55 protein-coding genes, 1 tRNA gene and 1 pseudogene are annotated in these 50,357 nt (G+C 71.6%); 33 read left to right on the forward strand and 24 right to left on the reverse strand.

The features are described from left to right. Window positions 1-249 precede the first annotated feature (249 nt). The 4 genes from FV242_RS15370 (at window position 250) to FV242_RS15385 (ending at window position 2,571) form a co-directional block, all read left to right on the forward strand. Window positions 250-342: transfer RNA gene (locus FV242_RS15370), tRNA-Sec, on the forward strand. Between the two features lie 248 nt (window positions 343-590). Next, window positions 591-1,571, forward strand: coding sequence for an amidohydrolase (locus FV242_RS15375; RefSeq protein ID WP_147907824.1), 981 nt, complete (start codon window positions 591-593; stop codon window positions 1,569-1,571). A gap of 86 nt (window positions 1,572-1,657) precedes the next feature. Continuing rightward, window positions 1,658-2,206 carry a hypothetical protein gene (locus FV242_RS15380; RefSeq protein ID WP_246692295.1) on the forward strand — a complete coding sequence of 183 codons (549 nt, stop codon included), beginning with the start codon at window positions 1,658-1,660 and terminating at the stop codon, window positions 2,204-2,206. 131 nt (window positions 2,207-2,337) lie between these two features. Further along, window positions 2,338-2,571 (forward strand): hypothetical protein, encoded by a 234-nt coding sequence (locus tag FV242_RS15385; protein ID WP_147939524.1) that lies wholly within the window; start codon window positions 2,338-2,340, stop codon window positions 2,569-2,571. A gap of 9 nt (window positions 2,572-2,580) precedes the next feature. Here the strand turns inward: FV242_RS15385 and FV242_RS15390 are convergent, their stop codons facing one another. Continuing rightward, the gene (locus FV242_RS15390; protein ID WP_147939525.1) at window positions 2,581-3,009 is read right to left on the reverse strand and encodes a hypothetical protein; all 429 of its coding nucleotides are present in this window, start codon (window positions 3,007-3,009) and stop codon (window positions 2,581-2,583) included. 223 nt (window positions 3,010-3,232) lie between these two features. On the opposite strand from FV242_RS15390, the gene FV242_RS15395 reads away from it, so the two are divergent. From FV242_RS15395 to FV242_RS15405, 3 genes are all read left to right on the forward strand, one after another. Then, window positions 3,233-3,469 (forward strand): DUF4170 domain-containing protein, encoded by a 237-nt coding sequence (locus FV242_RS15395; protein WP_147939526.1) that lies wholly within the window; start codon window positions 3,233-3,235, stop codon window positions 3,467-3,469. Window positions 3,470-3,643: 174 nt separating this feature from the next. Next, window positions 3,644-4,588, forward strand: a complete 945-nt coding sequence (locus FV242_RS15400; RefSeq protein ID WP_147907828.1) for a ribose-phosphate pyrophosphokinase — start codon at window positions 3,644-3,646, stop codon at window positions 4,586-4,588. A 111-nt stretch (window positions 4,589-4,699) separates the two neighbouring features. Further along, window positions 4,700-5,584: a hypothetical protein gene (locus FV242_RS15405; protein WP_147939544.1), complete on the forward strand. Its 885-nt coding sequence runs from the start codon at window positions 4,700-4,702 to the stop codon at window positions 5,582-5,584. A 19-nt stretch (window positions 5,585-5,603) separates the two neighbouring features. Here the strand turns inward: FV242_RS15405 and FV242_RS15410 are convergent, their stop codons facing one another. Further along, the gene (locus FV242_RS15410; RefSeq protein WP_007563059.1) at window positions 5,604-5,879 is read right to left on the reverse strand and encodes a YiaA/YiaB family inner membrane protein; all 276 of its coding nucleotides are present in this window, start codon (window positions 5,877-5,879) and stop codon (window positions 5,604-5,606) included. Between the two features lie 78 nt (window positions 5,880-5,957). Next, window positions 5,958-6,632 (reverse strand): PspA/IM30 family protein, encoded by a 675-nt coding sequence (locus FV242_RS15415; protein ID WP_147907829.1) that lies wholly within the window; start codon window positions 6,630-6,632, stop codon window positions 5,958-5,960. 104 nt (window positions 6,633-6,736) lie between these two features. Between FV242_RS15415 and FV242_RS15420 the strand changes: the two genes are divergently transcribed. Then, a complete protein-coding gene (locus FV242_RS15420; RefSeq protein ID WP_147939527.1) occupies window positions 6,737-7,363 on the forward strand; it encodes a TetR/AcrR family transcriptional regulator in 627 nt (208 codons plus the stop codon). On the opposite strand, the gene FV242_RS15425 is transcribed toward FV242_RS15420, so the two are convergent. Continuing rightward, a complete protein-coding gene (locus FV242_RS15425) occupies window positions 7,258-7,926 on the reverse strand; it encodes a methyl-accepting chemotaxis protein (RefSeq protein ID WP_306440307.1) in 669 nt (222 codons plus the stop codon). The genes FV242_RS15420 and FV242_RS15425 overlap by 106 nt on opposite strands. A 269-nt stretch (window positions 7,927-8,195) precedes the next feature. Between FV242_RS15425 and FV242_RS15430 the strand changes: the two genes are divergently transcribed. Continuing rightward, a complete protein-coding gene (locus tag FV242_RS15430) occupies window positions 8,196-9,251 on the forward strand; it encodes an ABC transporter substrate-binding protein (protein WP_147939528.1) in 1,056 nt (351 codons plus the stop codon). Between the two features lie 447 nt (window positions 9,252-9,698). Further along, on the forward strand, window positions 9,699-10,400 hold the full coding sequence (locus tag FV242_RS15435) for a DUF1013 domain-containing protein (protein WP_147907832.1): 702 nt from the start codon (window positions 9,699-9,701) through the stop codon (window positions 10,398-10,400). A 111-nt stretch (window positions 10,401-10,511) separates the two neighbouring features. Here the strand turns inward: FV242_RS15435 and FV242_RS15440 are convergent, their stop codons facing one another. From FV242_RS15440 to FV242_RS15450, 3 genes are all read right to left on the reverse strand, one after another. After that, window positions 10,512-11,861: an MFS transporter gene (locus tag FV242_RS15440; protein ID WP_147939529.1), complete on the reverse strand. Its 1,350-nt coding sequence runs from the start codon at window positions 11,859-11,861 to the stop codon at window positions 10,512-10,514. 170 nt (window positions 11,862-12,031) lie between these two features. Further along, window positions 12,032-13,057, reverse strand: coding sequence for a histone deacetylase family protein (locus FV242_RS15445; protein WP_147907834.1), 1,026 nt, complete (start codon window positions 13,055-13,057; stop codon window positions 12,032-12,034). A 179-nt stretch (window positions 13,058-13,236) separates the two neighbouring features. After that, window positions 13,237-14,415, reverse strand: coding sequence for an HD domain-containing phosphohydrolase (locus FV242_RS15450; RefSeq protein ID WP_246692723.1), 1,179 nt, complete (start codon window positions 14,413-14,415; stop codon window positions 13,237-13,239). A 573-nt stretch (window positions 14,416-14,988) separates the two neighbouring features. On the opposite strand from FV242_RS15450, the gene FV242_RS15455 reads away from it, so the two are divergent. The 4 genes from FV242_RS15455 (at window position 14,989) to FV242_RS15470 (ending at window position 19,672) form a co-directional block, all read left to right on the forward strand. Then, window positions 14,989-15,873, forward strand: a complete 885-nt coding sequence (locus FV242_RS15455; RefSeq protein WP_147907836.1) for a LysR substrate-binding domain-containing protein — start codon at window positions 14,989-14,991, stop codon at window positions 15,871-15,873. A gap of 134 nt (window positions 15,874-16,007) precedes the next feature. Further along, window positions 16,008-16,352, forward strand: coding sequence for an MliC family protein (locus FV242_RS15460; RefSeq protein ID WP_147939531.1), 345 nt, complete (start codon window positions 16,008-16,010; stop codon window positions 16,350-16,352). Window positions 16,353-16,634: 282 nt separating this feature from the next. After that, the gene (locus tag FV242_RS15465) at window positions 16,635-17,837 is read left to right on the forward strand and encodes an NAD(P)/FAD-dependent oxidoreductase (protein WP_147907838.1); all 1,203 of its coding nucleotides are present in this window, start codon (window positions 16,635-16,637) and stop codon (window positions 17,835-17,837) included. A 146-nt stretch (window positions 17,838-17,983) separates the two neighbouring features. After that, the gene (locus FV242_RS15470; protein WP_147939532.1) at window positions 17,984-19,672 is read left to right on the forward strand and encodes a thiamine pyrophosphate-binding protein; all 1,689 of its coding nucleotides are present in this window, start codon (window positions 17,984-17,986) and stop codon (window positions 19,670-19,672) included. A gap of 379 nt (window positions 19,673-20,051) precedes the next feature. On the opposite strand, the gene FV242_RS15475 is transcribed toward FV242_RS15470, so the two are convergent. Continuing rightward, on the reverse strand, window positions 20,052-21,434 hold the full coding sequence (locus FV242_RS15475) for an Nramp family divalent metal transporter (protein WP_147907840.1): 1,383 nt from the start codon (window positions 21,432-21,434) through the stop codon (window positions 20,052-20,054). A gap of 171 nt (window positions 21,435-21,605) precedes the next feature. On the opposite strand from FV242_RS15475, the gene mntR reads away from it, so the two are divergent. Continuing rightward, window positions 21,606-22,085 carry a manganese-binding transcriptional regulator MntR gene (gene mntR, locus FV242_RS15480; protein ID WP_147907841.1) on the forward strand — a complete coding sequence of 160 codons (480 nt, stop codon included), beginning with the start codon at window positions 21,606-21,608 and terminating at the stop codon, window positions 22,083-22,085. 25 nt (window positions 22,086-22,110) lie between these two features. Then, window positions 22,111-22,641: a hypothetical protein gene (locus FV242_RS15485; RefSeq protein WP_147939533.1), complete on the forward strand. Its 531-nt coding sequence runs from the start codon at window positions 22,111-22,113 to the stop codon at window positions 22,639-22,641. Window positions 22,642-22,721: 80 nt separating this feature from the next. Here the strand turns inward: FV242_RS15485 and FV242_RS15490 are convergent, their stop codons facing one another. After that, window positions 22,722-23,906 carry a putative zinc-binding metallopeptidase gene (locus tag FV242_RS15490; protein ID WP_147907843.1) on the reverse strand — a complete coding sequence of 395 codons (1,185 nt, stop codon included), beginning with the start codon at window positions 23,904-23,906 and terminating at the stop codon, window positions 22,722-22,724. A gap of 225 nt (window positions 23,907-24,131) precedes the next feature. Between FV242_RS15490 and FV242_RS15495 the strand changes: the two genes are divergently transcribed. Genes FV242_RS15495 through FV242_RS15505 form a run of 3 tightly spaced genes read left to right on the forward strand, consistent with a single transcriptional unit; the run spans window position 24,132 to window position 30,958 of the window. Further along, window positions 24,132-27,425: a DUF2126 domain-containing protein gene (locus FV242_RS15495; RefSeq protein ID WP_147907844.1), complete on the forward strand. Its 3,294-nt coding sequence runs from the start codon at window positions 24,132-24,134 to the stop codon at window positions 27,423-27,425. A gap of 13 nt (window positions 27,426-27,438) precedes the next feature. Continuing rightward, window positions 27,439-29,988, forward strand: a complete 2,550-nt coding sequence (locus FV242_RS15500) for a circularly permuted type 2 ATP-grasp protein (RefSeq protein WP_246692720.1) — start codon at window positions 27,439-27,441, stop codon at window positions 29,986-29,988. 55 nt (window positions 29,989-30,043) lie between these two features. Beyond that, a complete protein-coding gene (locus FV242_RS15505) occupies window positions 30,044-30,958 on the forward strand; it encodes a transglutaminase family protein (protein WP_147939534.1) in 915 nt (304 codons plus the stop codon). A gap of 91 nt (window positions 30,959-31,049) precedes the next feature. On the opposite strand, the gene FV242_RS15510 is transcribed toward FV242_RS15505, so the two are convergent. From FV242_RS15510 to FV242_RS15525, 4 genes are all read right to left on the reverse strand, one after another. After that, window positions 31,050-31,661, reverse strand: coding sequence for a pyridoxamine 5'-phosphate oxidase family protein (locus FV242_RS15510; RefSeq protein ID WP_147907865.1), 612 nt, complete (start codon window positions 31,659-31,661; stop codon window positions 31,050-31,052). A gap of 5 nt (window positions 31,662-31,666) precedes the next feature. After that, on the reverse strand, window positions 31,667-33,370 hold the full coding sequence (locus tag FV242_RS15515) for a lysine--tRNA ligase (RefSeq protein ID WP_147939535.1): 1,704 nt from the start codon (window positions 33,368-33,370) through the stop codon (window positions 31,667-31,669). Window positions 33,371-33,758: 388 nt separating this feature from the next. Next, window positions 33,759-33,977 (reverse strand): hypothetical protein, encoded by a 219-nt coding sequence (locus FV242_RS34575; RefSeq protein WP_187278433.1) that lies wholly within the window; start codon window positions 33,975-33,977, stop codon window positions 33,759-33,761. Window positions 33,978-34,044: 67 nt separating this feature from the next. Beyond that, window positions 34,045-34,896 (reverse strand): transporter substrate-binding domain-containing protein, encoded by an 852-nt coding sequence (locus FV242_RS15525; protein ID WP_187278436.1) that lies wholly within the window; start codon window positions 34,894-34,896, stop codon window positions 34,045-34,047. A 146-nt stretch (window positions 34,897-35,042) separates the two neighbouring features. On the opposite strand from FV242_RS15525, the gene FV242_RS15530 reads away from it, so the two are divergent. Together FV242_RS15530 and FV242_RS15535 are read left to right on the forward strand one after the other, a co-directional pair. Then, entirely contained in the window at window positions 35,043-36,905 is a 1,863-nt protein-coding gene (locus FV242_RS15530) for a glycosyltransferase family 2 protein (protein ID WP_147939536.1), read from the forward strand. 124 nt (window positions 36,906-37,029) lie between these two features. Continuing rightward, entirely contained in the window at window positions 37,030-37,239 is a 210-nt protein-coding gene (locus FV242_RS15535) for a cold-shock protein (RefSeq protein WP_007563113.1), read from the forward strand. Window positions 37,240-37,401: 162 nt separating this feature from the next. On the opposite strand, the gene FV242_RS15540 is transcribed toward FV242_RS15535, so the two are convergent. Beyond that, entirely contained in the window at window positions 37,402-37,989 is a 588-nt protein-coding gene (locus tag FV242_RS15540) for a hypothetical protein (RefSeq protein ID WP_246692721.1), read from the reverse strand. Between the two features lie 132 nt (window positions 37,990-38,121). Here FV242_RS15540 and FV242_RS15545 point away from each other — a divergent pair, with 132 nt between their 5' ends. Continuing rightward, a complete protein-coding gene (locus tag FV242_RS15545) occupies window positions 38,122-38,310 on the forward strand; it encodes a hypothetical protein (RefSeq protein ID WP_187278434.1) in 189 nt (62 codons plus the stop codon). A 32-nt stretch (window positions 38,311-38,342) separates the two neighbouring features. On the opposite strand, the gene FV242_RS15550 is transcribed toward FV242_RS15545, so the two are convergent. Continuing rightward, on the reverse strand, window positions 38,343-38,729 hold the full coding sequence (locus FV242_RS15550) for a TIGR02300 family protein (protein WP_147907853.1): 387 nt from the start codon (window positions 38,727-38,729) through the stop codon (window positions 38,343-38,345). Window positions 38,730-38,994: 265 nt separating this feature from the next. Between FV242_RS15550 and FV242_RS15555 the strand changes: the two genes are divergently transcribed. The 3 genes from FV242_RS15555 to FV242_RS15565 all read left to right on the forward strand — a co-directional run bounded on the left by FV242_RS15555 (window position 38,995) and on the right by FV242_RS15565 (window position 39,871). Then, a complete protein-coding gene (locus tag FV242_RS15555; protein ID WP_058192874.1) occupies window positions 38,995-39,198 on the forward strand; it encodes a hypothetical protein in 204 nt (67 codons plus the stop codon). 194 nt (window positions 39,199-39,392) lie between these two features. Further along, the gene (locus tag FV242_RS15560) at window positions 39,393-39,629 is read left to right on the forward strand and encodes a hypothetical protein (protein ID WP_147907854.1); all 237 of its coding nucleotides are present in this window, start codon (window positions 39,393-39,395) and stop codon (window positions 39,627-39,629) included. After that, the gene (locus FV242_RS15565; RefSeq protein ID WP_147907855.1) at window positions 39,626-39,871 is read left to right on the forward strand and encodes a hypothetical protein; all 246 of its coding nucleotides are present in this window, start codon (window positions 39,626-39,628) and stop codon (window positions 39,869-39,871) included. The genes FV242_RS15560 and FV242_RS15565 overlap by 4 nt, the downstream gene beginning before the upstream one ends. Window positions 39,872-39,914: 43 nt before the next feature. On the opposite strand, the gene FV242_RS15570 is transcribed toward FV242_RS15565, so the two are convergent. From FV242_RS15570 to FV242_RS15590, 5 genes are all read right to left on the reverse strand, one after another. After that, window positions 39,915-41,306 (reverse strand): L-serine ammonia-lyase, encoded by a 1,392-nt coding sequence (locus tag FV242_RS15570; protein WP_147939537.1) that lies wholly within the window; start codon window positions 41,304-41,306, stop codon window positions 39,915-39,917. Between the two features lie 328 nt (window positions 41,307-41,634). Further along, entirely contained in the window at window positions 41,635-41,844 is a 210-nt protein-coding gene (locus FV242_RS15575) for a hypothetical protein (protein ID WP_147939538.1), read from the reverse strand. Between the two features lie 136 nt (window positions 41,845-41,980). Beyond that, complete coding sequence (locus FV242_RS15580; protein WP_147907858.1) at window positions 41,981-42,250, reverse strand: hypothetical protein; 270 nt, start codon at window positions 42,248-42,250, stop codon at window positions 41,981-41,983. 139 nt (window positions 42,251-42,389) lie between these two features. Beyond that, complete coding sequence (locus FV242_RS15585) at window positions 42,390-42,599, reverse strand: hypothetical protein (RefSeq protein ID WP_147939539.1); 210 nt, start codon at window positions 42,597-42,599, stop codon at window positions 42,390-42,392. After that, window positions 42,592-42,777 (reverse strand): hypothetical protein, encoded by a 186-nt coding sequence (locus FV242_RS15590; RefSeq protein ID WP_147939540.1) that lies wholly within the window; start codon window positions 42,775-42,777, stop codon window positions 42,592-42,594. Before FV242_RS15590 ends, FV242_RS15585 begins: the two co-directional genes overlap by 8 nt. Before the next feature lie 182 nt (window positions 42,778-42,959). Between FV242_RS15590 and FV242_RS15595 the strand changes: the two genes are divergently transcribed. Further along, complete coding sequence (locus FV242_RS15595) at window positions 42,960-43,466, forward strand: hypothetical protein (RefSeq protein ID WP_147939541.1); 507 nt, start codon at window positions 42,960-42,962, stop codon at window positions 43,464-43,466. 114 nt (window positions 43,467-43,580) lie between these two features. On the opposite strand, the gene FV242_RS15600 is transcribed toward FV242_RS15595, so the two are convergent. Continuing rightward, the gene (locus FV242_RS15600) at window positions 43,581-44,417 is read right to left on the reverse strand and encodes an outer membrane protein (RefSeq protein WP_147939542.1); all 837 of its coding nucleotides are present in this window, start codon (window positions 44,415-44,417) and stop codon (window positions 43,581-43,583) included. Between the two features lie 575 nt (window positions 44,418-44,992). Between FV242_RS15600 and FV242_RS15605 the strand changes: the two genes are divergently transcribed. Both FV242_RS15605 and FV242_RS15610 read left to right on the forward strand, forming a co-directional pair. After that, window positions 44,993-45,475, forward strand: coding sequence for a DUF2721 domain-containing protein (locus FV242_RS15605; protein ID WP_147910777.1), 483 nt, complete (start codon window positions 44,993-44,995; stop codon window positions 45,473-45,475). 93 nt (window positions 45,476-45,568) lie between these two features. Beyond that, window positions 45,569-45,769 carry a hypothetical protein gene (locus FV242_RS15610; RefSeq protein ID WP_147910776.1) on the forward strand — a complete coding sequence of 67 codons (201 nt, stop codon included), beginning with the start codon at window positions 45,569-45,571 and terminating at the stop codon, window positions 45,767-45,769. Between the two features lie 51 nt (window positions 45,770-45,820). Here the strand turns inward: FV242_RS15610 and FV242_RS15615 are convergent, their stop codons facing one another. The 3 genes from FV242_RS15615 to FV242_RS15625 all read right to left on the reverse strand — a co-directional run bounded on the left by FV242_RS15615 (window position 45,821) and on the right by FV242_RS15625 (window position 46,743). Then, window positions 45,821-46,021, reverse strand: coding sequence for a hypothetical protein (locus FV242_RS15615; protein ID WP_147856358.1), 201 nt, complete (start codon window positions 46,019-46,021; stop codon window positions 45,821-45,823). Between the two features lie 97 nt (window positions 46,022-46,118). Then, complete coding sequence (locus tag FV242_RS15620; RefSeq protein WP_187278435.1) at window positions 46,119-46,439, reverse strand: energy transducer TonB; 321 nt, start codon at window positions 46,437-46,439, stop codon at window positions 46,119-46,121. Between the two features lie 61 nt (window positions 46,440-46,500). Then, window positions 46,501-46,743, reverse strand: a complete 243-nt coding sequence (locus FV242_RS15625; protein ID WP_147856356.1) for a hypothetical protein — start codon at window positions 46,741-46,743, stop codon at window positions 46,501-46,503. A 201-nt stretch (window positions 46,744-46,944) separates the two neighbouring features. On the opposite strand from FV242_RS15625, the gene FV242_RS15630 reads away from it, so the two are divergent. From FV242_RS15630 to FV242_RS35505, 5 genes and pseudogenes are all read left to right on the forward strand, one after another. Beyond that, window positions 46,945-47,778 carry an outer membrane protein gene (locus tag FV242_RS15630; RefSeq protein ID WP_147910775.1) on the forward strand — a complete coding sequence of 278 codons (834 nt, stop codon included), beginning with the start codon at window positions 46,945-46,947 and terminating at the stop codon, window positions 47,776-47,778. Between the two features lie 134 nt (window positions 47,779-47,912). Beyond that, window positions 47,913-48,050: pseudogene (locus tag FV242_RS35500) on the forward strand (catalase); the annotation flags it as partial. Window positions 48,051-48,176: 126 nt separating this feature from the next. Further along, window positions 48,177-48,356, forward strand: coding sequence for a hypothetical protein (locus tag FV242_RS15640; RefSeq protein WP_147910778.1), 180 nt, complete (start codon window positions 48,177-48,179; stop codon window positions 48,354-48,356). Window positions 48,357-48,793: 437 nt separating this feature from the next. Continuing rightward, entirely contained in the window at window positions 48,794-49,837 is a 1,044-nt protein-coding gene (locus FV242_RS15645; RefSeq protein ID WP_147939543.1) for a helix-turn-helix domain-containing protein, read from the forward strand. Between the two features lie 100 nt (window positions 49,838-49,937). Continuing rightward, window positions 49,938-50,357 (forward strand): hypothetical protein (locus FV242_RS35505; protein ID WP_246692722.1); only part of this gene is annotated, 420 nt, incomplete at its 3' end.

Consider the following 50,357-nt stretch of genomic DNA (forward strand, 5'->3'; position numbering starts at 1 on the left):
GTATCCTCGCCCGCCCAATCGCCCGCCCCCTCGCCCGGCGGCTCAGCGGACGACGGTGCAGCCCCCTCGGGGGCCGGCGCAGGGCCTTCCACAGGCTTTGAGCGTCGCAGGAACGGCATGACTGGTGCAGGGCCACAACAGTGTGGCGGAATTAATACGAATCGCGGCGTCAGGGCGGCGACCGGTGATCCATTCCGCCGCAGAGCATCCTGCTTGACCCCGCCGGAAGTGGCCCGTACCCCCGCCTTCGGAGGCGAACGGGGTCTGGTGGCCCCCCTGGTCTTCAAAACCAGTGGTACGCCAACAGCGTACGGTGGGTTCGATTCCCATCCGCTTCCGCCAAATCCGCTTCCGCGAAACTCCGCCGCCCACCGGCGCGCGGATCGGCGATCGTCCGCTGCGATCGCGGCCAGGGCCGCCGTCACCGTGGCTGCGCTCGACACTGCGCCCAAGCGCCTGCGCTCCCGTCCCTGTCGGCGGTCGTCGTGGGCTCTTTGACACCGGACCGGCTTGCGCGGTTCGCGCCAGGGTGGTCCGATCCGGATGAGGCGCTCGCAGAAGTTCGCCCAAAAATCCGGAGGAGACCCGCCATGCTGTCACGCCGGCAAACGCTCGCCCTCGCCCTCGCCAACGGCCTCGCCCTGACCGACACGGCGGCCCGGGCCGCGGGACAGGCCACCGCGCCGACCGCCAGGAGCCCGGTCTCGTTCGAGGTCCCACCGGGGGCCTGCGACTGCCACGTCCACGTCATCCCCGATCCGGCCAGGTTCCCGTTCTGGGCGGGGCGCGGCTACACCCCGCCGGTCGATCCGCCCGAGAGCCTGCTCGCGCTCCAGCACGCGCTCAAGCTCGACCGGGTCGTGATCGTGACGCCCAGCGTCTACGGCACCGACAACGCCGCCACCCTCGACGGTCTGCGCCTGCTCGGCCCGAAGCGCGCCCGCGGCGTTGCGGTGATCGGGCCCGGGACCACCCCGGCCGAGCTCGACGCGCTGGCCCAAGCCGGCATCCGCGGGATCCGGGTCAACCTGGAGCAGGCCGGCGTGTTCGATCCGGCGGCCTCGGCCAAGGCTCTGGAGAGCGCCGTCCAGCAGATCGGGCAGCGGCCCTGGCACCTCCAGGTCTATGCCCGCCTGTCGGTGATCGGCCCGCTGAAGCCGCAGCTGGCCGCCCTGCCGGTGCCGGTGGTGTTCGACCACTTCGCCGGCGCGCAGGCGGCCCTCGGCCCCGACCAGCCGGGCTTCGGCGACGTGCTCGACCTCGTGCGCGGTGGAAAGGCCTGGGTGAAGCTGTCGGGCGCCTACCGCGCCTCGACCCGGGCGCCCGACTATCCCGACGTGGCCCCGCTGGCCCGGGCCCTCGTGGCGGCGAACCCGGAGCGGCTGGTCTGGGGCAGCGACTGGCCGCATCCGGACAGCACGCCCAAGCCCGGCCGCAAGCCCACGGACCTCGCGCCCGCGCAGGACATCGATGACGGCCGCCTGCTCGACCTGCTCGCCACCTGGGTGCCCGAGCGCGCCACCCGTGACAGGATCCTTGTCGAGAATCCAAAGCGGTTATACGACTTCTGAGCGAAATGCGCGGGGGCGGATGCGCCCGGACCGAGAACCCGGTCCCGGAATCGCCCAGCCGGCCGTGCGCCCTGGAGGAGACTGCGATGCAGGGCCTGGAGCATCGTCCCGAACGCTGGCTGCCGGCGTTCGGAACACGTCCCCGCGGACGCGGGGACCGTTGGTTCGGGCCGGGATCCGCCGTCCGGGATACGGCCGGAGAACGGGTCGGCCGACCGGCTGCGGCCGACCAAATCCTCGATTTCGCCTCCGGCCGCGCGCGGGGCCTGCTTGGCCTGCTGACGGCCCTGGCCGTCCTGGGCGCCGCCGCCATCGCGGCGCGGGGGCCCGGCACGGCCGTCGATCCCGATCTCGTGCGGGTGCTCCGCTTCATGGCATTGATGAAGGGTGGCTTCGCGCTGGCGGCCTTCGTGGGCTGCTTCTGGCGCCTCGCCCGGCCCGCCGGCCCATGGCGCACGCCGATCTACGTCGTCGGGCCGCCGCTCATGGCGGCGGGCGCGATCGGGCTCTGGTCGGTCCAGGGCCTCCCGCTCGCGGCGGGCCTGCATCTCGGGCTGCTCGCGGTGCTGGCCGCCGCCCTGACCGATCCCGCGTTCCTGCCCGACCTGTCGCGCCTCGGCCCGGGCCGCCGATGAGGCGCCGATCCCCCAACCCGAATCGCCCCGTCCGGCTCGAAAACGGAACGGCGGATCCGCCGGCCCGTTTCCCCGGGGGCCCGCCCGACGCGCCGGGTTCTCCCGCGCTGGTCCGCACCGTCCCGCATGCCATGATCGACAAGGTCCTTCCGCTCCTCCCGCCGGGCGCCCAGGCGGCCCTGCGCAGGCTCGCCGCCCGGTGGCCGTCGCGCGCGGCCGACGTGCCCGCGATCCGGCTCGACCACGATCCGAGGCCCGGCCCGATGAAGCCGCTGCACCCGCCGGCCGCCATCAACGACAACCCTCTCCAGACTGTCCACGAGGCCGTCGAGCGGGACCTTCGCGCGAGCGGTCATCTGCGCTGAGGCGGCCGGTCAGCGCCCCGTCGGGCTCGCCGGAGCGGGGCGACCGGCCGCCCCCGCCTCCATCCAGTGGCAGGCCGTGGTCCCCGGCACGCCGGCGCACTCGTAGTTCCGCCCACCCAGGGACACCCGGTCGGCCAGGCCGGTGATGTCGGCGCGCGACATCAGGGTGCAGCCGAGATGGTCCGCCTTGGGGTCGGCCAGCACGGCCGCCGCCGCGGGGGCGCCGTCGTGCATCAGCATCCGGTAGTTCGCCAGGGACGGGCAGCCGATCACCTGTCCGCCCGCTGGCCCGGCATTCTTCCTGTCCGAGGCGGCCTTGTCGTGCCCAGTCCGATCTTGGCCCGCACGAGCCGGCGCCTTGGCCGCCGGCTGTCCCAGCGCCGGCACGGCGCAGAGCCCGAGCGCGAGGGTGGCGACGCGGAGTAGCATGCGTGTCATGCCTCGCCCCTAGCATGGACGCGGGCCGGTTTCGTACCTGCCGCGTCGCCGCGCCCGGGTTCCGTCAGCGGCTCCCAGTGGAGGCCGGGTCGGGAACCGGCGATGGTGCCGTCCCGGGGCACGCCAGCTCCCGGTTGTGTGATGGGGCGGGGACGGACATTCGGGCTTGACCGAGCGGCTGCCATCTGCGAGCGCCGCGGGCGGGACATCGAGAGGAGAGGTCATGGCGACGGCGATCGATAACGATCAGAAGCTCCATCTGGTCTTCGGTGGTGAGTTGCAGGACCTCGACGGCGTCCGGTTCCGGGACATCAAGGGCCTCGACATCGTCGGCATCTTCCCGGACTACGCCACCGCGCAGGCCGCCTGGCGGGCCAAGGCGCAGGCCACCGTCGACAGCGCGCAGACGCGCTACTTCGTGGTCCACCTGCACCGGCTGCTGGAGCCGCCGGTCGCCTGAGCTGGCCTCCGGCACCGGCCGGTCCGGGCGCCCGCCTGTGCGGCGCGCCCGTGAAGGCATTGTGACACCTTCGGCCCGCTGCTAAGAGCCTCGCCCGTCATCAGATCCATCCGGCCCGGTGCGGGCCGGTTTTCGGAGCGCGGCGCGAAGCGCGGCCGCGATTGGGCGGACGTCATGAAATCCTCGATCAAGATCATCGCCGGCAACGCGAGCCGGCCCTTGGCCGAGGCGATCGCCGCCTATCTCGAATTGCCGCTGGCCAAGTGCATGGTCCGGCGCTTCGCCGACATGGAGATCTTCGTCGAGCTCCAGGAGAACGTGCGCGGCGAGGACGTGTTCATCGTCCAGTCGACCTCGTTCCCGGCCAACGACCACCTGATGGAGCTGCTGATCATGATCGACGCCGCGCGTCGGTCATCGGCCCGGCGCATCACGGCGGTGATCCCGTATTTCGGCTACGCCCGGCAGGACCGGCGCACCTCGGGCCGGACCCCGATCTCGGCCAAGCTGGTGGCGAACCTGATCACCGAGGCCGGGGCCGACCGCGTCCTGACCCTCGACCTGCACGCCGGCCAGATTCAGGGCTTCTTCGACATCCCCACCGACAACCTGTTCGCCGCCCCCGTGATGGTGCGCGACATCAAGGAGCGGCTGCCGAGCGCCGACCGCATGGTGGTCTCGCCGGATGTCGGCGGCGTCGTGCGCGCCCGGGCCATCGCCAAGCGGATCGACTGCCCGCTGGCCATCGTCGACAAGCGCCGGGAGCGCCCGGGCGAATCCGAGGTGATGAACATCATCGGCGAGGTCGAGGGCCGCTCCTGCATCCTGGTCGACGACATCGTCGATTCCGGCGGCACCCTGGTCAACGCCGCCGAGGCCCTGCTCAACGCCGGCGCCAAGGACGTGTCGGCCTACATCACGCACGGCGTGCTCTCCGGCGGCGCGGTCTCGCGCATCGCCGCCTCGCGGATGAAGGAGCTGGTGATCACCGATTCGATCCAGCCGACGCAGGCCGTGAAGCTCGCCCGCAACATCCGGGTGGCGACCATCGCGCCGCTGCTCGGCGAGGCGATCGGCCGGACCGCCACCGAGGCCAGCGTTTCGAGCCTGTTCGACTGACCGCGCTGGTTCTCCGCGGAGACGCGCGGCATGTCTTCGACGCGCCGCACAGCCGGCGCAGCATTCGTCGCAGTTCCGGCGCGGGATTTCGGCGCTACCTCCCGGCTGCGGATGCATCGCGATCCGGGAGGGCGGGCCCTGGGCCGGACGACACTCATCGGCATCCACGGGCTCGCCAACAAGCCGCCCCGGGATGAGAAGGCCGCGTGGTGGCGCGCGGCGATCCTGGAAGGCCTCGCCCGCAATCGCGGCGCCGCGCCGCCCGAGGTGCCGTTCGCCTTCGTGTACTGGGCGGACCTGCGCTACCCGCAGCCCCTGGCCGGCGACCGCAACCGCGAGCCCTACGATGCCGAACCCGGCACTGGCCCGTTCCCGTCCCCGGACCCCGAGCAGGCCGAGCCGACGCTCACCGACCGGATCTATCGCGGCCTCTCGTACCTGGAGGAGGCCACCGGGTTCACCCCGGTCGACGACCTGATCCTGGAATACCGCCTCGACGACCTCTGGGGCTATCACGCGGACGCGGCGTTCCGGGCCGCAGCCCGCGCGCGCCTGCACGAGGCCCTGACCGAGGCGGTCGACCGCGACGTGCTGATCGCCGCGCACTCGATGGGTGGGTTGATCGCCTACGACGTGCTCCGGGCCGCCGAGCGGGACGGGACTCCCCTGCCCCGCTGCACCCTGGTCACCCTCGGCTCGCCCCTGGGGCTCGCCGAGCTGAAGCTGAAGCTCGCGGACGAACACGGCGACCTACGCGTGCCGGAGGCGGTCACGGCCTGGACCAACCTGATGGACCGCCAGGACATCGCCACGGTGGGCGACGACCTCGCCGAGACCTACCCGCCCAACGCCGCCGGAGTGCGGGTGCGGGACGTGCCGGTGATCAACGCCTACCGCAGGCCGGACGGCACCGAGAACCGGCACAAATCCTACGGCTACCTGCGGACCCCGGAATTCTCGGACGCCGTGGCGGCGTTCCTGGCCGCCACAGCCTGAGTCAGGGCGGTGACCGCCGTCACAGCCGGCCCGGCACCGCCTCGCGCAGCACCCGCTCGGCGGCGGCGTCCTCGATCTTGTTGATCAGCCGGCTCGCCTCGTGCTCGTCGCGCAGGGTCTTGGCGAGGGTGAAGGTCGTGCCGGTGAGGAAGAGCGCCGCCATGGCGAGGTAGCCCTTGATCCAGATATCGGCAGGCAGGAAGAAGATCCCGATCGCCAGCATGGCGGCGGCGGCGGTGAAGCTCACCAGCGTGAAGGTCTTCCAGGCGGCGGTGTGGGGCATCTGCGGCATCATCGGTCGTGCTCCTGTGGCTCGGGTGGTTGCTCGGGTGGTTCTTCGGGTGGTTCTTCGGGTGGCGAACGGAACGACGGATCAGGCCTGGGCCCGGAGGCGGTCGAGCACCGTCCGCGGGTCGGTGCGGGGACGGCCGTAGCCGGCGGCGTCGAGGGCGGCCTCGATCCCGGACGCCGCCTCGGCCTCCAGGCCCGCCAGGGCCTCGGCGGCATCCGCTTCGGCGGCCTGGGCCTCGCGCAGGCGCTCCAGCGTCCGCTCGGCCTCACCGAGGGCGCCCGCCGACAAGGCCGTGACCCGGCGCCCCTGAATCCCCGCCCGCCGCAGCGCCTCGGTGGTCCGGGCGGTCTGAAGGCCGCGGTCGAGGTCCCGAAGCCGGTCGCCGCCCTGCCCGACCAGGCGCTTCAGCCGCTCGATCTCGGCGCCGAAGCGGGCGGCGGCGGCTTGCCGGTCGGAGCGCTCGTCCACCAGGGCGGCGATGTGGATTGCCGCCTCGCTGCCGAGATCCGCGCGTCCGTCGGCGAGCGCCCGCCGCGCCCCGTCCGACAGGGTCTCGATCCGGGCGTCGATCGCGTCCAGCGCGCGGGCCTCGGCGGCGTGGTAGGCCATGGCGACGGCGAGTTCGCGCCGGGCCGTCGCCACGGCTCCGGCCGCCTCCCGGATCTGCTGGCGCAGGATCGTCACCGCGTTTGCGTCGTGGATCGCCTGGGCGTTGTCGGCGATCACGCCGCGCATCAGGAGGGAGAGGGTCCTCATCACGGTTCACCTCGGGGAGCGGCGCACCGGACCCTGTCCGGAATTCGTTGAACGCCGTTCATGAAAGACATAAGCACAGCCCGACGGGCCCGGCAAGGCATTAAATGAACGACGTTCAGAAAAAACTGAGGGGCCGCCCGCGCAAGGGGCAGACCGACCGCCAGGCGGATCGTCAGGCGCTGATCGCGGCCGCGGTGGCGATCCTGGACGCGGGCGGACCGGGGGCACTCACCGCCCGTGCGGTCGCCGAGCGGGCCGGCACCGCGGTCGGCTCGGTCTACACGCAGTTCGACAGCCTGGAGCTGCTGCGGCTGGAGGCCAACGCCATCACGATGCGGCGCCTGCGGGACGCCCTGGCGGCGGCGCTTTCCGCCTGCCCGTCCCGGGAGACCGAAGCCCGGCTGCTGTGCCTGGCCGACGCCTACCTGGCGTTCGCGGCCGAGCACCATCCCGCCTGGGTGGCGATCTTCGAGCGGCGCACGGTGGCGGCGCCCGCCTCGGTCCAGGCCGACATCGCGGCCCTGTTCGGGGTCCTGGAGGGGGTGCTGCGCGATGGCGGCCAGCTCGCCGAGGCCGCGATTCCGGTGATGGCCCGGGCGCTCTGGTCGAGCGTCCACGGCATGACCTACCTGGCCGATCTCGGCGGCCTCGGGCCCCTCGGGGCGGCGGATGTCCGCCCGATGATCGACGCCCTGGTGCGGGCCGCGGTGCGGGGTTTTCCGTCCGCCTGAACCCGTCCGCGGTCAGGGTCTGGCTGGAACGGTCGGGTCTCCGCCCCGATGCCCCGCGAAAGGCCGAGTCCTTCGGGAGCCCGATCGTCCGGTCTCCTGGCGCTCACCACCCCGCGCACAATCTCCTGGATCGCGGCGTTCTGCTCTTCCATGGCGGCCGCGACCCCGACCGCGATGCTGCGCATCTCCTCGATGGTCTGGCCGACCTCGCCGACCGCCGCCACGGCCTGACGGGTCTCGCCCTGGATCCGGGCGATCTGGGTCGCGATCTCGTCGGTGGCCCGGGCGGTCTGCCCGGCCAGCGCCTTGCCCTCCGAGGCCACCACCGCGAAGCCGCGCCCGGCCTCGCCGGTGCGGGCCGCCTCGATGGTGGCATCGAGCGCCAGCAGGTTGGTCTGGCTGGCGATCGACGCGATCAGCCCGACCACGTCGCCGATCCGCTCGGTGCCGTCCGCGAGCGCCCGCGCGGTCGCCTCCCCCTGGCGGGTGGTCTCGGCCGCGCGTCCGACGACCTCCGAGGTGCGGTGCACCTGCCCGGCGATCTCCTGGACCGAGGCCGACATCTCCTCGGTGGCCGCCGCCGCGAGGCCCCGGCTCAGGTCGCCCCTTGGGCCTCGAAGGCCCGGGTCAGGCGGTCGAGCGCGGCGGCGCGGCGGACGGTCCCTTCGGCCCCCTCCGGAACGAAAATTTCACGCGGAGAGACGGTGCGACGTTACCATTACCGCGCCGTGAAGACCGCGCCGGGCCTTGCGCTTATCGGCATGAGGCTGTCCACTCGGCGCCAATAAAGCCCGCATCCGGACATGAAGCCGGCGGGCCAGGGAGGACACACATGGTGCGTGCGTTGCGGGCGAGGACGATTCCGGGACTCTGCCGTCACCTCTTCCGGGGCGGCCACGTCGCCCTGCTGCTGGCCGGGCTGGCGCTCGCCGCCCCGCTCGCCGTCCCGGCCCAGGCCGACGACGCCAAGGTCCGGATCAGCCGGCAGCCCGGCTTCGTCTACCTGCCGGCGGTGCTGGCCGAGCGGCACAAGCTGATCGAGAAGCAGGCCAAGGCGGCCGGGCTCGGGGACGTCACGGTCGAGTGGGTGAACCTGACCAGCGGCGCAGCCGGCAACGACGCGCTGCTGTCGGGCAACATCGACATCGTCGACAGCGGCTCCACCAACATGCTGCTGCTGAACGACCGCACCCGCGGCGACGTGAAGGGGCTGTGCGGCGTCGGCAGCACGCCGATGCTGCTGCTCACCCGCAACCCGGACGTGAAGACGGTCGGCGACTTCTCCGGCAAGGACAAGATCGCCCTGCCCTCCGTGAAGGTCTCGTCCCAGGCGGTGCTGCTCCAGATCGCCGCCAAGAAGGCTTTCGGCCCCGATGGGGCGACCAAGCTCGATCCGCTCACCGTCCAGCTTGGCCATCCCGACGCGGTGGCGGCGCTGGCCAGCCCCCAGAACGAGGTCAACAGCCACTTCTCGCTGCCGCCGTTCCAGCAGCGCGAGCTCCAGGACCCGGCGATCCACGCGGTGCTCAACTCCTACGAGCTGGTCGGCGAGCCGGTGAGCAACGCGATCTTCTACGCCCGGACCGGCTGGTTCACCCGCAACCCCAAGCTCGCCGCCGCCATCGTGGCCGCCATCGACGAGGCGAATGCCGAGATCGCCAAGGACCCGCTCCAGGCCGCCAAGGACTACGTCGCCGCCACCAACGACAAGACGCCCCCCGAGACGCTGGTGGCGATCATGAAGGAGCCCGGCACCACCTTCTCCACCACCCCGTACGGGATCATGCTCCAGGCCCGGCACTTCTACGCGATGAAGACCATCAAGGCCGAGCCCAAGGATTGGAAGGACACGTTCTTCCCGATCGTGCACGGGCTGCCGGGGAAGTAGGGCGTCGGCCCGGACATTGTTGCCCGCTCCGGGCCGCGTTACGTTCGGGAGTGGGATTGGCGGCGGCTACCGCCGATCCCTGGCATTCACCTGCTTGAGGTGTAGCCAAGCCCAGAGAGGAATGGCGAGGCGGAGCCGGAAGCTCTACCGCCATTCGCTTTTCTGGACCATGCCAGTGCGATGACCATTCTCTGCACTCCCGGCCGCATCGGGCCGCGTGCGGCGTTCGCCGCTGGGTCGGTCAGGCGCACATCCGGTTTGTCGCCGGGGCTCGGGCTTCGGTTAATCGGCGCCCGGCGTCCCGAACTCGCGATTGCGCCCTTCCCCGGGCGGCCCTATAGTCGCTCATCCCCATTCAACAGCGTGAGACGGGACTTCCGGATCTGCATCCGGAGCCCGCGGCCCGGTGCCCGGCCCCCGTCCCGCCAGGCCGGAGCACGAGAGTACATGTCCCAGGGTCCGCTGATGCCGAAGGCGACCGCCGTCTGGCTGGTCGAGAACACCTCCCTGGCCTTCGAGCAGATCGCCGACTTCTGCAAGCTGCACCCGCTCGAGGTGAAGGGCATCGCCGACGGCGAGGTCGCGGCCGGCATCAAGGGGCTCGACCCGGTCTCCACCGGCCAGCTCACCCGCGACGAGATCGAGAAGGCCCAGAAGGCGCCTCACTACAAGCTCAAGCCGGCCGTCTCCAAGGTGAAGCTGCCGGAGGTGAAGCGCACCACCAAGGGCCCCCGCTACACCCCGCTGTCCCGCCGCCAGGACCGGCCCAACGCCATCCTGTGGCTGCTGCGCAACCACCCCGAGCTGAAGGATTCGCAGGTCATCCGCCTGGTCGGCACCACCAAGTCGACGATCCAGCAGATCCGCGAGCGCACCCACTGGAATTCCGGCTCGCTCCAGCCGATGGACCCGGTGACCCTGGGCCTGACCACCCAGATCAACCTCGACTTCGAGGTCCAGCGCGCGGCGGCCGACCGCCCGGCCGCGCTCGCGGCCGATTCCGGCGCCTCGCTGCTGCCCACCGAGGTCTCGACGGCCCCCGAAGCCGAGGACGCCGGCGAGCATGGCGGCCGCGAGGAGCGGATCGACGCCGATTCGGTCTTCGCCAAGCTCAAGGGCCGGCATCAGGGCGAGGACGACGAGGCGTAGGATCGGCGATCCGCGCCCCGCGCCCGCCGTGGGCGAGGGGCGCATCCGCGATGGGCGTCTCGGCAGGTGCGCCGACGTCCCTCCCCTTCTCCGGCGGGCAGGCCGAGGCCGTCAATCCGGGAGCGGCTTCCCGGTCGTCTCCGGCATGAACCACGGCACGATCAGCCCGATCGCGTAGACGCTCGACATGGTCAGGGCCGCGGCGGCCACGCCGCCCGACAGGGTGACGATCTGCCCGGCGATGATCGGGAAGATCCAGGCGATCAGTCGCGCTCCGTTGAACACGGCGCTAGCAGCCGTCGCCCGCACCGCCGGGGTGAACAGTTCCACCAGGTAGATCGCCATCCACGAGAAGGCGAAGCCCAGGGTGAAGAACCCGTTCAGGAACGCGAGCCCCATGAAGGGCACCAGCCCGCCCGTCCAGAGATAGCAGGCGAGCGAGGTGACGATGCAGCCGGCATACGTGATCAGGAGGAAGGCGCGCCGCCCGACCGCATCCGCCACGAAGCCGGAGAGCAGGTAGGCGGTGATCGCCCCGACATTGTAGATGATGCCCATGCGCGGGCCCCACACGTTGGCGGGTTCGCCTGCGACCTTGGCCAGCCCCTCCGTGTAGGCCGGCAGCCAGGACGAGACCGCCCACCAGCCCACCGTCGTGGCGAACGACATCAGGGTGGCGAGCAGGACCCGCCGGCGGCTCTCGCGTTCCCGGAAGATCTCCGTCAGGGAGAACGGACGCCGTCCCCTGCGCTGCGTGCTCGCGGCGTCCTCGGCGGTGGCGGCCCAGCGCTGCTCACGAAGGGCCTGCATCCACTGCTCGGATTCCTCCAGGGCGCGCCGGAGGTACAGGCAGACGAAAGCCGGAAGTGCCCCCAGCGCGAACATGATCCGCCACGATTCCGGGCCGAGCGGTTCGAAGGCGGCGAGCAGCGCCCAGACGATCGCGGCGAGCACCGCACCGCCGCCGAAGCCCGATTGCAGGAAGCCGCAGCCCTTCGGCCGGGCCCGGTTCGGCCAGGTCTCGGCGACCAGGGCGATGCCGGTGGACCATTCGGAGCCGATGGCGAGGCCGGTGATGAACCGCAGGATCGCGAGCTGAGCGAAGCTCCCGGCAAACGCCGTCAGCCCCGTGAACAGGGCGTATCCGAGGATGGACAGCATCATCATGCGCTTGCGGCCGATGTAGTCGGCCGCGATTCCGCCCATCAGCCCGCCGAGCCCCCAGCCCAGGAGGGTAATCCCGATCGCCGCCCCCACGTAGAAGGCCGGCGCCTGGGCCTGCTCGGGGGTGAGGAGCGATCCGAGGGCCGGGCGGAGCGCGTAGACCAGGGCGACCGCCTCGTAGCCGTCGAAGATCCAGCCGAGATAGCTGCCCCAGAGAATGCGCCAGTGCCGCCGGGTCAGGCCGGCGTGCCAGGGTGCGTTGGCCCCATCGGGTAGCCGGACATCGCCCCCACGCATCGCTCGCGCCCTCCCGGTGGGACCGCAACCGACGCGGCCCCCTCCCCGGCAGGTATACAGGTCGTCGCCGCCGCGTCGGCGCGTGCAGAGGCTTGGGTGACACTATTCGTGTCGTGCTGCGCCATATTCGCACCACGCCGTGCAGTCTCCGGGCCGCGCCGAGGACCGGCTCAGCGGGCCGCGTCGAAGGCGCCCAGGAAGGTCGTCAGGTTCTCCGGCAGGGCCGCGCAGAGGTAGCCGCCCTCCTGGACGATCGCGGTGGGTAGCCCGGCGCGTGCGATTCGCTGCGCCGCCGCGGCGAAGCCCGCTCCGGTCACCGTGAGGACGCCGATCGGGTCGTCCGCCGCGGCGTCGAGGCCCAGGGCCACCACGAGGCCCCGCGGCCGGAACGCCGCGATCGCCGCGAGCCCGGCCTCCACGGCGGCGAGCCAGGGCGCGTCGCCAGAGCCCGGCGGCAGCGGCAGGTTGCGGTTGAGGCCGGCGCCGGGCCCCGCCCCGGCCTCGTCGGCATATCCGGCAAAGAATGGGAAGTAGTCCGACGGGTCGGCGTGGACCGAAACGGTAAGCACGTCCCCGCGGGCATAAAAAATCCCCTGCGTGCCGTTGCCGTGGTGCACGTCGATGTCGAGGATCGCCACGGGGCCGCCCCCGGCCGCCCGCATCCGCTCCGCCGCGATCGCGCTGTTGTTGAGGAAGCAGAAGCCGCCGGCCGAATCCGCGTAGGCATGGTGGCCGGGCGGCCGGCACAGCGCGTAGGCGTGGCCGACCGCAAGGGCCGCGTCGGCGGCCGCGACGGCGCATTGCGCCGCGCCGTAGACCGCCGCCCAGGTTCCGGCCCGGATCGGCGTCGAGGTGTCGGCTGTGTAGAGCCCGGCGAGCCCGAGCAGGCCGGCGGGCGTCCGGTGCATCTGCGGGCGCGCGAAGCTGCCCGTGAGGATTTCGTCGGCCACCCCCGGGATCTCCGACCGGCGTGCCCAGGCCTCGGCCAGGAACGCGAGGTAGCCGGGATCGTGCACCGCCCGGATCGGGTCGAGGCCGTGATCGGCGGGCTCCGCGAGGGCGTGGCCGCCGTCCCGGGCCGCTTCGTGCAGGATCGCGTAGCGCGAGGCCTGCTCGGGATGCGGGATCGGCGTGCCCCGCCGCAAATACTGGTCGGGATCGTGCCGGGCGGAGGCGGCGGTGTGGAAGACGCGCATGGGGGCAGGTTAGGCGCAGCTTTGCGCCGCGTCACCCCGGCTCGGTCCGCGGTGCCGGCGGTGTCGCGCCCGGTGGGCCCGATGCACCAGGGCTCTGCGCAGCAGGGCTCTGCCTTGGTCCCGCGAAAGGTCTCGCCCGTTCGAAGCCGGGATTTCCGGGGATCAGGACGTATGCGGCCTCATCCGTGGCGCCTGTAGGCGGGCTCGTCGGCGTCGGGGCTGTCGACGAGCCGGCCCGCCAGGACGGGCGTCTCGGCCGCGATCTCGCGGAGCAGGGTCGGCACCCGGGCCCAGGGCTCGGTGACGGCGTGGGCGTCCCGCCGGCCGGTGGCCCGCTCCTGACCGCCGGCCACGAGGACGTCCGGCCAGCGCGCGCAGAACGCCTTTACGCAGGCCGGGTCGAAATGGCGGCCGCTGTCGGCCCGGATGCAGGCCAGCGCCGCCTCGAACGGCATCGCCTCCTTGTACGGGCGCTGCGTGGTCAGGGCGTCGAACACGTCCGCCACGGCGACGATCCGGGCCGCCAGGGGGATCGCGTCGCCCGCGAGCCCCTTCGGGTAGCCGCTGCCGTCCCACTTCTCGTGATGCGCCTCGGCGATCTCGGCGGCCAGCCGGATCAGCTCGGAGGAACTGCCGCCCAGGATGCGCTGGCCGATGGTCGCGTGCGTCTTGATCAGGGCGAACTCGTCCGGATCGAGCCGGCCGGGCTTCAGCAGGATGCCGTCCGGGATGGCGACCTTGCCGACATCGTGCAGCGGCGCGGCGAGGTACAGGTTGCGGCAGGCCTCCGCCGGCAGGCCGAGCGCCTCGGCCACGATCTGGCTGTAGCGGGCGACCCGCCAGGTGTGGTCGCCGGTGTCGTTGTCGCGATACTCCACGGCCAGCGACAGGCGGAAGATGATCTCCTCCTCGCGCTCGCGCATGTGCCGCAGGGCGGCCTCGACCTCGCCGTCGAGCCATGCGGCCTGCTCGGCCAGCCTCCGCACCGCCTTGGCGAGGCGGATCAGGTTGCGCAGCCGCACGGTCTGCTCGACGCCGCGCATGGACTTGTCGAGGAAGTCGGTCGCCCCGGCCTCGAGCGCGGCGAGCCGCACCGCGTCGGAGATGTCGCTGGTCACCATCGCGATCGGCACCTGCGCGTAGTGCGGGATGGTGCGCATGCGCTGGATGAACGCGATCCCGTCCATGGCCGGCATGTGGTAGTCGACCAGCACGATGTCGAAGGCGCGCATCTGCGCCTCCACGAGGGCGGCGGCCGGGTCGGCGTAGTCGGTCACGCTGACGTCGGGCTTGGCCTCCAGCATCTGGCGCAGGCGCAGGCGCATGGTTGCGCTGTCGTCAACCAGGAGCGCGTCCATCATGGCGTCTCGCCTCGCTCGGCGGTCCGGATGCAGGACGGGCGGGGCGTCGGCGCCGCGATCACGGCAGCCCGCGGGCGCCGGGAGCCGCGGGTCTCCGACGTCGGATCCGGAGGGCTGGAAGCGGTCATGATCCGATCCGGTGACGATCGCGGGTGACGGTGCGGTCCGCGATCGGGGAAGTCTCGGCGGTGATGCGATACATTTGGAATAGTGCACGTTAAAGGGGAGTAAATGATTTCGCCCTCGCGCTCTTAGATTATAACTTGATATGCGTCAGAAAATATCAGATTGGTGTTGGATTGACGCAGTCTTTTATGAATCGAGAACGTAATGTTTCAGAATTAGTAGTGCGATTACAAATGATATCGACCGACGAAAACGTCGATCCGGTGCCTGTGTTGATTCTGCGGTGTCCGATCCCCCGTTGCGCCGCTCCGGTTGCCGACGCGGCTTCGGGCGACGCGGCCTCCGGCGGTCGCTGACACGCGTGCCGGGCGACGCTACCGTCCCGCGCCGTCGCTGCGGGACCAAGGCGCCCGGTGGTGCCGCTGCTGAGAGGGGCCTTCGGCGATGATGCGGTTCGATCTCACCGACCTCGGCTTGTTCCGGCACGTGGTCGAGGCCGGCTCGATCACCCACGGGGCGGCGCGGGCGAACCTCGCCCTGGCGGCCGCCTCGACGCGGATCCGGATCATGGAGGATTCGCTGGGCGCCGCGCTCCTCACCCGAGGACGGCAGGGCGTCAGCCCGACCCCGGCGGGGCGCACGCTCCTGGCCCATGCAAGGGAGATCCTGGCCGGCGTCGAGCGCCTGCGCGAGGAGATGGCGGTGTTCTCCGGCGGCGCGGCCGGGCAGATCCGGGTGCTCGCCAACACCAACGCGCTGACCGAGTTCCTGCCCGACGCGCTCTCGGCCTTCCTGGCCGGCCATCCCGGGATCGGCGTCGAGATCGACGAGCGCACCTCCGAGGAGATCGTCGGGCTGGTGGCCGAGGGCGCGGCCGATCTCGGCATCCTGTCCGGCACGGTCGATACCGGCTCGCTCCAGACCTTCCCGTTCCGGGAGGACCGGTTCGTGCTGGTGGCGGCCCGGGACCATCCCCTGGCGGCGCGGGCCGACATCCCCTTCGTGGAGGTGCTCGGCCACGACCTGGTCGGCCTCGACCGGCGCAGCGCCATCAGCCGGTTCCTGGTCGCCCAGGCAGTGCGGGAGGGGCGGCCGATGCGTCTGCGGGTGCAGTTGCGCGGCTTCGATGCCGTCTGCCGCCTGGTCCAGGCCCGGGTCGGGCTCGCGGTGCTCCCCGAGAGCGCCGCCGCCCGGGCGGCCCAGGGCCTCGCCATCGCGGTGGTGCCGCTCTCCGATCCGTGGGCCCGCCGCGACCTGACCCTGTGCCTGCGCGACCTCGACGGCCTGCCGCCGTTCATGCGCGCCTTCGTGGCGCAGCTGCGGGGCTGAAGCGTCGTCCCGAGTCCATCGATCCTGATGTGATCGGCGAAATCGCGGTAGGTTGCGCGCCCGGTCTTCGAAGGCCGATTCTCCGATGTCCCGCACATCGGAGCGGTGCCGGGATCAGCACAGCAGGAGGTACCGTGAACCGTTTGCTCTCCCGGGGCGGCATCGCCCTCCTTCTCGCCATGGGACTTCCGGGTGCGGTGGAACAGGCGCACGCCGCATCGTCCGCGATGAGCAGGGTCGCGTTCGCGTGTCCCGCGGGGCGGACGCTCACGGTCGAGTTCGACACCGCCGACCTGAACGCGCCGGCCGTCGTTCACCCGCCCGCCGGCCCGTCGGTCACCTTGCCGGTCGAGCCGCACGCGGATGGGATCCAGTACGGAGACGCGAGCCATGAGCTGCGCGGCAAGGGGCGCACCGTCACCTGGACGGAGGCGGGCAAGCCCCCTCTCACCTGCACGGAAGTCCGCTCCGGCAAGTAGCGCCCGGCAAGGAACGCTCAGCAAGGAACGCTCAGCAAGTCAAAACCCAACCGGAGCGGGCGCCGCTATCGAGCCGAGGAAGATCCGGGCCGGGCGGTAGATCCGCTAAGATGCAGCAGTTCAATCAGAAGATGAGCATGCCGCCGGAGCCTGCGCGGCAGCGTAAACGTATGTTTCCGGGGTCGCGAAAAATTACGTACGTGCTTTACAGGGTTCCCGATCGCTATCATTCATGCGTTTTCGCGCGTTCAGGTTCTGGCGCGGCCGCAGGACGACTTTCAGATGACAGCAATGGGCAGCGCGGTGGAAACCTGCGACGTGGCCGTGGTGGGGGCCGGGCTGGCCGGGAGTTGCCTCGCCGGGGCGCTCGCCCGCGCCGGGACCCGGGTCACGCTGATCGACGCCCAGGCCGAGCGCGGTGAGGCACGCCGCGACTTCCGGGCGGAGAAATTCGGGGCCGACCAGATGGCGCTGTTCGAGGGCCTCGGCTTCGGCCGGGCGCTCGCCGCCTGCACGACGGCGACCGAGGAGGTCGCGGTGGTGCGCTACGGCCGCCTCGCCTACCGGGAGGCCTCCCGCGAATGGGGCGCGCATTATCCGGTGCTGGTCGGGGCCGCCCGGGCCGCCCTGCCGGAGGGGCTGCTGACCCCCGGCCGGGTCGCCGATTTCGACCTCGGGCCGGATCGCCAGATGCTCTCCCTGAGCGACGGCCGCCGGATCGAGGCGCGCCTGGTCGTGCTCGCCACCGGGCTCGGGCAGGCGCTGCTGGCCAAGGCCGGCATCACCAAGCGGGCGCTGAGCCCGCGTCACTCGCTGGCGGTCGGCTTCGACATGGCGGCGCCCCGGGCCGCCTTCCCGTTCCCGGCCATGACCTACTTCTCCGAGGGGTTCGGCGGCCGCGACGCCTACCTGACCCTGTTCCCGATCGGGGACGTGATGCGGGCCAACCTGTTCTGCTACCGCGATCCCGGCGAGCCGTGGGTCGCGGCCCTGCGCCGGGACCCGGAGGCGGTCCTGCGGGCGATGATGCCCCGCCTCGCGCGGCACTGCCCGGACCTGTCGGTGTCCGGCCCCCTCGAAGTCCGGCCGATCGACCTCGCCCGGGCCGACGGGGTGGAGCGCGACGGGCTGGTGCTGATCGGCGACGCCTTCCAGACCGCCTGCCCGATCCCGGGTACCGGGATCGGCAAGCTGCTGACCGATGCCGACCAGCTCGCGCGGGTCCACGTGCCGGCCTGGCTCGCCACCCCCGGCATGGGCCGGGACAAGATCGCCGGCTTCTACGCCGACCCGGTCAAGCAGGCCTGCGACGCCCGCAGCCTGCGCGCCAGCGTCTACGCCCGCGGCCTCGCCGTGGAGACGGGCGCGCTCTGGCGGGCCCGGCGCCTGCGCAACCGCGTCGCCCGCACGGCGATTCGCCTGGTCAAGGATGGGCCGCGGGCCGCCGCGGCCTTGGCACCCGGGTTGCTGCCGATGGGGCTGTAACGTTCGGCGTCGTCGGGGCACCACCCTGACAACCCGCCGAAGGGCTCGCCCTTTGGAAACCAGATCCCGCGCCGCAGGTCTTCGTCGCGGCGCGGCCATGGGGTAGCGTCGCGCTGATTCCGCCGGGGGGCGGAGGAGGTTTGCGCATGCCGATCGAGACCGTGGACGCCGCCGGGAGCCGGAGGGGCGCCGACCTGCTGCTGGATGTGCTGCGCTCGGAGGGCGTGCGCTACATCTTCGGCAATCCCGGCACCACCGAATTGCCGCTGATCGACGCGCTCACCGAGGCGCAGGACATCGGCTATATCCTGGCCCTGCAGGAGGCGACCGCGGTGGCGATGGCCGACGGCTACGCGCAGGGCGCGCGCCGGCCCGCCTTCCTCAACCTGCACACCGCCGGCGGCCTCGGCCACGGCATGGGTGCGCTGTGGAACGCCCAGGTCAGCGGCACGCCGCTCGTGGTGACGGCCGGGCAGCAGGACCTGCGCCACGCCCTGTCCGACCCGCTGCTGATGGGCGACCTCGTCGCCATCGCCGACCCGGTGGTGAAGTGGGCGCGCGAGGTCACGAGCCCGGACCAGATCCCGGTGCTCCTGCGCCGGGCCTTCCACGATTGCGGCGCCGCCCCGTCCGGTCCGGTCTTCCTGTCCCTGCCGATGGACGTCATGGAGGCGATGACCACGACCCCGGCGGGCGAGACCTCGACCATCGACCAGCGGGCGGTGGCGGGCTCCCTCGATCGCCTGGCCGAGAAACTTGCCGCCATCGCGCCCGGCCGCCTGGCGCTGATCGCCGGCGACGAGATCGACGCCTCGGACGCCTCCGCCCAGATGGTGGCGCTCGCCGACCTGCTGGCCGCGCCGGTCTACGGCTCGTCCTGGCCGGCCCATATCCCGTTCCCCACCGCCCACCCGCTCTGGGCCGGCAACCTGCCGACCCGGGCCGACGCCATCGCCGACCTCCTCGGGCGCTACGACGCGGTCTTCGCGCTCGGCGGCAAGTCGCTGATCACCATCCTGTACTCGGAGGTCTCGGCGGTGCCGCCGGGGACGCAGGTGTTCCAACTCTCCGCGGATGTCCGCGACCTCGGGCGCACCTATGCCACCAGCCTGTCCACGGTGGGCGACATCCAGGCCTCCCTGAACGCGCTGCTGCCGCTGCTGGCGCCGCGCGTGGCCGACCGGACCGGCGCCTTCGCGGAGTTGCGCGCGGCGGCGACGACGGCCCGGGCCGAGCGCCGGGCGCAACTCGCCGCCTCGGCGGACGCCGCCTTCGACGATCCGGTGATCGCCCCCCTGGTCGCCGCCCGCGAGGTGGCCCGGGCCGTGGGGGCGCAGACCACGATCATCGACGAGGCGCCCGCGACCCTGACCCACCTGCGCACGTTCCTGAACAGCAACTCCGTCCACCAATACGCCGCGATGCGCGGCGGCGTGCTCGGCTGGGGCATGCCGGCCGCGGTCGGTTTTTCCCTCGGCATCGACCGCGCCCCCGTGGTCTGCGTCGTGGGCGACGGGGCGGCCATGTACTCGCCCCAGGCACTCTGGACGGCTGCGCACGAAAAGCTGCCGGTCACCTTCGTGGTGATCAACAACGCCGAGTACAACATCCTGAAAAACTTCATGAAGGGGCAGGCGCACTACGCCTCGGTGCGCGCCAACCGCTTCATCGCCATGGATCTCACCGACCCGCGCGTCGACTACCTGGCGCTGGCCACCTCCATGGGGGTGCCGTCGCGGCGGGTGACCCGGGCCGCCGACATCGCCCCGGCGATCGAGGCCGGGATCCGGTCAGGGGGCGCCAACCTCGTGGAGGTGGTGGTCCGGGCGAGCTGACCGGGGGCGCCCGGGGGCATCGACCCCGAACACGGGCGGAGTCCGAGGGCCCGGAAGCCGATTGACGGCGCTTGCCGGGCCTCCAATGACTGTCTGGACCGACATGCGAGGTCCGGCATGCTCATGCCGGCCTTCGCCGGCCCCATCCTGCCGATCGATACCGCGATCGCGCGGCGCCCAACTTCACGTCCCCGATCCCAGGCGCGAGCACGATGCTCGGATCGCGGCGACCGGCCTCGCTCACGACCTGACGATCGTCACCCGCAACAGCGCCGATTTCGCCGCGACCGGCGTGACGCTGCTCAACCCATGGCGTTAGGGCAGGCCCCTCCAACGGGACGGGCAAGTCTTGAGGGCAGGGCAAGGGGCCCGGTGGGCTCTACTCCAGCCCCGGGATCGGCACCCCGAAGGCGGCGGCCAGCAGCACCATGTTGAGGCCGAGCACCAGGGCCGCGCCGGCCATGGCGGCGGCCTGGGTCAGGGGGCCGTTGGCGAAGGCGCCCATCACGCTGCGGCGGCGGGTGAACACCACCAGAGCCACCATCGGCACCGGCAGGGCGAGCGACAGCACCACCTGGGACAGCACCAGGGCCCGGGTCGGGTCGACGCCGATCGCCACCACGACGAAGGCCGGCAGCATGGTCACCAGCCGGCGGACGATGAGCGGGATGTGCCAGCCGGTGAAGCCCTGCATCACCATCTGGCCGGCGAGCGTGCCCACCACCGAGGAGGAGATCCCGGAGGCCAGCAACGACACCAGGAAGGCAGCCCCGGCCGCCGGTCCGAGCAGGGGGGTCAGGGTGCGGTAGGCCTGGTCGATCTCGGCGACCTCGCTGTGGCCGGCATGGAAGGCGGCGGCCGCCATGATCACCATCGCCATGTTGACGAGGCCCGCCAGCAGCAGCGCCACCACCACCTCGCGGTTCGAGAAGCGCACGAGCAGGCGCCGGTCGGCGTCGTTGCGGGGGCTGCCCCGCCCCTGGGTCAGGCCCGAATGCAGGAACAGGGCGTGCGGCATCACGGTGGCGCCGATGATCCCGACCGCGATGGTCAGCGCCTGCGCGTCGGGGATCCGCGGGGTGACGAGACCCTTGGCGGCGTCGGCCCAGTCCACCGGGGCGATAGCGAGCTCGACCGCGTAGCAGAGGCCGATCGTGCCGACCATCACGCCGATCGCGATCTCCAGCGGCCTAAAACCCTCCTGCTCCAGCAGCAGGATCGCGTAGGTGACGATCGCGGTGACCGCCATGCCGGCCATCAGCGGCATGCCGGTGAGCAGCGACAGCCCGATCGCGCCGCCCAGGAACTCGGCGAGGTCGGTGGCCATGGCGGCGACCTCGCTGATGCCCCACAGGCCGAGCCGCACCGGCAACGGCGTCGCGTCGCGGCAATGCTCCGCGAGGTTCTTGCCCGTGACGATCCCGAGCTTGGCCGAGAGCGCCTGGAACAGCATCGCGGTGATGTTGGCGAGCAGCACCACCCAGAGCAGGCCGTAGCCGTAGCGGGCGCCGGCCTGGATGTTGGTCGCGAAGTTGCCGGGGTCCATGTAGGCGATCGACGCCGTCACGGCGGGGCCCACGAACAGCAGGAACCGGCCGCGGCCGCCCGGCCGCCCGTCGAGCGTGTCGCGGATCGCCTGCTCCGTGCGCCGGCTCATCCTGCCGAGCGCAGGGCCCGCCGGTGCCGGAGGTACCGTTCCCGTCGGCGTACGTCCCTCGGGCATCTGGCCCCCCGGGACCGTCGCCGCATCCGGCGTTGCCATGCCTCACCCTTCTCTCAGAAATATAGCTTGGGCTATATTCAAGGGATCGGCCGCGTGTTTCAAGGGGGCATTTAAGACAGGCCCGCAACCGCGTCGCGGGACTCCCCTCCCCGGGGCGGATTTTGCTAACAAGGGTCGGGCGGCGCCGGGGGGCGGCGAGAGGGAGAGCCGATGCAGGAACCGTCCGAGCCGCGTGCCTCCGAAACCCAGGGCCTGCCCGAGACCGCGCTGGTCGATCCCGAGCGGCACGTGGAGAGCTTCCGCCAGGCCCGCGAGGCCCGGCGCTCCGAACTCGTCGAGGATTACGTCGAACTGATCGACGACCTGATCGGTGACGGCGGCGAGGCGCGCCAGGTCGACATCGCCGCCCGCCTCGGCGTGGCCCAGCCGACCGTCGCCAAGATGCTCAAGCGGCTGTGCGAGGACGGCTTCGTCCAGCAGCGGCCCTATCGCGGCGTGTTCCTCACCGAGGCTGGCCGCCGGCTGGCCGCCCAGGCGCGCGAGCGCCACCGCATCGTCGAGCGCTTCCTGTGCACCCTCGGGGTCAGCCCCGAGACCGCCCGGCGGGATGCCGAGGGGATCGAGCACCACGTCAGCGCCGAGACCCTGGCGGCGTTCCGCGCCTTCGTGGAGGGGCGGGAGGAGATCTGATCGGCGACCGGGCGCATAGCGTGCGATGCGGGACGGCGTATCGTGTGCGTCGCTGCCGCCGGCCGGCGAACTCGGCCGCGTCCTGCGGGCGGTCTCGGGCGATGACGACGTGCCGGTGCCGGGCGGGCACGACAGGCACGTCGCGGCCGTCTATGCCGACGGCGAGGCCTTCGAGGTCGAGTTCACGGAGCCGTTCGACATGCCGGCGACGGTCGAGGCCGGCGGCGTGTGCCCGGTCGAGCGGGTGGTCGGTCGAGCGGGTGGTCGGGTGACCGATCCGGACGGTTGGCCGTCCCGCTTCCTCGCCGCCCTGGTCAAGGTCACCGCAGACCTGCTCAATCCGAGCCACCGGGACGGGGCCGCGAAGTGTCGCTTCCTCGCCGCATGCGGATTCACGCCGGGTGATCCGGACGCCCTGATCGATGCGCCGTTCGATCACGGCCGACGTCCGGATGTGCGCGGATTCCTATCGGGCCATCGAGCCGTCTTTCGAGGGCCCTCTCGCCGCCCGTCCCGGCGCGGATCCACAGGTCAGAACCGCCTGGCAGGTCGATGAGGCCGATTCGTCCCGGACGTGCCGGCTCATGACCCTGAAGCCGATTCCGCGCCCACGGCCCTGACAGGCCGCCGAACGCATCACACGGTCGGCGCCGCCACCTTCTGGCGCAACCCCAGGATCACCGCCCGCAGCATCTCGGCCCCGGCCTCGCCGGGATCCGGCAGGGTGCCGGAGCGGGAGGCGTAGATCCGCTCGTGCACGAAGGCGAGCTTGGCGATCACCGTGGGGGTCAGCTTGAACGGGTAGAGCGCCGGCTGGCCCATGCTGTGGGACAGGGAGTTGATCGCGTAGGTCAGCGGCAGCCACGCCTCGATCAGCCGGTCGAGGTCGTGGGTGTCGTAGGGGTCGAAATCGATCACCGTGGGTGCCGTCGTGGCGTTGCGCAGGCGCGGGCGCACGTGCAGCTCGAAGGTCGAGGCGGTCTCCACCGTGTCGACGATGTGCAGGTAATGCGCGAAGGTCTCGGCGAAATCCTCCCACGGATGGGCGGTGGCGTAGGCCGAGACGTAGGAATCCTCCCACTCGGCCGGGGCGCCGTGGGCGTAGTGGTCCTGCAGGGCCCGGACGTAGTTCAGGTTCTCGTCTCCGAACAACCCCCGGAAGGCGCCCATGGTCGGCCCGTTCATGACCAGCAGGTACCAGAAGTAATGCCCGATCTCGTGCCGGAAATGGCCGAGCAGGGTGCGGTAATGCTCCCCGAACAGGATCCGGCGCCGCTCGCGCTCGACGTCGTCGGCCTCGGCGATGTTCATGGTGATCAGGCCGTTGATGTGGCCCGTGAGCACCGGCGGCCCGTACGAGAAGCTCTCCGACGGATCGACCAGGAAATCGAAGGCCAGCCCGTCGGTGTACTGGGCCCGGGTCGCCAGCGGCAGTTCGAGGCGCAGCAGCGAGTAGAACAGCCGGCGCTTGGCCGCCTCGATCTGGCGCCAGCGGGCGAGGTTCCAGGATTGCGACAGGTCCGGCACCACTCGGTTGTGCCGGCAGGCGGTGCAGAAGATCTCGGATTCGTCCTCCGGCACCAGCCAGTTGCAGGCCCCCGACGAGGCGTTGCTGCAGTAGCGGTAGCGCCGTCCGGAACCCGCATAGGCGTGGAAGGTCTGGGCGCCGCCCATGGCCGGATGGGCGGAGAGGCCCATGGGCTCCAGGGCCGAGACCTCGTGCGCCGCGCAGACATAGCCCAGCCGGCGCGCGCAGCTCTCGCAGGCGGTCGCCTCGAAGGTGACCGGCTGGTCGCAGGCCTGGCACTGGAAGAGCTTCATCGCGTGGTCCCGGGCCGGCAACCGGCCCACTTTTCGATCAAATGAGCGCGACCGGCAAAGTTCCGGCCAAGGTCGGCGGCGCTCCGCGGACGCAGAGGGCACCGCACGAAAATTGCTTGTGACCCCGTCCTTGGCACATAACCGCGCGGTGGGCTCGGCGATCGACCCGCCGCGGCGCCCGGTGCCGGCTACGAGACCGCATTCGATCCTTCAGACGGAGCCATCGTGTCGATCAAAGCCGCCCTGCACCACGTCACGCATTACCGCTACGACCGGCCGATCAGCCTCGGTCCCCAGGTGGTGCGCCTGCGCCCGGCTCCGCACGCGCGCACCAAGGTTCCGGCCTACGCGCTGACGGTGACGCCCGCCAACCACTTCCTGAACTGGCAGCAGGATCCGAGCGGCAACTGGCTCGCCCGCCTGGTCTTCCCGGAGAAGACCGACGAACTGAAGATCGAGGTCGACCTCACCGCCGAGATGGCGGTGATCAACCCGTTCGACTTCTTCGTGGAGGATTACGCGCAGGCTCGGACCTTCGCGTACGAGCCGGACCTGTCGGAGGAGCTGGCGCCCTACCTGATGCCCGTGGACGCGGACGGGCCTGAGATCGAGGCGCTGCTCGCGCGGCTCCCCGAGGAGCCCAGCACGGTGCTGTTCCTAGTGGCGCTCAACGGCCTGATCGCCCGCGAGATCGCCTACGGCGTGCGCCTGGAGCCGGGCGTGCAGACGCCGGCCGAGACGCTGCGGCTCAAGAGCGGGTCGTGCCGCGATTCGGCCTGGCTGCTCGTGCAGGTGCTGCGCCGGATCGGGCTCGCGGCGCGCTTCGTCTCCGGCTACCTGATCCAGCTCGTGCCCGACACCACCGCGGTCGACGGCCCCGCCGGCGCGTCGGCGGACTTCACCGACCTGCACGCCTGGGCCGAGGTCTACCTGCCGGGCGCCGGCTGGATCGGCATGGACGCGACCTCCGGGCTGCTCACCGGCGAGGGCCACATCCCACTCGCCGCGACCCCGCATTACCGCTCGGCGGCGCCGATCTCGGGTGCGGCCGAGCCGGCCAAGACCGAGTTCGGCTTCGAGATGCGGATCACCCGGGTCGCCGAGACGCCGCGGATCACCAAGCCGTATTCCGAGACGGTCTGGTCGGCCATGGACGCGCTGGGTGAGCGGGTCGACGCCGACCTCGTGGCCCAGGACGTCCGTCTGACCATGGGCGGCGAGCCGACCTTCGTGTCGGTGGACGATTTCGAGGCGCCGGAATGGAACATCGCCGCGGTCGGCCCGACCAAGCGGCGGATGGCCGACACGCTGATCCGGCGCCTGCGCGACCGATTCGGCCCGGGCGGGCTGCTGCATTACGGCCAGGGCAAGTGGTACCCGGGCGAGAGCCTGCCGCGCTGGGCCTTCGCGCTCTACTGGCGCAAGGACGGCAAGCCGATCTGGACCGACCCGGCCCTGATCGCCCCCGAGGTGGGCGAAGGGGCGGAAGGCCAAGATTCACACGGTACCGCCACCATCGCGCAGGCCAAGGCGCTGGCCGACGCGCTGGCCCGCCGGCTCGGGCTGTCCGACTACGTGTTCCCGACCTTCGAGGACGGCGAGCTCTGGGAGAAGAAGGCGGCGGACCTGCCGGTCAACGTCACGCCGGCCGCCGCCAAGTCCGGCTCCGTGGAGTTCGACGCCCGGATCCGGCGCGTCTACGCCCGCGGCCTCGGGGAGCCGGCGGGCTACGTCCTGCCGCTCGCGAGCCTGCCCACCGGCAAGGACGGCGATTCCGACCGGGTCTGGATCTCGGAGAAGTGGGCGTTCCGCCGGGGCCAGGCCTTCCTGGTGCCGGGTGATTCGCCCCTCGGCTTCCGCCTGCCCCTGTCGTCCCTGCCCTACGTGCCGCCCGAGCACTATCCCTACTACCAGCCGCAGGACCCGCTGGAGCCCCGCGGGCCGCTCCCCGACGATCCCAAGGCCGCGACGGTGGTCAACGGGGCCGGCATCACCGGCGTCGCGGTCCGCACCGCGCTGGCGATCGAGCCCCGGGACGGAATCGTGCGCGTGTTCATGCCGCCGACCCAGCGGGCCGACGAGTATCTCGAGCTCGCCGCCCACCTCGAGGCGGCTGCCGCCGAGCTGGCGCTGCCGATCCATGTCGAGGGCTACGAGCCGCCCTACGATGCGCGCATCGGCCTGATCAAGGTCACCCCCGATCCCGGCGTGATCGAGGTCAACGTCCACCCGGCCGCGTCCTGGCGCGAGGCGGTGGCGATCACCACCGACCTCTACGCCGAAGCCCGGCAGACCCGGCTCGGCGCGGAGAAATTCATGGTCGACGGGCGCCACACCGGCACCGGCGGCGGCAACCACGTGGTCATGGGCGGCGTCACGCCGGACGATTCGCCGTTCCTGCGCCGGCCCGACCTGCTGAAGAGCCTGGTGCTCTACTGGCAGCGCCACCCGGCGCTCTCGTACCTGTTCTCCGGCCTCTACATCGGCCCGACCAGCCAGGCCCCGCGCATGGACGAGGCCCGCCATGACGGGCTCTACGAGCTGGAGATCGCGCTGGCCCAGATCCCGGCCGCCGACGCGCCCAACATCCCGCGCTGGCTGGTCGACCGGGTGTTCCGCAACATCCTGGTGGACGTCACCGGCAACACCCACCGGGCCGAGATCTGCATCGACAAGCTGTACTCGCCGGACGGTCCGACCGGGCGTCTCGGCCTGCTGGAGTTCCGGGCCTTCGAGATGCCGCCGGACGCCCGCATGAGCCTCGCGCAGCAATTGCTGCTGCGGGCCCTGGTGGCGTGGCTGTGGCGCGAGCCGCAGACCGGGGGTTGTGTCCGCTGGGGCACGAACCTCCACGATCGCTTCATGCTGCCGCATTTCCTCTGGGCCGACTTCCTCGGGGTGCTGGAGGATCTGCGGGCGGCGGGCTACGCTTTCGACCCGGTCGCGTTCGAGGCGCAGGCCCAGTTCCGCTTCCCCGTCTTCGGCGTGGTGGAGCAGGGCGGGGTCCGGATGGAACTGCGCCAGGCGCTGGAGCCCTGGCACGTGATGGGCGAGGAAGGGACCAGCGGGGGCACCGTGCGCTTCGTCGACAGCTCGGTCGAGCGGCTTCAGGTCAAGGTCGAGGGGTTCGTGCCCGAGCGGCACGTCATCGCCTGCAACGGGCGCCGGCTGCCCATGACCGGCACCGGCCGTGGCGGCGAGGCCGTGGCGGGCCTGCGCTTCAAGGCGTGGCAGCCGGCCTCCTCGCTGCACCCCACGATCCCGGCCCACTCGCCGTTGACCTTCGACATCCTCGACGTCTGGAGCGGACGTTCGCTCGGCGGCTGCCGCTACCACGTCGCCCACCCGGGCGGACGGAACTACGAGACCCACCCGGTCAACGCCTACGAGGCGGAGGGGCGCCGCCTCGCCCGCTTCGAGCCCCTCGGTCACACGCCGGGCCGGGTCGAGATGCCCCGCGCGGAGACGAACGCCGAGTTCCCGCTGACCCTCGACCTGCGCATGCCGGCCCCGACATGACCGGAGCCCGGTGATGGAGGCGGCGCTCGCGGCCGGCGCCGCCCGGACCGAGGCGGGCGAGAACGTGCGCGAAAGCCCGCGGGAGCGCGTCGCGCGCTGGACCGCGGGTTATCGGCCCGTCTCCGGCCGTCCCGACGAGTTCCTGGGCGGCGACGGCGCCCCCCGGGGGGCGTGGCCGCGCCTGCTCGACCATCTCGGGGCGCTCACCGAGCCGGAGATCCTGGCCCGCTTCGTCTCGGCGGAGCGGCACATCCGGGATGCCGGCATCTCGTTCCGGATCTCCGGCGACCAGCGCGAGCATCCCTGGCCGCTCGACTGCCTGCCCCTGGTGGTCGAGGCCGCCGAGTGGCGCGACCTCAGCGCCGGGATCGTCCAGCGCGCGGAGCTGATGGAGGCGATCCTCGCTGATTGCTACGGCGAGGGCCGCCTGGTCGCCGACGGGCTGCTGCCCGCCGCGATCGTGGCCGGGACACCCGAATTCCTCCACCCCCTTCACGGGGTCGCACCCCCGGGGGGGCACTACCTGAAGCTCTACGCCGCCGATATCGGCCGGGGGCCGGACGGGCGCTGGCAGGTCCTGGCCGACCGGACGCAGGCCCCCTCGGGCCTCGGCTGGGCGCTGGAGAACCGCATGGTCCTGGCCCGGACCTTCCCGGACTTCTTCCAGGACCTCCACGTCGAGCGCCTGCCGGCCTTCTTCCAGGCCTTCCGCGAGGGGCTAGCGCTCGGGGCCGAGCGCTCCGACCCGCGCATCTGCCTGCTGACCTCGGGGCCCTACAGCAGCACCTATGTCGAGCAGGCGGCGTTGGCCCGGTATCTCGGCCTGATGCTGGTCGAGGGCGACGACCTCGTCATGCGCGACGGCGCCCTGCACGTGCGCACCGTCTCGGGCCTGAAGCGGGCCGACGCCCTGTGGCGGCGGATCGATGCCGACTATCTCGATCCCCTCGAACTGAACCCGGCCTCACGCCTGGGCGTGCCCGGAGTGATCGAGGCCCTGCGCAACGGCTCCCTGGTGATGGCCAACATGCCGGGCTCCGGGTTGGTCGAATCCGCGGCGCTCGCCCCGTATCTCGACGGCATCGCCCGCCGGCTGCTGGGCACGCCGCTGCGGCTCGGGCATCCCCGGGCCTGGTGGTGCGGCGACCTCGAAGGCCTGGCCCACGCCCAGGCCAACCTCGACAGCCTGACCCTGCGCCCGGCCGCCACGCCCCAGCGCGGGGCCGGCCGCGACGCGATCCTGGCGCCCCAGGCCCTGGCGGCCGAGCGGGCCCGGGTGGTGGCGGCCCTGCGCGACCGGCCGTTCGACTACGTCGCCCAGGAGGCCGCGCCGCTCTCGACCATGCCGGGCTGGGAGCGTGGCGACAACGGCCTCTACCTGGTGCCCCGCCCCTTCGTGGTGCGCGTCTTCGCGGCCCGGACCCCCGCGGGCTGGCAGGTCATGCCGGGCGGCTTCTGCCGGGTCTCGGAGCGCGAGGACGTCGACCCGATCGAGATGCGGCTGGGCATCCGCTCGGCCGACCTGTGGGTGCTGTCCGAGAGCCCGGTCGAGGCGCCGCTGATCGGCTCCCACGCGGCCCCGCGGGTGCGCCGGGTCGGCGGCCACCTGCCGTCGCGTGCCGCCGACGGCCTGTTCTGGTTCGGCCGCTACCTCGAGCGCGCCGAAGCGGTGATCCGGCTGGTCCTGGCGCACCTGCGCAGCGTCGGCGACGCCGTCGGGGCCGACATCTCCGGGGCCCTCGACACGCCGGCCGCCCTGGCCCTGCGGGCGCTGCTCTACGAATGGGGCGCCACCGGCGCCACCGACCTGCCCACGGCCCGGCTCGCCCAGGAGGCGCTGACCGGGCGCGAGCGCTCCGGCTCGGCCCGCGCCCACATCGTCTCGGCCCGGCGCAACGCCGCCGCGCTCCGCGCCCGCCTCTCCGGCGAGGCCTGGCGGGTGCTGGCCGACCTGATCGAGATCGTGTCGCTGGACACCGAGCGGGCCTTCACCGAGTCGCAGCTCGCCGGGCGGGCCGAGCGGGCGCTGAGCCAGCTCGCCGCCCTGTCCGGGCTCACCCACGAGAACATGAGCCGGGCGGAGGGCTGGCACTTCGTCGAGCTCGGCCGGCGCGTCGAGCGGGCGGTCAACACCTGCACCTTCGCGCTGTCCTTCGCCAACGACGAGGCGACCCCGGGCTGCCTCGGGGTGATGCTGTCGCTCAGCGACTCGCAGATCAGCTACGGCCGGCGCTACATGCAGGGCGCGGCCCTCGACCCGGTCCGCGACATGGTGTTGCTCGACCCCTACAACCCGCGTTCCATCGCCTTCCAGGCCGAGGCGATCGCCCGGCACCTCGACGACCTGCCGGCCCTGTCGGCCGACGGCATCCCGGAGCCGCATCGCCGCATCGCCTCCCGGATCCTGGCGGAACTGCGCAGCGGCGAGGCCGCCGATTTCGACGCCGTGCGCCTGACGGCCCTGGAGACCGACCTCGAACGCCTCGCCGACGGCATCGCAGTGCGCTACTTTCCGGCCGGGCCGAACGCGCTGCGCCCGGAAAAGCTGACAGGCCTGGCTTGATGATGTGCGCCCCTGAAGCCGCCTTGAGGACGGCCCGCGGCGCGCGGTCGTCGCGATGATCTACACGCTGCGCCACCGCACCACCTACCGCTACGGCAAGCCGGTGCGCTTCGCCCGCTGCGCCCTGCGGCTCAAGCCGCAGGACGGCGAGGGCCAGAGCGTGCTGGCGAGCGCCGTGACCATCGATCCGAGCCCCACCACCGCGGTGATGCGGCGCGACTATTTCGGGATCGAGGCCGTGGCGATCACGCTCGATACGCCCCACACCACCTTCAGCGTCGAGGCGCTGTCCACCGTGCGGGTCGAGCGCCGCGTCCCGCCGGAGCCCGAGGCCGGCCAGCCCTGGGAGCGGGTCCGCGACGCCGTTGTGGCCGGGTGCGACCTCCGCGGCCGGGCGCCGGTCCATTTCCTGTTCCCGAGCGGCCGGGTCCCCCTCGTCCCCGATGTCACCGACTACGCCCGCGCCAGCTTCGTGCCCGGCCGCAGCGCCTATGGGACGGCCTACGACCTGATGCTGCGCATCCGCGCCGACTTCCGGTTCGACGCCAAGGCCACGACTGTGCGCACGCCGCTCGCCGAATCCTTCGCGCTCCGGGCCGGGGTCTGCCAGGATTTCGCCCACGTGATGATCGCGGGCCTGCGCGGCATGGGGCTGCCGGCCGCCTATGTCAGCGGCTACCTGCGGACCGTGCCGCCGCCGGGCCGGCCGCGCCTGCGCGGCGCGGATGCGAGCCACGCCTGGGTGGCGGTCTGGTGCGGCGACGGCTGGCTCGGCCTCGACCCGACCAACGGCGTGGCGGTGCGGGACGACCACATCGTGGTGGCCCGAGGCCGCGACTACGGCGACGTGGCGCCGGTGGACGGCATCGTCAGCGGCTCGGGCAAGCAGCGCCTGAAGGTCGAGGTCGATGTGATCCCCGAGACCGAGACGCAGGATTTTTCCCAGCCGGGTCTCGCCCTAGTGGGGTGAGCGGAGGCGAGCGGCACGGGCCGATCCGATGGACGGCATGCGCCCGTAATGCACGCACTCTACAGGCGGATCCAGAAAATCGAACGCCGCGTCACCACATCGTCTTGGCGGCCCGTCCCGGCCATTCCGCGTCGTAGACCTGGCCTCCGACCTCCCCCGCGGTGAGCGCGGCCAGGATCGCCCCGGGGCTCGGCAGGTCCGCCGGATCGACCCGGGCGTCGGGCTCCCAAAGCCGGGCGCGGATGATCGCCCGGGCGCATTGGAAATACGCCGCCTCGACCGTGATCACGAGGGCCGTGCGCGGCGCGTGCCCGTCCACGCGGAACGAATCCAGGAGATCCGGGTCGGCCGAGATCACCGCCGTGCCGTTCACCCGGAAGGTCGTGCCCGAGCCCGGGATCAGGAACAGCAGCGCCACCCGGGGATCGCGCACGACGTTGCGCAGGGAATCGATCCGGTTGTTGCCGCGCCGGTCGGGCAGGATCAGCGTGCGCGGGCCGGCCACCCGCACGAAGCCCGGCCGGTCGCCCCGGGGGCTGCAATCGAGCCCCTCGGGACCGCTCGTCGCCAGCACTGCGAACGGCGCGGCGGCGATCAGCGCCGCGTAGTCCGGCGTGATCGCCGCCGTGACCTTGGCCACGGAGGCGGGCGCCAGGGACGGCGCGTAGATCGCCTCCAGCGCCGCGATGCTGTCGACGATCATCGCGCTCACGCGACGACGTCGGCGGGGCGGCCCACGAAGGCGGCGTGCTCCGCCACCAGGGCCCCCGAGAGGGCTGCTGCGATCAGCGCCCGGGTCTCCGCCACCCCGTAGAGGGCCACGAAGGAGCCGAAGCGCGGCCCCCGCGCCTCGCCGAACAGCACGTTGTACAGGCTCGTGAACCACGCCTGGGACACGCCCGGGCGCCCGTCCGGGCTCTTGGCCTTGCCGGACGTATCGGGGAAGTGGCGCCGCCCGACCTCGTAGACCGCCGCCTGCAGGGCTTCCGGATCGGTGGAGCCGGCATGCTGGCCGAGCGTCTCCGACAGGTCCTCGAGGGCCGTCCGCTCCTCCTGGCTCGGCTCGCGGTAGGTCTTGGCCGGGCGCACGAAGTCCGAGAAGTACGTGAGCGCGTGGACCACCAGCCGGTCGAGCCCCGGATGGGTCTCCGGCCCGGTCTGCGGCGCGTAGCGGCGGATGAACCCCCATAGCACCGCCGGATCCTCGGTGTTGGCCACCGCGGCGAGGTTCAGCAGCATCGCGAAGGTCAGGCTCGCGCCCTCGACCCGCTCCGGCTCGGGCGGATTCCCGGCATGCAGGTGCCAGACCGGGTTGCCGAGGCGCAGCTTCGCGTCCTGGCCGGCATAGCGGTCGAGGAAGCCGATATACTCGTCGACGTGCCGTGGGATCACGTCGAAGAACAGGCGCTTGGCCTCGCGGGGCTTGTTGTACATGAACAGGCCTAGGGATTCCGGCGTGCCGTACTTCAGCCAGTCGTCGATGGTCAGGCCGTTGCCCTTCGACTTCGAGATTTTCTGGCCCTTCTCGTCGAGGAACAGTTCGTAGTTGAACCCCTCCGGCGGCTCGCCGCCGAGCGCCCGGGCGATCTTGCCCGACAGCTTGACCGAATCGATCAGGTCCTTGCCGGCCATCTCGTAATCGACGCCGAGCGCGACCCAGCGCATCGCCCAGTCGGGCTTCCATTGCAGCTTGGCGTGGCCGCCGGTCACCGGGGTCTCGTAGCGCTCGCCCGTGGCGGGGTCGCGCCAGACCAGCGTGCCGGTCTCGACCCGCACCTCGTCGATCGGCACCTGCATGACGTGGCCGGTGACCGGGTGCAGGGGCAGGAACGGCGAGTAGGAGGCCGATCGTTCCGCGCGCAGCGACGGCAGCATGATCTCCATCACGGCGTCGTAGCGCTTCAGAACGCGCATCAAAGCCGCGTCGAACACGCCCGAGCGATAGCAATCCGTCGCCGAGCGGAACTCGTAAGCGAATCCGAAGGCGTCCAGGAAGCGGCGCAACTCGGCGTTGTTGTGCGCCCCGAAGCTGTCGTGGGTGCCGAACGGGTCCGGCACGCGGGTGAGCGGCTGGTTGAGATGCGCGGCCAGCATCTCGCGGTTGGGCACGTTGTCCGGGACCTTGCGCAGTCCGTCCATGTCGTCCGAGAAGGCGATCAGTCGGGTCGGCACCGCGTCCCGGGTCAGCACCCGGAAGGCGTGGCGGACCATGGAGGTGCGGGCGACCTCCCCGAAGGTGCCGATATGCGGCAGCCCCGACGGCCCGTAGCCGGTCTCGAACACCACCTCGGTCGTGCCGGATTTCTCCAGCCGCGCGACGAGCTTGCGCGCCTCCTCGAAGGGCCAGGCGGCGGCGGTGGCGGCCGCCTCGATCAGGTCGGGGTCGAGGGTCAGGGCAGGTGCGGCGGGCATGATCTGGGGACTGAGGTACGCTGGGATCGCGCACCCTAGAGCGGTTCGAGCCCCAGCGGAACGCCTGCCGGCGCAATCCGGCGTCCCGGCGGCGTTCGGGGCGCGTGTGGGTTCTTAGGATTGCGGCTGGCGCGCGGCATGCCGGCTGCCGAGGATGACGATCTCATCTGTCGCGACGTGATACGTGATCGCGTAGGGGTATGGACGTACCTGGAGACGTCGGACACCGGGCCGGGACGTCACGGAGCCTGCAAAGGGTGTCGCAGGAGAAGGTCCATGGCCGCCCGAAGCCGCCGTCGTACCTTGCGCGCGCCCTGTGGGTTCTTCTGGTCAAGGTAGGCCAGAGCCTTGCCGGGTTGCGATGCCGCGGTCTGGGTGAGGCGCAGCCTCACAGGCCATGTCTGGCCCAGATGGCGCGTACCTCCGATTCCGTCGCGAGGTCGCCACCCGCCGCCGCCGCCTCGGATGCGTCGAGTTCCGCCTCCTCCTCCGGGGTGAACCGGTCGAGCGGTGCGTCCTCGCCGACGAAGGCCAGCATCAGGCGGGCGATCTCGTCCTGCACCTCCGGGGCGAGGGTTTGAGCCTGCGCTACCGCCTTATCCGTCATGCCTCGGTCCTTTCGGCGAACCCGTTGCCGGGCAGGGTCACCGATGCGCTGCCGCGACGGAAGCCCCTCAGAACGGGCTCACCGGGAAGAACCGCAGGTATAGCTCGGTGTACTTTCCGTCGTCCCAGACCCGCTGGAGCGCGTCGTCCAGCGCCCGGGAGAGGGCGGCGTCCTCCGGGCGGGTGATCAGCCCGATGCCCTCGCCGAAATAGCGGTTCTCCAGGTAGTCGCCGCCGATCAGGGCGCAGCAAGCCTCCGCCTCCTGGCCGCCGACATAGAGGGCGAGGTTGAGGCCGTCGGCGAACAGGTAGTCGATCTCGCCGCGCTTGAGCGCGCCCTCGGCGGCCGCGAGGTCGAGGAACTCCTTCGGGACGGCTTTGGGGAAGAACGCCTTGAGGTAGGCCGCGTGCGCACTGCCGCCCATCACTCCGACGCTGCGTCCGGCGAGCGCCGCCGCCGAGGGGACTGGCAGGCCCTTGTCGGCCCGCGCGGCGAAGCGCGCCGGCCAGCGGAAATACGGGCGCGTCGCCAGGAATTTCTCACGCACGGGCGCGGTCAGCGGGATGGCGGCCGCGATCACGTCGCCCTGGCGGCTGTCCAGGGCGTCCAGCAGGGTGTCGAAGCGGCGCGCCTGCACCGTGCAGGTGATCGTCAGTTTCTCGCACACCGCCCGGGCGAGCTCGACCACGAAGCCGGTCGGGTTGCCGTCCGGGCCTGCGAAGTGCAGCGGCGGGAACTCGTCGTCGGTCAGGAATCGAACGGCGCGGCCGGTCTGGGGCGCCTCGATCCGCTCGCCGCGGCTGCGCGGATTCCAGAAATCCGGGACCGTCACGGAGGGCGTCGCCTCCTGCGGCGCGGCGGTCGCCGCCGCACGGGCGGGCCGCGATCCGCCCCACGCCAGGGCCGCGAGCGCAGCCAAGGCGAGCATGGCGAAAGCGAGCGCGGATCGCGCTCCGCCCGCCCTTGACGGCGGAAATGCGGCGATGCTCCTTTCGGAGGACGGGAACGGGGTCTGGCTCACGCCCCTCCCCTACCACGTCCTGGGGCTGCCGGGGGAGCGTCGGCATGTCGGTGCAGCGCCTGCCCACGGCCTCGATCGCCCCGACGATGTCCCTGCCGCCGGAGATCGCGTTCCTGCGCGCCGAGGGGATCGATGCCCGCCTCCTGACCCGGGCGGCCCGGGACGCCGCCGCCGCCGGGACCGATGCGGCGACCGCGCTGCTGAATGCCGGGTTGATGGAGGAGACGGCCTATTACCGCGCCCTGGCCCGGCGCCTCGGCGCCCCGTTCCTCGGCGGTCCGATCCCGTTCGGCCTGGGGTTGCGCTTCCCCGACAGCCTGGTCGCCGGGCTCGCGCCCCTGGCCCTCGGGGCCGTCGCCGCCTGCGTGCTGGCGCCCCGTGGCCGGCTGATCGCCGAGCTTCTCGACGGGCCGCGCCGCGTCGCGATGCCGGCGATCACCAGCCCGACGCACCTGCGCGAGGCGGTGTTCGCCGCGATTCCGGGGGCGGTGGCGGATCACGCGGCGCAGGATCTGCGGCGGCACGCGCCCGAACGGTCCGTGCCGTCCGAGCCCGCGAGCCGGTGGCTGCTGCTCCTCGTGCTCGTGCTGATCGCGGGGTTCTGCCTGTTCTCGGTGCTGCCGCCGCCCATCGCCCGCGCCGTGACGCTGACCGGGCAGGCCCTGTTCCTGGCGATGACGACGGTCCGGCTCGCCGCGGCGATCATCGCGGCGCCGGTGGCGGCCGAGGCCGTTGACCTGCTCGTCGACGCCGACCTGCCGGTCTACACGGTGCTCGTCGCCCTCCACCGCGAGGCGGCGGTGGTGCCCGACCTGATTCGGGGACTCGCCGCCCTCGACTATCCGGCGGCGAAGCTCGACATCAAGCTGCTGATCGAGGCGGACGATGCCGAGACCGCGGCGGCCCTGGCGCCGATCGCCCTGCCGGCCCGGTTCGAGGTGATCACGGTGCCGCCGGGGGCACCCCGCACCAAGCCGCGGGCGCTCAATGCCGCCCTGCCGCTCGCCCGCGGCGCCCTGCTCACGGTCTACGACGCCGAGGACGTGCCCGATCCCGGGCAGCTGAGGCTGGCCGCGACGCTGTTCGCGCGCCTGCCCGAGAGGACCGCCTGCCTGCAGGGCCGCCTCGTGATCGACAATGCCGGCGATTCCCGTCTGGCCCGGGCCTTCGCGCTCGAATACGCGGGCCTGTTCGACGTGCTGAACCCGGCGCTCGCGCGCCTCGACGTGCCGGTCCCCCTCGGGGGCACATCGATGCACCTACGCACACGGGTGCTGCGGTCGCTGCACGGCTGGGACCCCTGGAACGTCACCGAGGATGCCGACCTCGGGATGCGGCTCGCCCTGGCGGGTTACGCGGTCGGCGACCTGCCGAGCGCCACGATCGAGGAGGCGCCGGCCCGGCTGGGCCCCTGGCTGGCCCAGCGCACCCGCTGGCTGAAGGGCCTGATGCAGACCAGCCTCGCCCACGGTCGCCGCCCGCTGGACAATGCCCGCCGCCTCGGCACCCTGGAGGCGCTCTGCGCGGCGGCGCTGGTACCCGGCACGGTGGCCTCGGCGCTCGCCTATCCCGTCTGCCTCGCCTACGCCGCCTGGCGTTACCTGATCGCGGAGATCCCGGCCGCGCCGTCCTTTCCGGACAACCTCGTGGCCGGGATCGCCATGACGCTGTTCGGCGTGGGGTTCGCCGCCATGGTGCTGCCGACCCTGATCGGCTGCGCCCGGCGCGGCTGGGGCGACCTGGCGCAGTCGGCCCCCTGGATGCCGCTCTATTTCCTGCTCGTCAGCCTGGCCGCCTGGCTCGCCCTGATCGAGCTGGTCCGCGCGCCGGTGCGCTGGAACAAGACGCCGCACGGCCTGTCGCGTACCTCGCGCAGCGGCCGGTTGCGGCGGCGGGCGGCGCCGTGACGGGCGGTTTTCGATGGCCCGCCCGTCACGCGCGTGCGGAACTTTGGGAACAGTCGGCCGAGGCGGCTCGTTCGGCCCCTGCGGCACGTCGCTTTGGCGAGCCGGAGACGACTAGGACAACTCTATGGCTACCGGTACCGTGAAGTGGTTCAACGAGACCAAGGGCTACGGCTTCATCCAGCCCGATGATGGCGGCAAGGACGTTTTCGTCCACATCTCGGCTGTCGAGCGCGCAGGGATGCGCAACCTGATCGAGGGACAGAAGATCTCCTACGACGTCGAGGCCGATCGGCGCAGCGGCAAGGAGAGCGCGGCCAACCTCAAGGCCGACTGAGCTTTCCCGATCCGGGACCGAAGCGCGCGCGTCCGCTTGCGCTTTGGCTAACCGGAGCCGGCTATCACCGGTCCTGCGAGCCGCGTTGCGTATCGGCTCGCGCCGGTGAGATCCACGACCTCCCCGCTGCCCGGTGATCGGATCTGGGCGCGGGGGGGCGTGTCACGTCTCGTCCTCGGACGAATGGGCGACCGCCGGACCCCGGTAGAGCAAGGTCGCGTGCCGGTCATGCGCCTTCCACACCGGCAACGAACCCTCCCGAACGAACATCGCGAAGGCCTCGACCGCCTCCCAGCGCTCGAACGCGTCCGCGCCGTCCAGGGCACGACCCACGATACAGGCGCCCTCCGGGGCGTCCGCGCCAGGTCGCTTGCCAGGAGACGCGCCGGGATTGCGACGCTCGAGCGCGAAGACGACGCCTGCGCGATCCGGCCTCAGCGCATCCGGCAGGGCCGCGATCCGGCGCCAGAGGCAGTGCCATTGCACGCAGGCCTCGGGACGCTCGGGGTAGATCCCGCAGTCCCGGCCGGAATTGTGCCGGCACAGGATTCCCGCCGGTTTGGCCAGGGCCTTGATCTCCAGGATGCGGCAGCAGGCCGTGCATGATCCGCAGGACCGGCCGGGAACGAGCGCTCCCGTGGCGTGCGGGACCGTCAAGCGCGGGGTGCCGTGGCCGGAATTGCCATCGCTGTCGATCCTGTCGGGGGCGGGTGCCGCAGGCACGGCCGCCCGGGCTGCGACATCGCGCATCGTGCCGGATATCGGACCCGGCACGATGCGCGAGCGCCTCGATCCGCATCGTCTTCTTCCGAAAGGCGGGGGCCTCCTTTCGGAACGTCGCTTGCGTGTCGGACCCACCGTCCGCGGTGCAGGACCTTGCCGATGCCCGGCACGGCCACGCTCCGGGACCTGGTGACCGACGAGCGCATCGCGATCGAGGCGGGCGGCCGTGCGGTCGACGCCTATTTCGTGGAGCCCGCGACGCGGACACACGCCTCGAGGCCGGATCACGTCCCGGATCCGGCCGCGGCCGACATGGTGCACGCCTTCGCGCCGGCCACGACGCGATGACGCCCCGACGGCGTCATCGCGTTCGGACGATCCTACTCGTCGTCGTCGTCGTTGACCTCAACGAGGTCGGAGGTGTTGTCGTCGTCCTCGTCGACCACGAGGGTGTCGTCCTCGACCGTCTCGCCGTCGTCCTCGATGTCCAGGGCGTCGTCGCCCTCGGTATCGGTGTCCTTGTCGGCCTCCTCGGCCTCGACCTCATCGAGGGACACGAGCTCGGGGCCCTCGGCCTCGTCCTCCTCTTCGACCGGCGCCTCCTTGCGGGCGACGACCGGCGCGGCCGTCCGGCCGAACGAGGTCGCGACCGCGGTCGGGACGACTTCGCCCGAGTAGGGGGAGACGACGGGATCCTTGTTGAGGTCGTAGAACTTCTTCCCCGTCGTCGGGCAGATCCGCTTTGTACCAAGGTCCGGACGCGCCACTGCAACTCTCCTTAAGAACGTGATCGATGCCGGATCGCCGGCGTGGTTTCAGGGTGTGTAGCACAGGACGGCGCCCGGTGACCCGCCTCGACCGAGACGGATCCCACGGGGCCGCCGCCGGGGCGGTGCCCGGCCCGACGCGCCCGCCCGGATGCCCGGGCCCGCGGTGCCGTACCGGTCCGTTGCCCCCAGCCCATGACAGATTGCGCCGCGGAATGCCCGCAGGTGACTGGCATCCGCGCGGCAAGGCTGGCATAGGGCACTTATGTCAGACGTACCACACCCCTACTCCATCGAGGTCTCCCCCATCGCCAAGCCGGAGGGCCATTTCCAATGGGCCATCCGCCGGAGCGGCAAGCTGATCGAGCGATCCGATCGTCCGCACCGCAGCGAGGCGAAGGCGTTCGAGAGTGCCATGGAGGCCATCGAGCGCGCCATGAAGCCGGGCGCCGACGGCGGCCGTCGCTAAAAACGCATGATTCCGGGCGGTGGCACCTCACGATCCCTGATCTGAGGCGCGCCGCACTGATTCGGTGACGATGCCGGCAGCCCGCTTTGCGGCGGGCTGCCGGCGCACCTGCGTTCGCCTGCCTTGCAGGGCGTGGCCGGGTGGTGTGTGGGCGACGGCCGGAGAACCAACGGCGGTCCCGCTCGTTATCGAACATGCCGCAGCGGAAAGACCAGCCTGACTGCACCTGCGCGACCCTGCGGGAACGCCTCGCGTTCAACATCCTGTTGGACGAGTTCGCGATCGCCGCGTTGTCGGACGCGCTCGTGCTGCTGAACGCCACCGATGATGATCCGGGCGTCACCCAGATCGAGCACACGATCCGGACCCATCGCATCGCGATCCTGAAGCAGCGCGTCATCCTCGGCGCGGCGGGCATCGAACTCGAATGACGGCCGCACCGCTCTTCGTCGTGCGGGCGAGGAAACCCCACGGGACCGCGACGTACAATTGCCCGACGCCGGAATGGGCGCTCAAGAAGCTGGGCGATTTTCGGGCCGCCGGTCACGACAGCATCAGCATCACCGGGCCGGACGGGCAGCCGCTGGACGAGGCGGACCTGCGCGCGCTGGTCGAGGGCCGAGACGGCCCGGTGCGCAGCGCCGGCCGTGTCACCGCCGATCTCAAATCCTGAGCGCCGCCTGACGCGGGTGCCGCTTGTTTAGGGATTGGCCCGGTCAGCATTCCGGCAGGTTCACCGCGAGCCCGGCCAGGCTCGTCTCCTTGTATTTCGCGCTCATCTCCTCGCCGGTCTGCCGCATCGCCGCGATGCAATTGTCCAGCGGCATGAAATGCGAGCCGTCGCCGCGGAGCGCCAACGAGGCTGCCGCCACCGCCTTGGTGGCACCGATCCCGTTGCGCTCGATGCAGGGCACCTGCACCAGGCCGGCCACCGGGTCGCAGGTCATCCCCAAGTGATGCTCCAGGGCGATCTCGGCGGCGTTCTCGACCTGCGCGGGCGTCCCGCCGAGCACGGCGCAGAGGCCGGCCGCCGCCATGGCGCTGGCCGAGCCGACCTCCCCCTGGCAGCCGGCCTCCGCCCCGGAGATCGAAGCGTTGTGCTTGATCAGCCCGCCGATGGCCGCGGCGGTCAGGAGGAACTCCGGGATCCGGCCCGGATCCGCGCCGATGCAATGGTCGATGTAGTACCGAATCACCGCCGGAACGACGCCGGCGGCACCGTTGGTCGGCGCGGTCACGACTTGTCCGCCGGCGGCGTTCTCCTCGTTGACCGCCATGGCGTAGACGCTCAGCCAGTCCGCCATGACGTGCGGTTGGGCGGTGTTCGAGCCGTGCTCGCGGTCGAGCTGGTCCCGGATCCGCTTGGCCCGGCGCTTGACCCGCAGGCCGCCGGGCAATTCGCCCTCGCGGGCGAGGCCCCGCTCGACGCAGGCATTCATGGCCTGCCAGATCCGGGTGAGGCCCGCATCGACCTCCGTGTCGGAGCGGCCGACGGCCTCGTTCGCACGTTTCATCGCGGCCACCGACAGGCCGCTGTCGCGGGCCATGCGCAGCATCGCGGCCGAGGTCTCGAACGGGTACGGCCACAGCCGCAGGTCCGCGGCCGCGGTGGGGGGCGGCACCTCGGCCGCGCGCTGGGCCGCGGTGACGACGAAGCCGCCGCCGATCGAGTAGTAGGTCTCGGAGACGAGCGGCGCGTCCGCCGCGTCGAGGGCGGTGATCACCAGGCCGTTCGCGTGACCGGGCAGCGGCGGTCCGTAATCGAAGATGATCGCCGTCGCCGGATCGAAGGCGAGGACCGGCAGGCCCGCCGGAGCGAGGCGCTTCTCGACGCGCAGCGCCTCGAGCGCGCGTTCGGCGTCGTCCATGGGGATATCGGCCGGCCGGAAACCGAGGAGACCGAGCGCGACGGCGCGGTCGGTGGCGTGTCCCCGCCCGGTGAACGCCAGCGAGCCGTGCAGTGTCGCCCGGAGGGCGGCCGCCCCTGCGTGCGAATCATGCCGGCGCAGCAGGTCCAAGAAGTCGGCCGCAGCCGTCATCGGCCCCATCGTGTGGGACGAGGAGGGGCCGAGGCCCGGTTTGAACACGTCGAACACGCTCAGAAACATCGGTTTGCCTGTCCCGGCCGCAGGGCCCCGTCATGGCCTGCGACGCCTTTTCCGCGAAAGCCGGCTCCACGCCGGAGGCGCAACTGCCCGGTCATGCCTGGCCTGCCCACCGGCTCCGAATGGAAGAAACGCGCCAAGCCGCGATAACGGCCCGGATCCCGACCGGGGCGCCCTCGGGATGCGTTTCTATGCGTTCCTTGCGCCAGACCGGCGTCGCTCCGTTCGGCTGCCTCGGAGGGAGGCCCAAGGGTCGGGGCAGGACCGGACACGAGCCTCCACGGGCGACGGTTGCCGGTCCGCGCGGTCCCTGGGCCACTTGCGTGACGTGCTACAACGCCTTTTCGGTGCCGTCCTCGACCGCGGCGGGGGCTGGTTCCGGCGCCCTGCATTCCGTCCCGCGCTCGGCCGCGTCCCGGCCTTCGGCGGCCGGGGCCGCCTGCGGATAGCCGTTCGCGCCGAGCCGTTTCCGGCCGGCGCGCGCGCTCGCCTTCCGGTCCTCCGGAGAGGGTTGGGCGCTGCCGCTCTGATCCCGGGCCATGACAAACTCCTGACCTCAGGTCCAACCGCCGAGGCGGCCCGGGGTTCGGTGCCGGCGCCGCTGCACTTTTTCGACGGCCGGAAATAAATCCCGGTCACGGTGCGGCCGGGGCGTCGAGCCCCGGCGCGCGGCAGCTTTAGTAGCGGCAGACGCGCCGCGGGCCGAAGGGCGTCGGGCGGAAGAAGCAGCGGGGACCGTAGAAGCGCGGCCGGCGGTAGATCGGGCGGCAGCGGCCGTAGGGCCCGGGGGCGAAACCGGGGCCGCACCCGTAGGCGATCGCTGTGATCGGGGCGGTGCCGGTGATGGCGTCGGCGGCCATCGGTGCCAGCGGCGCGGCGCCGGCGGACGCCAAGCCGAGACCGCCGGCCACGGCTGCAACCGCCGCGAGCATCTTCACGTGCATCATGATCAGACCCTCTGTGCAAACCTGCGCCGGGTCCGCCCGGCGCAGGCTGAGGGTGAGATCGGTCCTGCGGCCTGAATGCCGGCTGACCCCCGCTTTGACCGCCCGGAAACATGAATGAGTCCGCGGGTCCGGGGCCGGCTTAACGGCCGCTGGGCTTGTCGCGCTCCGCTCCAAGGCTGGTGCCACCCCGGGCTGCCTCCTCCGCCTCGGTGCCGGCTCGATCCATCGGGCCGTCCTGGGGTTTGACCGTGCCGGTGGCCGTATCGAGCGGGGCGTTGGCCAGTCCCTCGCTCTTCGGCTTGCCGTGGGGCATCCGCTGCGCCTGCGTGTCGGCGGGCACGTCAGCCATGCTGGGATCCTTTCGCGTCGGGCGAGCTGACCTTCGGGCCCTCGTCCGGGGCTGCCCGGTCGGGGCTGGCGGCAGCCGGAGGGGCGGGCTGATGTCTGGCGGTCGCCCGCGCCCGGCGGTGGGCGTCATACTCGGTCTCGGCGAGGTCTTGCGTGTCGGCCGTCGGTCCGTCGGGCATGCGTGACTCCCTTTCGGAGGCAACCGCCCGAGACGCCTCCGGTATCCGGCCGCCTCGCCCGGGGCCGCCGGGATGTCGGCGCGGCGCGCCCGACGTTCGGTCGCAGCGTGCCGGATGCGCATGCAGGAACACCGCGACAGCCGTGGTGTTGACGGCCAAATCTACAATCGCGAGGCGCAGCGATGTCAGGAACCGCCAAGAAGACAGATCCGAAGCTGTGGGAGACGGTCAAGCACGCGGTCACCGAATCCGACAAGGGCGGCAAGCCCGGTCAATGGTCGGCCCGCAAGGCTCAGATGGCGACCGCGGAATACAAGAAGGAAGGCGGCGGCTACGCCGGCAAGAAGGCGTCCGACAACCACCTCACGCAGTGGACCGAGGAGGAATGGGGCACGAAGTCCGGCGCCGAGAGCGGCGAGACCGGTGAGCGCTACCTGCCCAGGAAGGCCCGCGAGAGCCTGACCGATGCGGAATATGCGGCCAGCACCGCCAAGAAGCGCGCGGACACGCGCAAGGGTAAGCAGTTCTCGAAGCAGCCCAAGGCCGCGGCCGAGAAGGCCGCGGCGGCGCGCAAGGGCGGCCGCGAAGGCACGACGAAGGCGGAGCTGATGCGCAAGGCCAGGGCGCAGAACGTCTCCGGCCGCTCGCGGATGTCGAAGGCCGAACTGGAGCACGCCGTCCAGGCCTGACCGGGACCGCACAGATGAAGACGTCCCGGGATGTGATCCCGGGACGCTTCTCGACCAAGCGGCCAGTCTGATCGGGCTGGGGATGCTTAGGTCAAGGGGTTTCGGCGGCGCTGCTCAGTACGAGCCGAACTTGTAGTTCAGGCCGGCGCGGACGACGGCGAACTCGTCGTCGCGACGACCGATCGGGCTGTAGTAGGCCGGGACGAGGTTGGCGGCGTTGACCACTAGGGCACCCTGGTTGCTGTTGCCGCGATCAAGGTTGACGTACAGGCCTTCGACCTTGAGCGTCACGGCGCTCGAACGGAAGAAGTTCAGGAACGAGTCTGTGGGGAGCGCGTACTCGATGCCGCCGCCGACGGCGTAGCCGGTGCGGAAGCTGTCGTTGCCGGCGTAGCCGCCGAACGAGCGGTCAGCGCTGCCCGAGCCGTAGGCGAAGCCGCCGGTGCCGTACACGAGGGTACGGTCGAAGGCGTAGCCGAGGCGGCCGCGCACGGTGCCGAAATAGTCGAGGCTCGACAGGCCGCGCGGGTCGGTGACGTAGAGGCCCGGGGCGACGGCGCCGCTGATGAAGGCGTTGTTCCGGTTGCGGCCGAAATCGAGGTACTGGGCGTCGGCCTCGATGCCGACGACCACGCCCGAGCCCGGGGTGAACTGATAGTTGTAGCCGACCTGGGCGCCGCCCGAGAAGCCGTCCTGGCTGCGGTCGCGGAAGGTGGCGGTGGTGCCGACGGCGGCGTAGGGGGCCGGGATGCCGAAGACCGAATTGTTGGAGCGGCTGCTGGCGTCGAAGGCGTAGCCGGCGTTGATACCGAAGTAAGCGCCGGTCCAGGTGAACACGGGCACCGGGGTGAAGATCGGCGGCGGGGCGGCGCGGCGCGGCAGGTCGGCGGCCGAGGCGGCGCCGGTCAGGAGGGCCGTGGCGGCGCTCGCGAGAAGAAGCTTCTTGATCATCGGGTCCTCTGTCTCCCGTTCGGCGGGATGTGTGCCCGGCAACAGAGACGGCAGGTCGGGGAAACGCGATAGTGCAGCGCTGCAACAGCGCCTCCAGGGTCCCGGACCGGTGGTTGGGTCCGTGCGATTGAGCACATCCCGCGCCCAAGAATGCCACTTGAGCCCGAAGATTTGTATCTCGACGTTTCCGGCAGCAAAAAACCCCGCCGCACGAGGCAGACGGGGCTTTAGTTTGCTCGAGAACATTCCCAGGACCAACCAGGAAGCTTCGTGCTCACTTAGATCGGAGTGGCCGGCGCCTCGCAAGCCCGTCCGGGACTATTGATGGGTGTTAAGATTAATTAACGCCCCCTGCCGCCTGTGCGGGGGCTGTAAACCCTCGGCGAATAACCGCCATCCCGCGAACAGTCTGCGTGGCGCGGGCATGCCCCGGCCCCGCGGCGTGGTCCGCGGGTTGCGCTCGGACGCCATCCTGTGGTGACGCTCCGGCATGCTGAACCCGAGATCATCCGCCGTCGCGCGGGGCGGCGCCAGAGACCGGGCGGTTGCGCCACGTCCGCGAGCGTAGCGCGCCCATGTTCGGCTTCTCCTTGAGCTCCACCGAGCCCGACAGCATCGCCCACATCATCCAGGTCGCCCTGGCGCCGGCTTTCCTCCTGTCGGCGCTCGCAACCCTGCTGAACGTGTTCTCCGCCCGTCTCGGCCGAATCTCCGACAAGGTCGATGCCCTCTCGGGACAGATCGCCAAGGCGACCGACATGGAGGCCGCGCGCCTGTCCCGCAGGCTGACCTTCCTGCGGCGGCGCTCCTTCGTGCTCGATGTCGCCGTGGTCCTCGCCTCGCTCGGCGCTTGCCTGATCGGGATGGCGGTGCTGACGCTGTTCGTCGGAGCGATGCGCGATGCGGCGACCGCCTCGATCCTGTTCGCCTGCTTCGGTGCGGCACTGGTCTGCACGGTCGCTGCGATCGGGGCGTTCATGACCGAGATCCTGATGGCGGGTCACGGCGTGCGCGACGAAGTCGAGCACCAGCAGGACAAGGTCCCGGCCCAATCGTGACCGGCTCGTCTTTCGCATTGCACGGCAAAGGAACTTCGTCTTAATCTCGAGGGTGCCTGATTCTACGCGTCCGCTTCGTCCGAGTGTTCCGCCATGAGCGTCGCGATCCTTGTTGCCCTCATCGCCGGTGCTTTGTGCCTCGGAATGCTGTCGTCCATCCTGCCGTCCGGGCGGCGGGACGAGGACGAGGAACTGGCCTGCGAGAACGACTACTTCGACATCGGCGGACCGGTCATCGACCTGAAGCCGTTGATCCCGCTGATCGAGGCGCCGGCCCTCGAAGCGAAGCGATAGGCCCGGATCGCCGGGAGGGCCGCCGAAAGGCCGGCGGCCCCGCATGTGAGGTCAGGCGGATTCGCCGTCCGAATCGTCCGCGTCCAGGATGGTCTCCAGGTCGCCCACCAGGGCGTCGAGCTGGTCGGCGGTGGCCTTCAGCTTCAGCTTGGTGCCGTCCTCGGCCTCGACCGCGATTTCGATATGGTCCCCGACCTGGGCGGCCAGGGCCTGCTTGATGGTGTAGGTGGTCACGTCAGCGGTGTCGGCCATGCCTGTCTCCGTGTTGGCTGCGGGCAACGCGGATCCTCGAGCCTTGGTGCTGCGGCAGAAGCTCGCGTTGATGGCGCCGCGCGGAGCGGGGCCAACGCTAGCCGCGGGTTCGGCGATGCGTCGGCACCTGCCCAACATCCGCCGCATGCCCATCCGCCACCCGAGGGGGCGGCGGCAGCAGCAGCGGCGGCCGGGGCCGCTCGACGATCACCGCCTCCAATACCACCGGTCGGGCGGGCTTGGTCAGGGCGAGCGGCTTGCCGGGTCTCGACGCCAGGGTGCCGGCGGCCCAGAGCGCCAGGCACGACAGGCCGACCAGCACGCCCGTCCAGGACGGTTCCGACCGGACCATCAGGGAGGCGGCGCCCGTGAGGGCGGAAGCGGCCGCGAGCAGCCGGGGCGTGGGATCACCGGACATCACCGCGCCAGCCTCACTGAGGCGGGCTGACGGCCGGTGAAAGGAATCACTCGAATGCGAGTCAATCCGCCAGGCTGGAGGGCGTCTGCCAGGCGGTGCCGGGATGCTCGCGGATGTCGCCGGCCCGGGACCCGGTATCGGCGTCGCTGGTCCAGTCGCTGGGCTCGGTGAGGCCGGCGATCTCCGCTTCCGGGTAGGCCGCCGCCAGGAACAGGCGCGCCTCGCCCTCGGCCTCCGCCCGCACCGTCACGAGGGGCTTGTCTCCGTCCGCGTCGCGAATCTGAGCGATGAACAGCTTCGTCATGGGGCCTCCGCGTGGGGCGACGCACCGTCGTTCCCGAGAGCGTCCGGCGCCAACGGGCCGGTGGCAGGATGGTTCAGGTCGGCGGCCCGATGGCGCCAAAATTCCCTTCCGCGGCACCTGTGGCCGTGGCGATACAGCTTGAGTGTGGAAAACCGGGTAATTTCCCGCTCGATAGGAACATTCGCTGGGGAAAGACCAGTTATGAAGACGCTTCTGGCCTCGTTGGCCGCCTTTACTGCCCTGACCGCCGCCGCCTCGGCCGCCGACCTGCCGCGCCGCGCGGCCCCGCCGCCGATCTTCACCCCGGTGCCCGTGTTCACCTGGACCGGCGCCTACTTCGGTATCAACGCCGGCTACGCCTTCGACGCCAGCAGCAACAGCACCTCCAGCTTCGGCATCCCGGCCGCGTTCGCCACCGGCGTCGCCACGGCGAACTTCAGCCAGCGGAACCAGGAAGGCTTCTCCGGCGGTGGCCAGGTCGGCTACAACTACCAGTTCACCCCGGGTTCGGGCGTGGTCATCGGCGTCGAGGCCGACGCCCAGTACCTCGATTTCGGCCGTGGCCGGAACAACGCCTTCGTGACCGGTGGCGGGCTGCGTCCGGGCTTCTACGTGACCGACCCGCGCGGCCTGTCGAGCCTCGACTTCTTCGGCACCGTGCGCGGCCGTCTCGGCTACGCCTTCGACCGGGTCCTGGTGTACGGCACCGGCGGCTTCGCCTACGGCTCGGGCAGCGCTGACCGTTCGTTCGGCGGCTTCGCCGGCAACGACAGCTTCCGCACCGGCTGGACCGTCGGCGGCGGCATGGAATACGCCCTCCCGGTCGACTCTTTCCTGAACTTCTTCCGTTCGTCGGCCGTGACGCTCAAGGTCGAAGGCCTGTACGTCAACCTCGACCGCAACACCCGCAACCAGGGTGCGTTCGTGATCAACGCCGCCAACAACGTCCCGGCCTTCTACAGCGCCATCGGCCGCCGCGACGACGAGTTCGCCGTCGTCCGCGCCGGCCTGAACTACAAGTTCGGCTCGTACTAGGACCAACGCCGCCCGGCCGATCAGGCCGGGCGGACATTGTGCCAGCAAACGCCTCGGGTGCTTCCGCGCCCGGGGCGTTTGTCGTTGAACATGGCCAGGACGGCACGGAACGGGGTTTTCGGGCCTGGACGACGGACGGCCCCGTCTTCAGCCCGTGGCACGGGCTGGCGGCGCTCCGACCACTCGGCTCGATCATGCGGGCGCGCCGGGCAGTCTACCCGGCCTCGGCGGGATTCCGTGCTGCGCAGAACGGCTGCCCGCTCCGCAAGCCCGTCAGAGCCGCCGCGCTGCGGGTCCGTGCCCTCCGGCGGGGGGCGGGGGCCTGGAACAGCCCCGGCGCCGTCACCGTTGTCCAGGTCATGCCGGCCCCGGCCGGTCCTTCGGGATGTGAGCGTTTCATGACCAGCCGTACCCTTCAGTCCACGCTTCTCGCCCTCGCCCTCGTCGCGGGCAGCGCCGGGATGGCGGCCGCCCAGAGCACGCCCAACGGCAACACCTCGACCTCCGGCTCGCCGGCCGGCAGCAACAGCACCGGGAACGGGGCCACGGGCAGCGGTGCGGCGCCCAGCGGAAAGTGACCCGGCCTCGACCCTGAGCGCCGTGTAATCGGTCGATCCCGGGGCCCCGTGCTCCGACGACCGTGCCGCCTTCAACCCCGCAACCCGACCGGGTCCGCGGGGTTTTTCGTGCGCCGGCCCCGGAGGAGCGGAGCGCGCCTAGCGTGACACGCCGCGAGACCATCCGCCTGCGGAAGCGAGCGAGCGCCCGTCGGCTCCCGATAGAGATCGGCCCGAATTCGGAATCCGTGACACGAAGGCTCGCTTGTCTTGCGCGATGGACTGAGGTTCGATCCCTTAGATGCCGGCGTTCTTGAGGATTATATTCTACGTCCTGGTATCGCTGCATAAATCCGGTATCCCAATCGTGGAAGCTTGACCTTTCATCTGCAAACCAGCACGTGACATCAGCACGTGGCCGGCTGCGCACGCGCATGTCGGGATGCACGACTCGGGCGATGCGGTCGAAATCAGTCCTGGAGATGGGCGGGGACGGGCCTGGTCTGCTTCAAGCCGCGGCCTGGCGTGAGGCCGTGGCGCCGTTCTGGGAGTTCGCCATCCGGCCGGAGGATGTCGCCGACTTCCGCGGGCAGTCGCAGGTCCGGCATCTGGGCAACGCCATCCTGTGCCGGGCGGGGGCCTCCGGTTTGCGGTTCGAGCGCTCGCGCGCCCTGGTCGCCCGGATGGGCGTCGATCACATCCTGGCGCATGTCCGCGTCTCCGGCCGCTCCCGGATCGAGATCGACGGCAGCGAATACGATTGCGGGCCCGGCGATATCTGCCTGTTCGACCTGTCCCGGCCCCTGGCGGCCCGCTCCACGGATTACCGCGCCCTGACGCTGGTCCTGCCGCGGCCGCTGTTCGGCGCGGGGGCGGTCGATCTCGACACGCTGCACGGGACGGTCCTGCACGGCACGACGCCGTTCGGCGAGTTGCTCGCAGACCATCTCCGTTCGCTCAGCGCCCATGCCGACGGGTTCTCGGAACGCGAGGCCCGGGCGGCCGCGGAAGCGACCGCGACGCTGCTCGGCGCTGCCGTGCCGCGCCTGTCCGGAGGCGAGCGGACCGACCGGGCGCCGGAGCGCGCACCGATCCTCCTCGTCATCCGGCGGGTGATCGAGGCCGAGTTGGCCAACCCGGGCCTGACCGCCGAGGCGCTCTGCGGGCGGTTCGGCGTCTCGCGCAGCACGCTCTACCGCCTGTTCGCCCCGATGGGCGGCGTGGCCGGCTACATCCGCCAGCGCCGGCTCGACCGCGCCTACAGGGACCTCGCCCGCCCCGGGGACGGCCGCTTCGCGCGGATCTCGGAGGTCGCCTACCGGTGGCATTTCGAGAACCCCGCGCATTTCACGCAGGCCTTCCGAGACGCGTTCGGTTGCGCCCCCCGGGACGTCCGCGCCCAGACCCGCGCCCAGATCCAAGCCGGCGCGCCGCCCGCCCCGCTCCCGGCGCGCCAGGGCTGGGCCGACTTCTACGACTGGATCCTGCGGCTGTCGGCGTGAGCCGCCTCGCCCCGCTCCTTCGGGGCGCGGGACGGCCGAACAGTACCTCGATCGCGCCGGCCCTTGTGCGCCCGGGGCCGGATCGCCCATAACGGCCCCGATGAAGTCTCGGATTCGGCACGGGCGCTCGGGGCGCGGCTGGTGGGCGATCGCCGCCCGCATGCTCGCGCTCGTCTTGACCCTCTGCCTGGCCGGACCGGGCGTCGGCCTCGCGGCGGACCTGGCGTTCCATGCCGGCGGCCATCACGACCGCGTCGACGGGCCATCGCTCGCGGAGGCCGGCACCAGCGTCGATCCCGGCGTGACCGAGCACCTCCATTGCGGCTGCCACCAGGTCGCGCCCCTGGAGACCGGAGCCCTGGCGCCGCCGGTGGTTCCCGTCCGTCCGGTCGCGGTCCGGATCTCCGGCGCCCTCCCCTCGGTCGTGCCCCCCCCCCCCCCCCCCCCCCCCCCCCCCCCCGCCGGGGGGGGGGGCGCCGGGGGGGGGGGGGGGGGCCGGGGGGGGGGCCACGACCGAGGG

This window comes from Methylobacterium sp. WL64, assembly GCF_008039945.1.
Classification (GTDB): domain Bacteria; phylum Pseudomonadota; class Alphaproteobacteria; order Rhizobiales; family Beijerinckiaceae; genus Methylobacterium.

What these genes read in the sequence shown, in the direction of transcription:
- FV242_RS15375 (WP_147907824.1), top strand. Translation starts at nt 591, where the DNA reads ATGCTGTCACGCCGGCAAACGCTCGCCCTCGCCCTCGCCAACGGCCTC.
- FV242_RS15380 (WP_246692295.1), top strand. Translation starts at nt 1,658, where the DNA reads ATGCAGGGCCTGGAGCATCGTCCCGAACGCTGGCTGCCGGCGTTCGGA.
- FV242_RS15385 (WP_147939524.1), top strand. Translation starts at nt 2,338, where the DNA reads ATGATCGACAAGGTCCTTCCGCTCCTCCCGCCGGGCGCCCAGGCGGCC.
- FV242_RS15390 (WP_147939525.1), bottom strand. Translation starts at nt 3,009, where the DNA reads ATGACACGCATGCTACTCCGCGTCGCCACCCTCGCGCTCGGGCTCTGC.
- FV242_RS15395 (WP_147939526.1), top strand. Translation starts at nt 3,233, where the DNA reads ATGGCGACGGCGATCGATAACGATCAGAAGCTCCATCTGGTCTTCGGT.
- FV242_RS15400 (WP_147907828.1), top strand. Translation starts at nt 3,644, where the DNA reads ATGAAATCCTCGATCAAGATCATCGCCGGCAACGCGAGCCGGCCCTTG.
- FV242_RS15405 (WP_147939544.1), top strand. Translation starts at nt 4,700, where the DNA reads ATGCATCGCGATCCGGGAGGGCGGGCCCTGGGCCGGACGACACTCATC.
- FV242_RS15410 (WP_007563059.1), bottom strand. Translation starts at nt 5,879, where the DNA reads ATGATGCCGCAGATGCCCCACACCGCCGCCTGGAAGACCTTCACGCTG.
- FV242_RS15415 (WP_147907829.1), bottom strand. Translation starts at nt 6,632, where the DNA reads ATGAGGACCCTCTCCCTCCTGATGCGCGGCGTGATCGCCGACAACGCC.
- FV242_RS15420 (WP_147939527.1), top strand. Translation starts at nt 6,737, where the DNA reads ATGAACGACGTTCAGAAAAAACTGAGGGGCCGCCCGCGCAAGGGGCAG.
- FV242_RS15425 (WP_306440307.1), bottom strand. Translation starts at nt 7,926, where the DNA reads ATGTCGGCCTCGGTCCAGGAGATCGCCGGGCAGGTGCACCGCACCTCG.
- FV242_RS15430 (WP_147939528.1), top strand. Translation starts at nt 8,196, where the DNA reads ATGGTGCGTGCGTTGCGGGCGAGGACGATTCCGGGACTCTGCCGTCAC.
- FV242_RS15435 (WP_147907832.1), top strand. Translation starts at nt 9,699, where the DNA reads ATGTCCCAGGGTCCGCTGATGCCGAAGGCGACCGCCGTCTGGCTGGTC.
- FV242_RS15440 (WP_147939529.1), bottom strand. Translation starts at nt 11,861, where the DNA reads ATGCGTGGGGGCGATGTCCGGCTACCCGATGGGGCCAACGCACCCTGG.
- FV242_RS15445 (WP_147907834.1), bottom strand. Translation starts at nt 13,057, where the DNA reads ATGCGCGTCTTCCACACCGCCGCCTCCGCCCGGCACGATCCCGACCAG.
- FV242_RS15450 (WP_246692723.1), bottom strand. Translation starts at nt 14,415, where the DNA reads ATGGACGCGCTCCTGGTTGACGACAGCGCAACCATGCGCCTGCGCCTG.
- FV242_RS15455 (WP_147907836.1), top strand. Translation starts at nt 14,989, where the DNA reads ATGATGCGGTTCGATCTCACCGACCTCGGCTTGTTCCGGCACGTGGTC.
- FV242_RS15465 (WP_147907838.1), top strand. Translation starts at nt 16,635, where the DNA reads ATGACAGCAATGGGCAGCGCGGTGGAAACCTGCGACGTGGCCGTGGTG.
- FV242_RS15470 (WP_147939532.1), top strand. Translation starts at nt 17,984, where the DNA reads ATGCCGATCGAGACCGTGGACGCCGCCGGGAGCCGGAGGGGCGCCGAC.
- FV242_RS15475 (WP_147907840.1), bottom strand. Translation starts at nt 21,434, where the DNA reads ATGGCAACGCCGGATGCGGCGACGGTCCCGGGGGGCCAGATGCCCGAG.
- mntR (WP_147907841.1), top strand. Translation starts at nt 21,606, where the DNA reads ATGCAGGAACCGTCCGAGCCGCGTGCCTCCGAAACCCAGGGCCTGCCC.
- FV242_RS15485 (WP_147939533.1), top strand. Translation starts at nt 22,111, where the DNA reads ATGCGGGACGGCGTATCGTGTGCGTCGCTGCCGCCGGCCGGCGAACTC.
- FV242_RS15490 (WP_147907843.1), bottom strand. Translation starts at nt 23,906, where the DNA reads ATGAAGCTCTTCCAGTGCCAGGCCTGCGACCAGCCGGTCACCTTCGAG.
- FV242_RS15500 (WP_246692720.1), top strand. Translation starts at nt 27,439, where the DNA reads ATGGAGGCGGCGCTCGCGGCCGGCGCCGCCCGGACCGAGGCGGGCGAG.
- FV242_RS15505 (WP_147939534.1), top strand. Translation starts at nt 30,044, where the DNA reads ATGATCTACACGCTGCGCCACCGCACCACCTACCGCTACGGCAAGCCG.
- FV242_RS15510 (WP_147907865.1), bottom strand. Translation starts at nt 31,661, where the DNA reads ATGATCGTCGACAGCATCGCGGCGCTGGAGGCGATCTACGCGCCGTCC.
- FV242_RS15515 (WP_147939535.1), bottom strand. Translation starts at nt 33,370, where the DNA reads ATGCCCGCCGCACCTGCCCTGACCCTCGACCCCGACCTGATCGAGGCG.
- FV242_RS34575 (WP_187278433.1), bottom strand. Translation starts at nt 33,977, where the DNA reads ATGACGGATAAGGCGGTAGCGCAGGCTCAAACCCTCGCCCCGGAGGTG.
- FV242_RS15530 (WP_147939536.1), top strand. Translation starts at nt 35,043, where the DNA reads ATGTCGGTGCAGCGCCTGCCCACGGCCTCGATCGCCCCGACGATGTCC.
- FV242_RS15535 (WP_007563113.1), top strand. Translation starts at nt 37,030, where the DNA reads ATGGCTACCGGTACCGTGAAGTGGTTCAACGAGACCAAGGGCTACGGC.
- FV242_RS15540 (WP_246692721.1), bottom strand. Translation starts at nt 37,989, where the DNA reads ATGCGCGATGTCGCAGCCCGGGCGGCCGTGCCTGCGGCACCCGCCCCC.
- FV242_RS15545 (WP_187278434.1), top strand. Translation starts at nt 38,122, where the DNA reads ATGCCCGGCACGGCCACGCTCCGGGACCTGGTGACCGACGAGCGCATC.
- FV242_RS15555 (WP_058192874.1), top strand. Translation starts at nt 38,995, where the DNA reads ATGTCAGACGTACCACACCCCTACTCCATCGAGGTCTCCCCCATCGCC.
- FV242_RS15560 (WP_147907854.1), top strand. Translation starts at nt 39,393, where the DNA reads ATGCCGCAGCGGAAAGACCAGCCTGACTGCACCTGCGCGACCCTGCGG.
- FV242_RS15565 (WP_147907855.1), top strand. Translation starts at nt 39,626, where the DNA reads ATGACGGCCGCACCGCTCTTCGTCGTGCGGGCGAGGAAACCCCACGGG.
- FV242_RS15570 (WP_147939537.1), bottom strand. Translation starts at nt 41,306, where the DNA reads ATGTTTCTGAGCGTGTTCGACGTGTTCAAACCGGGCCTCGGCCCCTCC.
- FV242_RS15575 (WP_147939538.1), bottom strand. Translation starts at nt 41,844, where the DNA reads ATGGCCCGGGATCAGAGCGGCAGCGCCCAACCCTCTCCGGAGGACCGG.
- FV242_RS15580 (WP_147907858.1), bottom strand. Translation starts at nt 42,250, where the DNA reads ATGATGCACGTGAAGATGCTCGCGGCGGTTGCAGCCGTGGCCGGCGGT.
- FV242_RS15585 (WP_147939539.1), bottom strand. Translation starts at nt 42,599, where the DNA reads ATGGCTGACGTGCCCGCCGACACGCAGGCGCAGCGGATGCCCCACGGC.
- FV242_RS15590 (WP_147939540.1), bottom strand. Translation starts at nt 42,777, where the DNA reads ATGCCCGACGGACCGACGGCCGACACGCAAGACCTCGCCGAGACCGAG.
- FV242_RS15595 (WP_147939541.1), top strand. Translation starts at nt 42,960, where the DNA reads ATGTCAGGAACCGCCAAGAAGACAGATCCGAAGCTGTGGGAGACGGTC.
- FV242_RS15600 (WP_147939542.1), bottom strand. Translation starts at nt 44,417, where the DNA reads ATGATCAAGAAGCTTCTTCTCGCGAGCGCCGCCACGGCCCTCCTGACC.
- FV242_RS15605 (WP_147910777.1), top strand. Translation starts at nt 44,993, where the DNA reads ATGTTCGGCTTCTCCTTGAGCTCCACCGAGCCCGACAGCATCGCCCAC.
- FV242_RS15610 (WP_147910776.1), top strand. Translation starts at nt 45,569, where the DNA reads ATGAGCGTCGCGATCCTTGTTGCCCTCATCGCCGGTGCTTTGTGCCTC.
- FV242_RS15615 (WP_147856358.1), bottom strand. Translation starts at nt 46,021, where the DNA reads ATGGCCGACACCGCTGACGTGACCACCTACACCATCAAGCAGGCCCTG.
- FV242_RS15620 (WP_187278435.1), bottom strand. Translation starts at nt 46,439, where the DNA reads ATGTCCGGTGATCCCACGCCCCGGCTGCTCGCGGCCGCTTCCGCCCTC.
- FV242_RS15625 (WP_147856356.1), bottom strand. Translation starts at nt 46,743, where the DNA reads ATGACGAAGCTGTTCATCGCTCAGATTCGCGACGCGGACGGAGACAAG.
- FV242_RS15630 (WP_147910775.1), top strand. Translation starts at nt 46,945, where the DNA reads ATGAAGACGCTTCTGGCCTCGTTGGCCGCCTTTACTGCCCTGACCGCC.
- FV242_RS15640 (WP_147910778.1), top strand. Translation starts at nt 48,177, where the DNA reads ATGACCAGCCGTACCCTTCAGTCCACGCTTCTCGCCCTCGCCCTCGTC.
- FV242_RS15645 (WP_147939543.1), top strand. Translation starts at nt 48,794, where the DNA reads ATGCGGTCGAAATCAGTCCTGGAGATGGGCGGGGACGGGCCTGGTCTG.